At 62.9% G+C, this 57,671-nt stretch carries 51 protein-coding genes (1 of these 51 only partly in view); 28 read left to right on the top strand and 23 right to left on the bottom strand.

Annotated features, from left to right (window positions below; translation table 11 throughout):
- Positions 1-19 precede the first annotated feature (19 nt).
- The gene (gene hpnR, locus ACWJKU_RS07125; RefSeq protein ID WP_454147159.1) at positions 20-1,573 is read left to right on the top strand and encodes a hopanoid C-3 methylase HpnR; all 1,554 of its coding nucleotides are present in this window, start codon (positions 20-22) and stop codon (positions 1,571-1,573) included.
- Here hpnR and ACWJKU_RS07120 read toward each other — a convergent pair.
- Complete coding sequence (locus ACWJKU_RS07120; RefSeq protein WP_454147157.1) at positions 1,521-3,434, bottom strand: FAD-binding oxidoreductase; 1,914 nt, start codon at positions 3,432-3,434, stop codon at positions 1,521-1,523. The two genes, hpnR and ACWJKU_RS07120, sit on opposite strands and share 53 nt — an antisense overlap.
- A gap of 635 nt (positions 3,435-4,069) precedes the next feature.
- Between ACWJKU_RS07120 and ACWJKU_RS07115 the strand changes: the two genes are divergently transcribed.
- The 5 genes from ACWJKU_RS07115 to narI all read left to right on the top strand — a co-directional run bounded on the left by ACWJKU_RS07115 (position 4,070) and on the right by narI (position 11,595).
- Positions 4,070-4,501, top strand: coding sequence for a MarR family winged helix-turn-helix transcriptional regulator (locus ACWJKU_RS07115; RefSeq protein WP_454147155.1), 432 nt, complete (start codon positions 4,070-4,072; stop codon positions 4,499-4,501).
- A 398-nt stretch (positions 4,502-4,899) separates the two neighbouring features.
- Complete coding sequence (locus ACWJKU_RS07110) at positions 4,900-8,667, top strand: nitrate reductase subunit alpha (protein ID WP_454147153.1); 3,768 nt, start codon at positions 4,900-4,902, stop codon at positions 8,665-8,667.
- A complete protein-coding gene (gene narH / locus ACWJKU_RS07105; RefSeq protein WP_454147151.1) occupies positions 8,664-10,196 on the top strand; it encodes a nitrate reductase subunit beta in 1,533 nt (510 codons plus the stop codon). Before ACWJKU_RS07110 ends, narH begins: the two co-directional genes overlap by 4 nt.
- Positions 10,197-10,198: 2 nt before the next feature.
- Complete coding sequence (narJ, locus tag ACWJKU_RS07100) at positions 10,199-10,861, top strand: nitrate reductase molybdenum cofactor assembly chaperone (protein WP_454147149.1); 663 nt, start codon at positions 10,199-10,201, stop codon at positions 10,859-10,861.
- Positions 10,862-10,878: 17 nt separating this feature from the next.
- Positions 10,879-11,595: a respiratory nitrate reductase subunit gamma gene (gene narI, locus ACWJKU_RS07095; RefSeq protein WP_454147148.1), complete on the top strand. Its 717-nt coding sequence runs from the start codon at positions 10,879-10,881 to the stop codon at positions 11,593-11,595.
- Between the two features lie 43 nt (positions 11,596-11,638).
- Here the strand turns inward: narI and ACWJKU_RS07090 are convergent, their stop codons facing one another.
- Together ACWJKU_RS07090 and erpA are read right to left on the bottom strand one after the other, a co-directional pair.
- Positions 11,639-12,148: a hypothetical protein gene (locus ACWJKU_RS07090; RefSeq protein ID WP_454147146.1), complete on the bottom strand. Its 510-nt coding sequence runs from the start codon at positions 12,146-12,148 to the stop codon at positions 11,639-11,641.
- A gap of 425 nt (positions 12,149-12,573) precedes the next feature.
- Entirely contained in the window at positions 12,574-12,909 is a 336-nt protein-coding gene (gene erpA / locus ACWJKU_RS07085; RefSeq protein ID WP_454147144.1) for an iron-sulfur cluster insertion protein ErpA, read from the bottom strand.
- Positions 12,910-13,011: 102 nt separating this feature from the next.
- Between erpA and ACWJKU_RS07080 the strand changes: the two genes are divergently transcribed.
- Complete coding sequence (locus ACWJKU_RS07080) at positions 13,012-13,335, top strand: DUF2845 domain-containing protein (RefSeq protein ID WP_454147142.1); 324 nt, start codon at positions 13,012-13,014, stop codon at positions 13,333-13,335.
- Between the two features lie 58 nt (positions 13,336-13,393).
- Here ACWJKU_RS07080 and ACWJKU_RS07075 read toward each other — a convergent pair whose 3' ends face one another.
- From ACWJKU_RS07075 to ACWJKU_RS07060, 4 genes are all read right to left on the bottom strand, one after another.
- A complete protein-coding gene (locus tag ACWJKU_RS07075) occupies positions 13,394-13,798 on the bottom strand; it encodes a septal ring lytic transglycosylase RlpA family protein (RefSeq protein WP_454147140.1) in 405 nt (134 codons plus the stop codon).
- A 236-nt stretch (positions 13,799-14,034) separates the two neighbouring features.
- Positions 14,035-15,201, bottom strand: coding sequence for a cation:proton antiporter (locus ACWJKU_RS07070; RefSeq protein ID WP_454147138.1), 1,167 nt, complete (start codon positions 15,199-15,201; stop codon positions 14,035-14,037).
- Between the two features lie 622 nt (positions 15,202-15,823).
- Entirely contained in the window at positions 15,824-16,366 is a 543-nt protein-coding gene (locus tag ACWJKU_RS07065; protein WP_454147136.1) for a MarR family winged helix-turn-helix transcriptional regulator, read from the bottom strand.
- A 160-nt stretch (positions 16,367-16,526) separates the two neighbouring features.
- On the bottom strand, positions 16,527-17,465 hold the full coding sequence (locus ACWJKU_RS07060) for a PfkB family carbohydrate kinase (RefSeq protein ID WP_454147134.1): 939 nt from the start codon (positions 17,463-17,465) through the stop codon (positions 16,527-16,529).
- Between the two features lie 180 nt (positions 17,466-17,645).
- Between ACWJKU_RS07060 and ACWJKU_RS07055 the strand changes: the two genes are divergently transcribed.
- The 11 genes from ACWJKU_RS07055 (at position 17,646) to ACWJKU_RS07005 (ending at position 28,640) form a co-directional block, all read left to right on the top strand.
- Positions 17,646-18,812, top strand: a complete 1,167-nt coding sequence (locus tag ACWJKU_RS07055; protein WP_454147132.1) for an N-acetylmuramoyl-L-alanine amidase — start codon at positions 17,646-17,648, stop codon at positions 18,810-18,812.
- A gap of 207 nt (positions 18,813-19,019) precedes the next feature.
- Positions 19,020-19,328: a GYD domain-containing protein gene (locus ACWJKU_RS07050; protein WP_454147130.1), complete on the top strand. Its 309-nt coding sequence runs from the start codon at positions 19,020-19,022 to the stop codon at positions 19,326-19,328.
- Between the two features lie 282 nt (positions 19,329-19,610).
- Positions 19,611-20,066 carry an archease gene (locus ACWJKU_RS07045; protein WP_454147128.1) on the top strand — a complete coding sequence of 152 codons (456 nt, stop codon included), beginning with the start codon at positions 19,611-19,613 and terminating at the stop codon, positions 20,064-20,066.
- Positions 20,067-20,091: 25 nt separating this feature from the next.
- The gene (locus tag ACWJKU_RS07040) at positions 20,092-21,522 is read left to right on the top strand and encodes an RtcB family protein (RefSeq protein WP_454147126.1); all 1,431 of its coding nucleotides are present in this window, start codon (positions 20,092-20,094) and stop codon (positions 21,520-21,522) included.
- Between the two features lie 106 nt (positions 21,523-21,628).
- Positions 21,629-23,404 carry an acetate--CoA ligase gene (acsA, locus tag ACWJKU_RS07035; RefSeq protein WP_454147124.1) on the top strand — a complete coding sequence of 592 codons (1,776 nt, stop codon included), beginning with the start codon at positions 21,629-21,631 and terminating at the stop codon, positions 23,402-23,404.
- Entirely contained in the window at positions 23,401-24,402 is a 1,002-nt protein-coding gene (pdhA, locus tag ACWJKU_RS07030) for a pyruvate dehydrogenase (acetyl-transferring) E1 component subunit alpha (RefSeq protein ID WP_454147122.1), read from the top strand. Before acsA ends, pdhA begins: the two co-directional genes overlap by 4 nt.
- Entirely contained in the window at positions 24,399-25,373 is a 975-nt protein-coding gene (locus ACWJKU_RS07025) for an alpha-ketoacid dehydrogenase subunit beta (protein WP_454147120.1), read from the top strand. Before pdhA ends, ACWJKU_RS07025 begins: the two co-directional genes overlap by 4 nt.
- On the top strand, positions 25,370-26,545 hold the full coding sequence (locus ACWJKU_RS07020) for a dihydrolipoamide acetyltransferase family protein (RefSeq protein ID WP_454147118.1): 1,176 nt from the start codon (positions 25,370-25,372) through the stop codon (positions 26,543-26,545). The genes ACWJKU_RS07025 and ACWJKU_RS07020 overlap by 4 nt, the downstream gene beginning before the upstream one ends.
- A complete protein-coding gene (locus ACWJKU_RS07015) occupies positions 26,542-26,670 on the top strand; it encodes a hypothetical protein (protein WP_454147116.1) in 129 nt (42 codons plus the stop codon). The genes ACWJKU_RS07020 and ACWJKU_RS07015 overlap by 4 nt, the downstream gene beginning before the upstream one ends.
- A 319-nt stretch (positions 26,671-26,989) precedes the next feature.
- The gene (locus ACWJKU_RS07010; protein ID WP_454147114.1) at positions 26,990-27,442 is read left to right on the top strand and encodes a hypothetical protein; all 453 of its coding nucleotides are present in this window, start codon (positions 26,990-26,992) and stop codon (positions 27,440-27,442) included.
- A complete protein-coding gene (locus ACWJKU_RS07005; RefSeq protein ID WP_454147112.1) occupies positions 27,426-28,640 on the top strand; it encodes an efflux transporter outer membrane subunit in 1,215 nt (404 codons plus the stop codon). The genes ACWJKU_RS07010 and ACWJKU_RS07005 overlap by 17 nt, the downstream gene beginning before the upstream one ends.
- 336 nt (positions 28,641-28,976) lie before the next feature.
- Here the strand turns inward: ACWJKU_RS07005 and ACWJKU_RS07000 are convergent, their stop codons facing one another.
- Complete coding sequence (locus tag ACWJKU_RS07000; RefSeq protein WP_454147110.1) at positions 28,977-29,561, bottom strand: hypothetical protein; 585 nt, start codon at positions 29,559-29,561, stop codon at positions 28,977-28,979.
- A gap of 124 nt (positions 29,562-29,685) precedes the next feature.
- On the opposite strand from ACWJKU_RS07000, the gene ACWJKU_RS06995 reads away from it, so the two are divergent.
- Both ACWJKU_RS06995 and ACWJKU_RS06990 read left to right on the top strand, forming a co-directional pair.
- Positions 29,686-30,303, top strand: a complete 618-nt coding sequence (locus tag ACWJKU_RS06995; protein WP_454147108.1) for an efflux RND transporter periplasmic adaptor subunit — start codon at positions 29,686-29,688, stop codon at positions 30,301-30,303.
- Positions 30,300-33,434 carry an efflux RND transporter permease subunit gene (locus ACWJKU_RS06990; protein ID WP_454147106.1) on the top strand — a complete coding sequence of 1,045 codons (3,135 nt, stop codon included), beginning with the start codon at positions 30,300-30,302 and terminating at the stop codon, positions 33,432-33,434. Before ACWJKU_RS06995 ends, ACWJKU_RS06990 begins: the two co-directional genes overlap by 4 nt.
- A 384-nt stretch (positions 33,435-33,818) precedes the next feature.
- Here ACWJKU_RS06990 and ACWJKU_RS06985 read toward each other — a convergent pair whose 3' ends face one another.
- The 5 genes from ACWJKU_RS06985 to ACWJKU_RS06965 all read right to left on the bottom strand — a co-directional run bounded on the left by ACWJKU_RS06985 (position 33,819) and on the right by ACWJKU_RS06965 (position 38,807).
- Complete coding sequence (locus ACWJKU_RS06985; protein ID WP_454147104.1) at positions 33,819-35,372, bottom strand: TonB-dependent receptor; 1,554 nt, start codon at positions 35,370-35,372, stop codon at positions 33,819-33,821.
- Positions 35,273-36,067, bottom strand: coding sequence for a TonB-dependent receptor plug domain-containing protein (locus ACWJKU_RS06980; RefSeq protein ID WP_454147102.1), 795 nt, complete (start codon positions 36,065-36,067; stop codon positions 35,273-35,275). The genes ACWJKU_RS06985 and ACWJKU_RS06980 overlap by 100 nt, the downstream gene beginning before the upstream one ends.
- A 25-nt stretch (positions 36,068-36,092) precedes the next feature.
- Entirely contained in the window at positions 36,093-36,338 is a 246-nt protein-coding gene (locus tag ACWJKU_RS06975) for a hypothetical protein (RefSeq protein WP_454147100.1), read from the bottom strand.
- Positions 36,325-37,590, bottom strand: a complete 1,266-nt coding sequence (locus tag ACWJKU_RS06970; protein WP_454147098.1) for a PepSY-associated TM helix domain-containing protein — start codon at positions 37,588-37,590, stop codon at positions 36,325-36,327. Before ACWJKU_RS06970 ends, ACWJKU_RS06975 begins: the two co-directional genes overlap by 14 nt.
- Positions 37,591-38,297: 707 nt before the next feature.
- A complete protein-coding gene (locus tag ACWJKU_RS06965) occupies positions 38,298-38,807 on the bottom strand; it encodes a hypothetical protein (RefSeq protein ID WP_454147096.1) in 510 nt (169 codons plus the stop codon).
- A 358-nt stretch (positions 38,808-39,165) separates the two neighbouring features.
- Here ACWJKU_RS06965 and ACWJKU_RS06960 point away from each other — a divergent pair, with 358 nt between their 5' ends.
- The 3 genes from ACWJKU_RS06960 to ACWJKU_RS06950 all read left to right on the top strand — a co-directional run bounded on the left by ACWJKU_RS06960 (position 39,166) and on the right by ACWJKU_RS06950 (position 41,475).
- Positions 39,166-40,284 carry an IS4 family transposase gene (locus ACWJKU_RS06960; protein ID WP_454147094.1) on the top strand — a complete coding sequence of 373 codons (1,119 nt, stop codon included), beginning with the start codon at positions 39,166-39,168 and terminating at the stop codon, positions 40,282-40,284.
- Complete coding sequence (locus ACWJKU_RS06955) at positions 40,281-40,478, top strand: hypothetical protein (protein ID WP_454147092.1); 198 nt, start codon at positions 40,281-40,283, stop codon at positions 40,476-40,478. Before ACWJKU_RS06960 ends, ACWJKU_RS06955 begins: the two co-directional genes overlap by 4 nt.
- 373 nt (positions 40,479-40,851) lie before the next feature.
- Positions 40,852-41,475 carry a urate hydroxylase PuuD gene (locus tag ACWJKU_RS06950; RefSeq protein WP_454147090.1) on the top strand — a complete coding sequence of 208 codons (624 nt, stop codon included), beginning with the start codon at positions 40,852-40,854 and terminating at the stop codon, positions 41,473-41,475.
- Positions 41,476-41,563: 88 nt separating this feature from the next.
- Here the strand turns inward: ACWJKU_RS06950 and ACWJKU_RS06945 are convergent, their stop codons facing one another.
- The 5 genes from ACWJKU_RS06945 to ACWJKU_RS06925 all read right to left on the bottom strand — a co-directional run bounded on the left by ACWJKU_RS06945 (position 41,564) and on the right by ACWJKU_RS06925 (position 46,482).
- Positions 41,564-41,863, bottom strand: coding sequence for a hypothetical protein (locus tag ACWJKU_RS06945; RefSeq protein ID WP_454147088.1), 300 nt, complete (start codon positions 41,861-41,863; stop codon positions 41,564-41,566).
- Positions 41,864-41,996: 133 nt separating this feature from the next.
- Positions 41,997-42,758, bottom strand: coding sequence for a slipin family protein (locus ACWJKU_RS06940; RefSeq protein WP_454147086.1), 762 nt, complete (start codon positions 42,756-42,758; stop codon positions 41,997-41,999).
- A complete protein-coding gene (locus tag ACWJKU_RS06935) occupies positions 42,755-44,119 on the bottom strand; it encodes an NfeD family protein (protein ID WP_454147084.1) in 1,365 nt (454 codons plus the stop codon). Before ACWJKU_RS06935 ends, ACWJKU_RS06940 begins: the two co-directional genes overlap by 4 nt.
- Positions 44,120-44,383: 264 nt before the next feature.
- Positions 44,384-45,031: a carbonic anhydrase gene (locus ACWJKU_RS06930; protein ID WP_454147082.1), complete on the bottom strand. Its 648-nt coding sequence runs from the start codon at positions 45,029-45,031 to the stop codon at positions 44,384-44,386.
- A 38-nt stretch (positions 45,032-45,069) separates the two neighbouring features.
- The gene (locus ACWJKU_RS06925) at positions 45,070-46,482 is read right to left on the bottom strand and encodes an OpgC family protein (RefSeq protein WP_454147080.1); all 1,413 of its coding nucleotides are present in this window, start codon (positions 46,480-46,482) and stop codon (positions 45,070-45,072) included.
- 129 nt (positions 46,483-46,611) lie between these two features.
- On the opposite strand from ACWJKU_RS06925, the gene ACWJKU_RS06920 reads away from it, so the two are divergent.
- Complete coding sequence (locus ACWJKU_RS06920) at positions 46,612-47,283, top strand: response regulator (protein ID WP_454147078.1); 672 nt, start codon at positions 46,612-46,614, stop codon at positions 47,281-47,283.
- Complete coding sequence (locus ACWJKU_RS06915; RefSeq protein WP_454147076.1) at positions 47,276-48,646, top strand: sensor histidine kinase N-terminal domain-containing protein; 1,371 nt, start codon at positions 47,276-47,278, stop codon at positions 48,644-48,646. The genes ACWJKU_RS06920 and ACWJKU_RS06915 overlap by 8 nt, the downstream gene beginning before the upstream one ends.
- A 36-nt stretch (positions 48,647-48,682) precedes the next feature.
- Here ACWJKU_RS06915 and ACWJKU_RS06910 read toward each other — a convergent pair whose 3' ends face one another.
- A complete protein-coding gene (locus ACWJKU_RS06910; RefSeq protein WP_454147074.1) occupies positions 48,683-49,681 on the bottom strand; it encodes a sodium:calcium antiporter in 999 nt (332 codons plus the stop codon).
- A gap of 177 nt (positions 49,682-49,858) precedes the next feature.
- Here ACWJKU_RS06910 and ACWJKU_RS06905 point away from each other — a divergent pair, with 177 nt between their 5' ends.
- From ACWJKU_RS06905 to ACWJKU_RS06895, 3 genes are all read left to right on the top strand, one after another.
- Positions 49,859-50,815 (top strand): IS5 family transposase, encoded by a 957-nt coding sequence (locus tag ACWJKU_RS06905; protein WP_454143176.1) that lies wholly within the window; start codon positions 49,859-49,861, stop codon positions 50,813-50,815.
- A gap of 876 nt (positions 50,816-51,691) precedes the next feature.
- Complete coding sequence (locus ACWJKU_RS06900; protein ID WP_454147072.1) at positions 51,692-51,877, top strand: hypothetical protein; 186 nt, start codon at positions 51,692-51,694, stop codon at positions 51,875-51,877.
- A 184-nt stretch (positions 51,878-52,061) separates the two neighbouring features.
- Positions 52,062-52,511, top strand: a complete 450-nt coding sequence (locus tag ACWJKU_RS06895) for a CBS domain-containing protein (RefSeq protein ID WP_454147070.1) — start codon at positions 52,062-52,064, stop codon at positions 52,509-52,511.
- A gap of 92 nt (positions 52,512-52,603) precedes the next feature.
- Here the strand turns inward: ACWJKU_RS06895 and ACWJKU_RS06890 are convergent, their stop codons facing one another.
- The 4 genes from ACWJKU_RS06890 to ACWJKU_RS06875 form a co-directional block, all read right to left on the bottom strand.
- Positions 52,604-53,989: an MBL fold metallo-hydrolase gene (locus tag ACWJKU_RS06890; RefSeq protein ID WP_454147068.1), complete on the bottom strand. Its 1,386-nt coding sequence runs from the start codon at positions 53,987-53,989 to the stop codon at positions 52,604-52,606.
- 55 nt (positions 53,990-54,044) lie between these two features.
- Positions 54,045-54,320, bottom strand: coding sequence for a hypothetical protein (locus ACWJKU_RS06885; protein WP_454147066.1), 276 nt, complete (start codon positions 54,318-54,320; stop codon positions 54,045-54,047).
- Positions 54,321-54,369: 49 nt separating this feature from the next.
- Complete coding sequence (locus tag ACWJKU_RS06880) at positions 54,370-57,039, bottom strand: AMP-binding protein (RefSeq protein ID WP_454147064.1); 2,670 nt, start codon at positions 57,037-57,039, stop codon at positions 54,370-54,372.
- Between the two features lie 525 nt (positions 57,040-57,564).
- Positions 57,565-57,671, bottom strand: partial view of a hypothetical protein gene (locus ACWJKU_RS06875; protein ID WP_454147062.1) — the end only. It continues 1,318 nt past the right edge of the window; the window shows 107 of its 1,425 coding nt (coding positions 1,319-1,425); its start codon lies off the right edge, out of view; the stop codon is at positions 57,565-57,567.

Below are 57,671 nucleotides of genomic sequence, written 5' to 3'. Positions count from 1 at the left end.
ATAAGAAGAGATCGCCATCATGAAAATTCTCACCGTCCATCCCAGCCCTCTGATGTACACCAAAGTCTTCCTCCGACTCGAACCGCTGGGTCTCGAGATGGTGGCGGAATCGGCGCGCCGCCTGGGGCACTCGGTCCGTCTGATCGATCTTCAGGTGGAAACCCATCAGGATTTCTATCGCATGCTGGAAACCTGGCAGCCAGACGTGGTGGCCTTCGCGCTCAATTATCTGGCCAATGTTCCGGAAGTGGTCGATCTCGCCAAGGACGCCAAGGACCGGCTGCCCGACAGCTTCGTCTGCATCGGCGGGCACAGCGCCTCGTTCACGGCCAAGGATCTGCTGGAGCACGGCGAAGGCAAGATCGATTGCGTGCTGCGCGGCGAAGGCGAAGCCGGATTTCCGAAGCTCTTGGAGGCGATCGAGCAGGACCGCGGCTCGGTGCATAAAGTGCCGGGGGCGGTCACCGCCGACGGCGAAGGTCCGCCGCCCGGCTTCGTGGCCAATCTCGACGATGTCAGCCCGGCGCGGGATCTGGTCCGGCATCGCCGAAAATATTTCCTCGGCACCCTCGACCCTTGTGCCTCCATCGAATTCACCCGCGGTTGCCCCTGGGACTGCTCCTTTTGCAGCGCCTGGACCTTCTACGGCCGCAGCTACCGCGCCATGAGCCCCGACAAGATCGTCGAGGACCTGAGCCGGATCCGGGAACCCGGCGTCTTCATCGTCGACGACGTGGCCTTCATCCAGGACAAGCACGGTTTCGAAATCGGCGAAGCCATCGCCCGCCGCGGAATCAAAAAGGAGTATTACCTCGAAACCCGGGGCGACGTGTTGCTGCGCAACAAGGACGTGTTCCGGTTCTGGAAGAGCTTGGGGATGAAATACATGTTTCTCGGGGTCGAAGCCATCGACGACGCCGGTCTCGCCCTCTTCCGGAAAAGGGTGAGTCTTTCGAAGAATTTCGAAGCCCTGGAATTCGCCCGCTCCCTGGGAATCTTCGTCGCCATCAACATCATCGCCGACCCCGACTGGGACCGCGACCGCTTCGAAACCATCCGCCAGTGGTGTATGGAAATTCCCGAGATCGTCAACATCAGCGTCAACACGCCCTACCCCGGCACGGAAACCTGGCACACCGAATCCCGCAAGCTGACCACCCGCGACTACCGCCTATTCGACATCCAGCACGCCGTCCTCCCGACCCGGCTGCCGCTGCCCGAGTTCTACGCGGAACTGGTGAAAACCCAGCAGGTGCTCAATATGAAGCACATGGGCTGGGAAGCCCTCAAGGGCACCGCCGGCATCGTCTTCCGCCATTTGCTGCGGGGCCAGACCAACTTCCTGAAAAGCATGTGGAAGTTCAACAGCGTGTTCAACCCGGAACTGCAACTGGCCGACCACCGGCGTCCGGTCAAATACGAGATGTCCCTGCCCCCCGAACGCGGCGAGCAGAAATTCAAGCCGCAAAGCCTGTACGTACACGAAATTCGCGAACGCAAGCCGCGCGCCCTGGACGAGGCTACCGAGCGCTTCGTGGACGAAGGACGGACGGGCACCTGGGACGGAGCTTAACGCCCGCCATCCAGCGGGAGAGAATCATGGCCGCCTCGCTCACGCCGAACCTGTCGAAGGCGGCGTTGACCAGCCCCGGCGCGCAGGCGGCGAGCCGCGCCCACCAGCGAGCGAGCCGCATGGCGTAGGCCGAGCGCGGACGCAGCCGCTGCTGGTGATGGCGTTGGTGGAACCCGGCCTCGTCGCCGGTCGTGCCGGCGCCGCGCCGCGCATCGAAAAGGCTCTGCGGCTCCGGGAACGGCGGCACGGTCGCGGGCGGACGACGGCCGGCGCCGAACCGCGGGCCGGGATCGCGCGGAAACGCATCCACCGCCTTGCCCGGATTCATGCGGTTGTCCGGGTCCCAAATCGCCTTGAATTCGCGAAATGCCTGAACCAGCGCATCTCCGTACATTTTCGGGAGAAGATCGGCTCGCGCCCGGCCGGCGCCGCGCCCGCCGGACAGCGAACCGTTGTAGCGCACCGCCAGGTCCGCCGCCTCGTCGAGAAAGGCTTCCCATCGGTCGATGTCCTTCCGCGCGAACAGATCGAAATCGATGCGGCAATGGATACAGCCTTGGCCGAAATGGCCGTACAAGGCGCAGCGATAGCCGTATTTGTCGAGCAGCGCCCGGTAATCCCGCAGATACGGCCCGACATCCTGCGGATGCACCGCCGCGTCCTCCCAGCCCGGCCGCGCCGTTTTCGGGCCCGGCGTCTGGACAGTCGCCGCAAACGCGGCGTCCCGGAGCTTCCGCAGCCGGGCTTCCTCGCGCGGGTCGTCGAACAGTTTCATGGAGGGGACGCCCGGCCGTTCGCGCAGCCTGTCCATGAGCCGCCGGGCCTTGCCGTCGGATTCGTCTCGCGTTTCGCCCCCGAATTCCAGAATCAGCCAGCCGCGGCCTTCGGGCAGCGGGTCCCGGTGCGCGGGCCCGGCTGTCATGTGCTCGACCAGCAGACCGTCGATGCCTTCAAGCCCGATGGGACCGGCGTCCATCAGTTCGACGACGTGATCGCCGGCCTGATAAATGTCCGGATAGCCCAGAACCAGCAGCGAGCGATTGGCCGGACTCGGCACCAGGCGCAGTTCGGCCCGCAGGACGACGGCACAGGTGCCTTCGCTGCCGACCAGGGCGCGGGCGACGTTAAAGCCGTTCTCGGGCAGCAGTTCGTCCAGCGCGTAGCCGGAGACGCGGCGGGGAATCTTGGGAAAGCGCGCGCGGATCAGTTCGGCGTACTTGTCGCGCAGCGCCTTGAGGCCGGCATAGATGTCCGCGCGCCGGCCGCCTTCTTGGATGATGACCTCCAGTTCGTCCTCGGAGGTGGGGCCGACGGTCAGGCGAAGCCCGTCGTAGGTGAGGATATCCAGGGTATGGACATTGTCGGCGGTGCGCCCGGCCATGATCGAGTGCGTGCCGCACGCATTGTTGCCGATCATGCCGCCCAGCGTGTCGTGGCCGTGGATCGAGGGATCGGGTCCGAAAGTCAGCCGATGCTCCTCGGCCCTGCGGCGCAGGACGCCGGGCGCGCAGCCCGGTTCCACCAGCGCCCGCCGCCTCTCCGGATCGATGGCGAGAACGCCGCGGAGATATTTCGACGTATCGATGATGACGGCGGAGTCGCCGCATGGCCCGGCCAGACCGGCATCGCCGCCGCGGAACGTGATGGGCGCCCCGTGCCGGCGGCAGACGTCGACGATCCCGATCACGTCGTCGATGCTGCGCGGAATGACTACGCCGAGAGGTGCTTGCCGGTAGCCGGATGCATTCTTCGCGTGGAGCGGCCGGCTGACCGAATCGAATCGGACTTCGCCGCGGATGCGTTCGCGAATCGCGGCGGCCAGAGCCTCCGCCGCCGTAAGGCTTGGATTTAGATGCGCCATCGGACCTCCATGTCAGACAGACGTTCCGCTCGTTTCCCGAAAACGACATCGACCTCGTTCGTCTCTCCTTTCCGATCGTTTTCCGGTTCGGCCTCCCCCGATCCGGAGGGAGGCAAGAGTCGTCATACCATAACAAAAAGGTCAAAAGATGCTAGATCGTATCTTTCCGCGTATCTTGCCCGTTCGGTTTCAAGCCCGGTTCCGCCCGCGACGGCTCCGGGCCGGCGCGCGATCGCCGGTCGAGTCTTTTTGCCGAGACCGGGCCGATCATGGAACTTTCAACTTGACGCCCTGATCGATTCAGGTTTTTTTTAAGTCCGCCGATCAGACTCCGGGCGTCCCAGGATGGGTAGGTCGTTTTACGCGGAAACGGGTGAAAAGGAATTCATTCGGGAAACCAGACCGCTCATGCACCGCAGAAGCATCGGCGACACGATGCTTGTCCTTAAAGGCGCCGGCGAGCGTCGGAACTCCGATCCCGGAACGCCGGTTTTTTCACTTCAGAAAAAAAGAGAAGGCAGAACAACTGGTTAGGGGGGGATGGTGGGAGTTCTGCCTTCAGGTGAAGAACCACCAAGAGATGCGGTAGTTAATATATCATGACATGACATAATTTCAAAAGGTCTATCTCCACGATGATGAAAAAAACGGATTCACCGCTTTCGAAGAAAGATTTCGAAGCACTGGCGCAGTTCCGCTATCAGCTCCGCCGGTACCTGCGCTTCAGCGAGCAGATGACGCGCCGGCATGGCGTCACGCCGCTGCAATACCTTCTGCTGCTCAACATCAAGGGCTTTCCCGGCCGGGAGTGGGCCACCGTGGGGGAACTGGCCGAACGCCTGCAGGCCCAGCACCACGGAACCGTGGCGCTGATCACGCGGTGCGAAAAGCTGGGCCTGGTGGAACGGCGCATGAGTCACCAGGACAAACGCCAGGTCGAGGTGAGACTCCTGGCGAAAGGCGAAAAATGCCTGGAGCAACTGGTCCGGCTGCATCGCGCCGAACTGCTCTCTCTGCAAGGCATATTCGCCGTGCCCGATTTCAAGTCGTTCGGCCGGGATGAGTAAATCGCGGCCGGCTTGCAACATTCCGCTCGATAAAAATGTCATCGACGATGTCCCGCACTCTCGTAAAAATCACGTTCCGTCGACGGAAGGAATCTCGGTTTCGGTAAGCGCCGCCCCGAAAACCTGTATGATCGACTACGCTGTAATCGGGTCGTCTCTTCGGCCGAGCCGATCGGATCCGAGATGTTCGCGGTTCGCAGGGATGGCGCGGCGGAACCCGGCCCCGCACATCGCTCGGGAGAACGCTGCATTGACGACATATCATGTCGTGATACAAAATTTCTCGCCAGGTTCGGCGTCTTCGAGCGCGAGCCCGGCCAAACGGGAGGCCGTGCGGATCGATGGTTCTCTGCTGCATTTCGGTCCGGACCGGCCTGACAGGAATAACAACCTAACGAATGGACCCTCTCATCATGAGCCAGTTTCTGGAGCGACTGCATTACTTCACCCGCGTGCGGGAGCCGTTTTCGGAAGGTCACGGCGAAGCACGAGACGAAAGCCGGCAATGGGAAGACGGCTACCGGCTGCGCTGGCAGCACGACAAAATCGTGCGTTCCACGCATGGCGTGAATTGCACCGGCGCGTGCAGTTGGAAGGTCTACGTCAAGGGCGGAATCGTCACCTGGGAGACCCAGCAGACCGACTACCCGCGCACCCGCCCCGGCATGCCTAACCACGAGCCGCGAGGCTGCTCGCGAGGCGCCTCGTATAGCTGGTATCTATACAGCGCGGCGCGGCTCAAGTACCCGCTGATACGGGGACGGCTGCTCAAGCTCTGGCGCGAGGCACGCAAGACGCTGGCGCCGGTGGAAGCCTGGGCCTCGATCGCCGGCGATTCGGCCGCGGCGCAGGAATATAAGTCGATCCGGGGACTCGGCGGCTTCGTCCGCGCAAGCTGGGACGAAGCCGCCGAGATCGTCGCCGCCGCCAATGTTCACACCGTGGAGACATTCGGTCCCGACCGCGTGGCGGGCTTCTCGCCGATCCCGGCGATGTCGATGGTGTCGTACGCCTCGGGCGCGCGCTATTTGAGTCTGATCGGCGGCAGCCTGCTCTCGTTTTACGACTGGTACTGCGACCTGCCGCCGTCCAGCCCGCAGACCTGGGGCGAACAGACCGACGTGCCGGAATCCGCCGACTGGTACAACTCCGGCTACATCATCGCCTGGGGCTCGAACGTGCCGCAGACGCGCACGCCCGACGCGCACTTCTTCGTGGAGGCGCGCTACAACGGCACCCAGGTGGTCGCGATCACGCCGGATTACTCCGAAGTCGCCAAGCTCTCCGATCTCTGGCTACACCCCAAACAGGGCACCGATGCCGCCTTGGCGATGGCGATCGGCCACGTGATCTTGCGCGAGTTCTATCTCGACCGTTCCGTGGCGTACTTCCAGGATTACGCCCGCCGCCATACCGACCTGCCGCTGCTGGTAAAACTGCGCCGCGACGGCGAGCGCTGGGTGCCGGACCGCTATCTCCGCGCCAGCGACTTCGAAGGCGCCTTGGATACGCCGGAACATGCCGAGTGGAAAACCGTCGGCGTCGACGAGTCGTCGGGCGACCTCGTCGTGCCGCAGGGCGCAATCGGGTTCCGTTGGTCGGAGGAAGGCGGCCGCTGGAACCTGGAGCCGCGCAACGCCGCCGACGGACGCGAGATTCGTCTCGCGCTCTCGCACCTGGATCGCCGCGATGCCGTGCTGCCGATTGCTTTTCCGTATTTCGGCGGCATTCCGCACCAGGCCTTCCCGCACAACGATCAGGGCGGCGACGTGCTGGTCCGCCATGCTCCGGCGCTGCGAATCAGGATCGCCGACGGCGAGACCTACGTCGCCAGCGTGTTCGATCTCCTGTGCGCCCATTACGGTCTTGACCGAGGCCTCGGCGGAGACTGCGCCCGATCCTATGAGGACGACGCGCCCTATACGCCGGCCTGGCAGACTGCCGTCACCGGCGTGCCGGCAGCGCAGGCGATCGCAGTGGCGCGCGGCTTCGCCCGAACCGCCGAGAAGACGCGCGGACGCTCGATGGTGATCATCGGCGCCGGCATGAACCACTGGTATCACCAGGACATGAACTACCGCAGCATCATCAACTTCCTGATGCTGTGCGGCACGGTGGGCGTTTCGGGCGGCGGCTTCGCGCACTACGTGGGTCAGGAAAAGGTTCGCCCTCAGACCGGTTGGGCGGCGCTCGCCTTTGCGCTGGACTGGGTGCGTCCGCCGCGGCAGATGAACGGCACCTCGTTCTTTTACGCCCACTCCGATCAGTGGCGCTACGAAAAGCTCGACGTGCGCGAACTGTTGTCGCCGCTGGCCGATCCCGACCGCTATCGCGGCAGCTTCATCGATTTCAACGTGCGCGCCGAGCGCATGGGCTGGCTGCCCTCGGCGCCGCAGCTCGACCGCAATCCGCTCCGGATCGCGCAAGCGGCCCGGACTGCCGGCATGGAGGTCCGGGACTACGTGGTCCAGGGCCTGAAATCGGGCACCTTGCGTCTGGCCTGCGAGGACCCCGACGATCCGGCCAATTTCCCGCGCAATCTCTTCATCTGGCGCTCCAATCTGTTCGGCTCCTCGGGCAAGGGGCACGAGTACTTTCTGCGGCACTTCCTCGGCACCCGCCACGGATTGCAAGGCAAGGACCTCGGCGAAACGGGACAACGGAAACCCGAGGAGGTGACCTGGCGCGATCCGGCGCCCGAGGGCAAGCTGGATCTCGTGGTGACGCTGGATTTCCGCATGTCCACCTCCTGCCTGTATTCGGACATCGTGTTGCCCACCGCCTCGTGGTACGAGAAGAACGATCTCAACACCTCCGACATGCACCCCTTCATTCATCCGCTGTCGGCGGCGGTGGATCCGGTTTGGGAATCGCGGAGCGATTGGGAAATCTTCAAGGCCGTCGCGCGCCGCTTCTCCGAGCTCGCCTCCGGCCGCCTCGGCGTCGAGCACGACGTGGTGCTGGCGCCGATCCTGCACGATACCCCGGCTGAACTGGCGCAGCCGCTCGCGGTGCAGGACTGGAAGAAGGGCGAATGCGATTTGATTCCCGGCAAGACCGCGCCGCAGATCACCGTGGTCGAACGAGATTACCCCGCCACCTATGCCCGCTATACTTCGCTCGGCCCCCTGATGGACAGCCTCGGCAACGGTGGCAAGGGCATCGCCTGGAACAGTCGCGCCGAAGTGGAAGAACTGGCGAAGCTGAATCGCACGGTAGCCGACGGTCCCGCCGCGGGACGTCCGCGCATCGACAGCGACATCGATGCCGCCGAGGTCATTCTTCGGCTCTCCCCGGAGACCAACGGCGAGGTCGCGGCGAAAGCCTGGGCGGCGCTCTCCCGGACGACCGGACGCGATCACGTCCACCTGGCGGAAAAGCGGGGGGACGAGAAAATCCGTTTCCGCGACATTCAGGCGCAACCGCGCAAGATCATCAGTTCGCCGATCTGGTCCGGCATCGAGAGCGAGCACGTCAGCTACAGCGCGGGCTATACCAACATCCACGAATCGATCCCCTGGCGCACGCTCACCGGGCGCCAGCAGTTCTATCAAGACCATGCCTGGCTGCGCGATTTCGGCGAAAGCTTTGCTTTGTACCGACCTCCGATCGATACCCGGACGGTGGCGCCGTTCGCGGACCGGCGGGGCAACGGCCACCCGGAAATCCTGCTCAACTTCATCACTCCCCATCAGAAATGGGGCATCCACTCCACCTACACCGACAATCTTTTGATGCTGACGCTCTCGCGCGGCGGACCGATCGTGTGGATTTCGGAGGCCGATGCGAGAAAGGCCGGCATCGCCGACAACGACTGGATCGAGCTATTCAACGTCAACGGCGCCCTCACGGCGCGCGCGGTGGTCAGCCAGCGCGTACACCCAGGCATGTGCCTGATGTACCACGCCCAGGAGAAGACCGTGAACGTGCCGAGATCGGAAATTACCGGGCAGCGCGGCGGTATCCATAACTCGATAACGCGCACGGTCTTGAAACCGACGCACATGGTCGGCGGCTACGCGCAGTTGAGCTACGGTTTCAACTACTACGGCACGGTCGGCTCGAACCGCGACGAGTTCGTGATCGTGCGCAAAATGTCCCAGGTGGACTGGGCGGACCGCGAAGCGAAAATTCGAAAACAGGATACGACAGGGAGCACATCATGAAAATCCGCGCCCAGATTGCGATGGTCTTGAACCTGGACAAATGCATCGGCTGCCACACCTGCTCGGTCACCTGCAAGAATGTGTGGACCTCGCGAACAGGCATGGAATACGCCTGGTTCAACAACGTCGAATCGAAACCCGGAATCGGTTATCCCAAGGCATGGGAAGATCAGGAGCACTGGCGCGGCGGCTGGGAACTCAAGGCCAACGGCAAACTAACGCTCAAGCAGGGCGGCAAGCTATCCGTCCTCGCCAAAATCTTCGCCAATCCGCATCTTCCGGAGATCGACGATTATTACGAGCCGTTCACCTTCGATTACGAAAATTTGCAGAATGCGCCGGAAGGGCCGACCGTGCCGGTCGCGCGCCCGGTTTCGCTGATCAGCGGCCAGACCATGAACAAGGTGGAATGGGGGCCGAACTGGGAGGAAATCCTCGGCGGCGAATTCGAAAAGCGCAGCCGGGACGCCAATTTCGAAGCCATAGAGAAGGATATCTACGGCCAGTTCGAGAACACCTTCATGATGTACCTGCCGCGGCTGTGCGAACACTGCCTCAACCCGTCCTGCGTGGCGTCCTGCCCTTCGGGCTCGATCTACAAGCGCGAGGAGGACGGCATCGTCCTGATCGATCAGGACAAATGCCGCGGCTGGCGGATGTGCGTATCCGGCTGCCCCTACAAGAAGATCTATTACAACTGGAGCACCGGCAAGTCGGAAAAATGCATCTTCTGCTATCCCCGCATCGAGGCGGGCGAGCCGACCGTGTGCTCGGAGACCTGCGTCGGCCGCATCCGCTACCTCGGCGTATTGCTGTACGATGCCGACCGCATCGCCGAAGCCGCCTCCGTGGCCGATCCGAAGGACCTCTATCGCTCCCAGCTCGAAATTTTCCTGGATCCCCACGATTCCGAGATACAGCGCCGGGCGCGCGCCGATGGCGTGCCGGAAGCGTGGCTGGAAGCGGCGCAGCGTTCGCCCACGTACAAGATGGCGGTGAAATGGAAGATTGCCTTTCCCTTGCACCCCGAATACCGCACCCTGCCGATGGTGTGGTACGTGCCGCCGCTTTCGCCGATCCAGGCACACGCCAACGCCGGCAACATCGACGTCAACGAGGGACTCCCCGACGTGCGTTCTCTGCGCATCCCCGTGCGCTACCTCGCCAATCTGCTGACCGCCGGGGACGAGGCATCCGTCACCGGCGCGCTGGAGCGCATGCTGGCGATGCGGGTTTACTTCCGCCGGCGCCAGCTCGGAGAGAGCGTGGGAAGCAACGTCCTTGAACGCGCCGGACTGAGCGTCGCGGAAGCCGAAGAGATGCACCGCTATCTGGCCATTGCCGACTACGAGGATCGCTTCGTGATTCCCACGACGCACCGCGAGGAAGCGGAAAGCACCTACGCGCTGCGCGGCGGTTGCGGCTTTTCGTTCGGCAACGGCTGCGGCGGCGCGGAAACGACCGGTTCGCTGTTCGGCCGCCCGATGGGACGGCGCAAATCCATCCCGATCCGGCTGACGGACGACTGATCATGGCCGATATGTTCGCCCTCCGCGCGCTCGGCGCCCTGCTCACCTATCCCGGCACCGAGTTGCGCGACGCCCTCCCTGAAATCGTCGCGGCGCTCGATCGGGCGCCCTGGTTGAGCCCCTCGCACCGCCAAGGCTTGCGCGATCTCGTCGACGAACTCGGCACGCTCGATCCGTTTGAGGCCGAAGCGCGTTACGTGGAGTTGTTCGACCGCGGCCGCGCCGCCTCGTTGCACCTTTTCGAACACGTATACGGCGACAGCCGCGAGCGCGGTCAGGCGATGGTGGAACTGACGACGCTCTATGCCCGCGCCGGCTTACGCCTCAGCGCCAACGAACTTCCCGATTATTTGCCGGTCGTGCTCGAATACCTGAGCTGCCGCACATTCGACGAAGCGCGCAGCCTCTTTGCCGACTGCGCCGATGTACTGCGCGCCATCGGCCGCGCGCTCGAGCGGAAGCGGAGTCCTTACGCTGCGGTACTGGAAGCGCTGCTGGGAATCACAGGTGAAGCGGGCATCGGGACCGGGCCGCCCGATAGCGCTTTCGATGCCGAGCCGGATCTCGATCATGACTGGGAGGAAAGACCCGCTTTCGACGGCTCCGCTTCGGCGCCTGCCGATGCCGCCACCGTCCGGTTTCGACCTCCGCGCCGCCAACCCTGATCTTCGGAGGAATTTCCATGTACGTTCCCCAAGCCGCCAACACCCTCTTGTTCGGGATCTATCCCTATCTCGCGCTGACCGTTCTGCTGTTCGGCAGCTTGGTGCGCTACGACCGCGAGGGCTACACTTGGCAGAGCGATTCGTCGCAACTGCTGCGCGCCCGCCAATTGCGGCTGGGCTCCAATCTTTTCCATTACGGCGTCCTGGTCGTCGTCGCAGGACACTTCGCCGGCTTTCTGGTGCCCGAATCCTGGATCGGATGGGCGATTTCGCCGGCTCGGCACGAACTGATCGCGATGGTATCCGGCGGCGTCGCGGGCTCGATCGCGATCATCGGCCTCACGATCCTGATCCATCGCCGCCTGACCGATCGCCGCATCCGCCATAACAGCCGCTTTTGGGACATCGCGATCGCGCTGATGCTTTGGCTGCAACTGGCCCTGGGGCTTTTGACGGTGCCCATCTCGGCGCAGCACATGGACGGCCGACTGTTTCTGACCCTGACCCATTACGTCCAGGGCATCGTGACTTTTCGGAGCGGCGTAGCCGATCTGCTGCTCGATACGCCCTGGATTTTCCGGTTGCACATCCTGCTGGGATTCACGATCTTCCTGGTCGCGCCCTTCACCCGGATGGTCCACATCTGGAGCGGGATCGGCGCCCTGGCTTATCTCTTTCGCCCCCATCAGATCGTGCGCACGCGCCGTCGGCTGGCGCGACCATCCCGCATCTGACCGCTTCAAGCACATTTCCCGATCCGGCGTAGCGGCCGCCGAATCAGCGCTTAGGCTCGCAAAGCACGCGCAGCGAATCGATGTCTTCGAAAAATCCCAGCCAACTCCGTTTTCGGGCTTCATCGAGATCGGGGATACGTTCTCCCGGCCCCAGCTCCATGCTGCGCTGTTCGAAGTCCTCGTCATCGTAGGCGATCACCCGGGCGCGCGGTCCGGTCACGGCGCTTTCCAGGCCGGTCCAGCGAGCGCCGAACGGCCCATCCATGGAACGCATTTCAACCGGGCCGATGATGTTGAGCCGGGTTCCCGTGAAATGGTCGCCGTTGTAGAATTCCACCCAACAGCCGTCGCCGATCCGTTCGGCGCTGAACGCGCCGGGCACGATCAGCACGGTCGGCAGGGCGCTGGGTTCTTCGGTAAATGGCGGCCGGTTCGCAATATCGGGTAAGGCAGGGGTGAGGGGCAAGGCTTCCCTGGCGACCGCGCTCAAGCCCGCCGCGGCCGACAAGAAGCCGGTCGCCACCCCGAACCAAAAAAATTTGCAAGCGTTCATGCGCATCTCCCATCAGGAACCGACACCGTTCACGTTGTCCGGAAACCGTAAAAGACCGCCCATGCCCACACCTACCCCGTCATCGCGAACCGGGTTTCGTTCCTAACCATTGAGACAACCGGAGCGCTGCTTCGTCACCGAACGGAACTTGCCCGATGGTGTTTCCGCCATGCCGTCACGAGAGGGATCGGAAATTTTCGGAGCGCGGTCGGAATCTTCTGCGAATACGTTCGGCAATCCGGGGAACGGCGCCCGCCGTTTGCCCCGACCAAGGAAAGACCGATAATCCGGAACGAGACGGGCAGCGACGCTGCGGCGTTTTCGGTTCTCCGCCTTGCGGTTGACGCCGGCGATCTATATTCCGTAGCGCCGCGACCGCCCGTCCGGAACCGATCCGTTACGCGGCACTTTGACGGCAAGAATGCTCAAGCCGAAAAGGACGAACCGCAACCGCACGTGGTGGCCGCATTGGGGTTGCGGATCACGAACTGGGACCCGGACAGGTCTTCGGTATAATCGATTTCGGCACCCGTCAGATATTGGATGCTCATGGAATCTATCAGGACGGTAACGCCGTTTTTCACGATCTGGGTATCGTCTTCGTTGACCGCGTCGTCGAAGGTGAAACCGTACTGAAAACCCGAGCAGCCGCCGCCGGTGATATAAACCCGCAGCTTCAGGTCGTCGTTGCCTTCATCGGCGATAAGTTCACTCACCTTGGCAGCGGCGCTGTCGGTGAATTTAATGGGTTCTTCGCTCATGCAAACCGTAACCTCGATACGATTGTCGAATCAAAAGTCATTATGATTTTTCCGAGAATTTTGGTCAAGAATAAGGATTATTTTCCACGCCCGCGATAATTCATGAAAAAAAGCGCGCTTCTTTTCGGTCTATTGCTGTGGTTATCGGCGCCGCCGGCCTGGGCGCTGCGTTGCGGCTCGCAACTGGTAACCCTCGGCGACTACAAGCTCCAGGTGCTCAGCAAATGCGGAGAGCCCATGTTCGTGGGCTCCCGCATCGAGTTCAGGGTCGTGCGATTGTACGGCTCCGGCTTGGAGTTCGAGCGGTATGTGCCGGTCACGATCGAAGAATGGACGTACAACTTCGGCCCGAATCGATTCGTCCGGCTGCTTCGCTTCGAGAATGGCCGGCTCGTGAGCGTGGAATCTCTGGGGTACGGCGAGTGAGCGGAAAGTCCTAAGCGGCCTTTTATATGAAAAGCGGCTCTTACGGCGGTGCCGCGAATCAACCGTCTCCCGGCTGGATGACTTCGAGCTTCACCTGGGCCAGCCCCGCTCTTACGAATCCGAGCTCGCTGGCCGCGCGCCGAGAAAGATCGAGCAGACGCCTGTTCGTGGGAGCGCCGCGGTCGTTGACGCGCACTTCAATGCTGCGGTTATTGCCGAGATTGGTTACTCGGAGCCGGGTGCCGAATGGCAGCGACCGGTGCATTGCGGTGAGGCCGTTCTTGTTGTAACGCTCCCCGCTGGCCGTTTGCCGGCCGTCAAAGCGGTCGCTATAGTACGAGGCAGTGCCCTTTTGAACACTCGCCGTTTTTTTTGGACTTGCCGCTCTGGCATGACCAACAGTACAGGAAGACGCCAGATAGATCGACAGAAGGGAGTTAGCAATCAGTCGAAACTTCCGCATCCTTCACCTCCATATTGGTTTTTTAGGAACGATGCCTTTTCATAATAAACGATTCTTCTAGAAAGACCAAATTTGCATCCAAACGATTATATCGAGTTACGCTCCGTGACACCGGCTTCGCCGCACGATCAGCCGGAGGAATCGTGTCCGCCGATGGCCGGATGGAACTCGCAGGACAGCCGGAATCGCGGGCCGCACGTCATCGCCGCTACGGACGGAACGGCGCCGGCCGGGGGTCATGCGGTTTTCTTTCTCAGCTTTCCGGCAAGAACCGGAAACGCCAGAACCGTAATCATGGCGGCGCTCACCAGCACCGCTGCCCGGTCGGGCAGCATCAGGCCCGAGGAAACGCCCAGTTCGCTGATCGCCACGATCAACGGCAAGCTGGTTGCCGAATACAACGCGAACGGCAATCTGTCCTCCGGCGCCAGTTTGTTGCCGTACAACAGCAAGGGAACGCCGCGCACCAGGAGAAACAGGAACAAAAGCACGACCAACTGGACCGGAACGAGAGGACTCGACCACAGCGTGGCAAGATCGAATTTCATGCCCGCCACCACGAAGAAAATGGGAATCAGAAAACCGTAGCCGATGGCGTCCAGTTTTTGGCGAAGCACCATGCCCTGCGGGTTCCGGCTGACTAGGCCCGCCACCATTCCGGCAGCAAACGCGCCGATGATGATATTGAGCCCGAAATATCCGGCAAGCGCGACCAAGAGAGCCTGCAACAGGATACAGATTCTCACCGGCAATTGGCCGCTGGTTTGCAGCGTTTTCGCCAGCCGGTCGAGCACGCCCAACGAGCGCATGCGTATCGCGAGATAAGCCGCTCCGAGCGCGACGGCGATGAACGCGATCATGAACAGCGAATGCGCGACGGTGGCTTGCGCCGGAATCATCAACAGGGAAATGGCGATCAGCGGTGCGAACTCTCCCACCGATGCGGCGGCCAGAAGATACTTGCCGAAATCGGAGCCGATATCCCCGGCATCTCTCAGGATGGGCACTAGAATACCGACGGCCGTGGTCGAGAGAGCCACCGCCATCACGATGGGCGGCGCGTGGATCAGCCCTGCCGCCGAGAAGAGAAAGCCGCACAGCATGGCCAGCAAAAACGACAAAAACCAGCCGCCCATGGCCAGCGATAGCGGTCGACCGCTTATTTCGCCGATATCGATATCCATGCCCACGAGAAAAAGCAGGAAGCTCAGACCCAGGTCACCGAACGTTCCGATCATGCCGTCGGAACTCGCCAGATCGAGCACATGAGGTCCGACGATTATCCCGAGAACGATTTCAAGAACGACCACCGGCGGGCGAAAGCCGGCAGGCAGTTCGGCGAGCAGCGGCGCGAGTGCGGCGGCAAACGCAATGACGAGCAAATCCACGTGATAGGTTTCCAAGCATACCTCCTTACCGAGATCGGTTGTCCGGATTCTTAATTTTAATTTCAGTACCGCAAAGACCTCGCGATTCGGCGGCTCATGGAACCTGCCGGCGCAAGCGCAAGATTAGAGCATTTTCTGATTCGATGTAGCGTCCGCAAGAGGGCATATCGAAAAACCGTGCACTTCGCCCCGCTCGGTGCGAACGGTTCCGATCGGATCGATCGGTTCCGCTCGTGCCGGGCCTGTCGAAGTCTGAACGGGGCAGGTTTTTCGAGGTGCTCAAGAGCGGGCGCTACATCCAACCGGAAAACGCTCCGGCAGGTCGTCGGTCGGCTGTATTTTTTCGAAAATTCCAGCTCGCGGCCGAACACCGGCTCCGAACCCGCGCCGGTCGCCGAAAGATGCCGCGCTCTTTCGTTCGGATATTTTTCCGGTGCGGATCAGATAGCCGCCCGCAAGGCAGGGACGCCAAGCCCAAACGATCGCGGCAAGCGTCGGTTCGATTCGGCAACGGTTGCTCTCCGCGGGATCGCAGATCGGGGATGGAGCCGTCTTCTCGATAGGACCGCGGTTCTGCGATTCGCCCGGCGATCTTTCTTTCGTCATTCATCGGTCTCGACGGGCTTCCCGACGGCGCTCAGCAACCGATCTCGTCGCTGTCTTCCGCGAAAAGCTCGCGCTCTTCTTTCAGATTGTTCGAATCCGCCAACGATTTGGTCTTGCCGGCCGACACGTCCATCATGCCGGCCACTCGCTGCAGGCTGGACAGGATCAGGGTCTGCTCCCAGTCTTTCAATTGCCGGAAAGCGGCCAGGAAGTTGACGTGCAGCAGCGAGGGAGCGTGCCGGAGGGCGTCGCGGCCGGCGTCGGTGAGAGTGATGGTCAGGCGCCGCTTGTCTTCGGCGTTGCGCGCGCGGCGGATGTGGCCTTTGAATTCGAGCCGGTCCAGGATCGAGGTGATGGTGCCCTGGCTGAGGCTGACCGCCCGGCTGAGCTGGTGGGCGGTCAAGGCCCCGCGTTTTTCCAGGGCGCGCAGCACCAGCAGTTGCGATCCGGTCAGCCCGACCTTCTGCAACTGTTTGGATTGCAGGTCGAGCGCCCGCACGATGCGCCTGAGCTCCACCAGGACCTGCTCGTGGATTTCCGTCGATGCGCCGGTGGACGATTGGGCCTGATTCACGCCATTGCTCCTGCCTGTCGGTGAAATTGCAGGCTGCGAACCAGCCGCAAGTCGATTAGGGTAACCCGGCGCTCCGGGCATCGGCGTACTGCCGGAAGCCGCGGGCGGTCTTGCCGGCCCGGCCGCGCGCCTCAGTTCTTTCCGGGGCGGCACACGTTCATTATATCCGCCATGATTCGCGCAGCCTCCGATAAAAGCCCAGGTCGCGCTTGACCGCGCCTCTGACGCCGCAAATGAAACCGGCCAGTTCCTGAGCCCGCTCCATACTGTCCTGCAAGGGCCAGTGCCAGATCAAGCCGAGCAACAGCGCGGCGCTGAACGCATCCCCCGCTCCGACGGTATCCACCACGTCTATCGATGCGGCTGGGCGCACCGCGGCCGAATTTCCGTCGGAACAGACGGCAAAAGCGCCCGATTCGCCCTGGGTCACCACGACGTACTCCGCGCCGCACAGGGCGCGCAAGGCTTCGGCCCGCTGTTCGGGGAGCTTGCCGGGCAAATCGTAGAGCCCGGTCACCGTGTCCAACTCCTGCGCGTTCAGCTTGATCCAGTTCGCCTGTTCCAGCAGCGTCCGCAAATCCTCGGCCCGCCACCAGGGCGAACGTAGATTGACGTCGAGGAATACCGGAGGGCGATGGCGCTTGATCAGATAATCCAGCGCCTGACGCGAAACCGGATTTCTCACGGCCAGGGTGCCATGGTACAGGATGGCGCCTCCGAGCGGAAATTGAGGAACGTCGTGCGCTTCGATGAAATCGTAAGCCTGGTCGGGCTCGATGCGGAATACCGGCTCCCCCTGCTCGATCCGGACGTATACGGTCCCGGTCGTCCGCTCGCAATCGGTTTGCACGCCCTGCTCGTCCAGATCCCAGTACCGGAGCGCTTCCCGGACGAGCCGTCCCGCGTCGTCCTCGCCGATCCGGCTGACCAGCAGCGGTTGCATGCCCAGTCCACGGAGATGGCAGGCCACGTTCAGCGGAGCGCCTCCCAGCACGACCGAGCCGTCGGGAAAATGATCGAGCAGCAGTTCGCCGAAGAGGATCGGTCGCAGTGATGTCGTAAATTCGGTCATATCTATTTTGATGTCAAAGCAAAACAAAGCTAAGCAGCTTGTTTTCGTCGTGTGAATTTGACGCCGACAGACTCTTGCCGGCAATTTCAAGTCGTAAGATTACGATAAATCGGGTTGACAAGTTCACGCAAACATTTTGAAATCAAAAAGTATGAAAGAAACCCTACCGCCCGCCGAGGCAGAAGAAAAAACATCGCTTACGGCGCCATGCCGCGGCTTACGGATAAGGTAGGCCGCATCCTGTTATTAGCCGTTCTCGCCGCGCCGGCATCGGCCGAACCGATCCGGCTTACGGCGTTGCGGGCCGGCGACAAGGCGGACCGGGCGCGGCTGGTTTTCGAATTCACCGGCAAGCCCGAATACCACGTGATCCGCTGGGCCGAGCCGAAACGCTTGCTGCTGGAGATCGCCGATGCGGAACTCGGGGTCGACGTGAAGCAGCCGCCGCCGTCGCATCCGTTTTTCGGAAAGATCCGCGCGATGCCGGGCAAGAAGCAAGAACTCCGGTTCTCGGTCGATTTGAAGCGCGCGGTTACGCACAGAACATTCGTCGGCCCCGCCGAAAACGGAGTCCGACTGGTGGTCGAACTGACCGACGCCGGGCGCCATCCGTCCAAAGCCGCGAAATCCGCCAACCTTCCGGTTCGCCGGAGTTCCGGGAAACACAAAATTCGCGTGGTCGCGATCGATGCGGGACACGGCGGCAAGGACAGCGGCGCCGTCGGACCGAGCGGCCGTCTGGAAAAGGACGTGGTGCTGTCGATGGCCCGCAGACTGAAAGACATGATTCACGCGGAGCCCGGCATGAAGCCGGTGATGATCCGGAAGGACGACCGCTTTCTCAGCCTGCGCGAACGCCTGGTGAAAGCCCGCGAGGCGCAGGCCGACCTGTTCGTATCCTTGCACGCCGATGCTTACGTGCATGATCTGGCGCGGGGCATGTCGGTGTTCACGCTGTCCGAGCGCGGGGCCAGCAGTGAAGCCGCGCGCTGGCTGGCGCAGCGGGAAAACGCGGCGGACCTGGTCGGCGGCGTCAGCTTGCGGGACAAGGACGGCACCCTGGCGAAGGTGCTGATCGACCTGTCCCAGACCGCCACCGCCGAAGCGAGCGCGCGAGCCGCGTCCGCCGTGCTGTGGGAGCTGAAGAAGAGCTTTCCGATGCACCATCCCGAAGTCCAACGGGCGGGATTCGCCGTGCTGAAATCGCCCGACATCCCGTCCATTCTGGTGGAGACCGGATTCATCACCAATCCGGAAGGCGAGACCAGGCTCGCGGACGCCGCTCATCAGGCCAAGATATGCCGCGCGATCTTTTACGGGATTCGCCAGTTCTTCTTGGCCACCAAGACGCCGACAAAAACCGGCGGGAACTGAAGCCCGGCAAACCGGCGGTTTTGCCGGAACGAGCGGACCGGCGGCCGTTTTTGCGATTCGAACGGCCGCTCCGGCTCCGCGCCCGCAAGAAAGGAGGCTTTTCCGGAGCTTCCTAAGGGCATCTCCTTACTTGACAACGCCTCGGCGCTGGTGGATTTTCCGGTTTATCGTTTCGGATTTCCTGATCTCCAATGAGGGAGGTGCGCGATGGCCACTTATGTGTTACTGACCACATTGACGCCGGAAGGCCGGGAGACTCTGCACAAGAATCCCGACCGCTTGCTGGAAGTGAACAAAGAAATCGAGCAGTTCGGCTGCAAGGTCCTCACCCAATATGCCCTCCTGGGCGCCTACGATTTCTTGACCGTCATAGAGGCGCCCGATAACGAAACGGCGGCTCATCTCGCGGTCGATCTGGGCTCGCGGGGCTCCGTGATTCCTACGACCTTGCCGGCCATGCACATCGACGACTTCATCAAGAAGCTCAAAGGCCCGAAACAGATGGGACACGGCTGAGTGTCCGCCTACAGGTTCGGACCGCTTGCAAGGGCCGCTCGATCGGCGCCGACGCACGCTGCAAAGAAGGATGGCGCCCGGTCCCTCCGGGCAAATCGTTCCGTCGGCGCCGCGATTGAACGAAAATCGCCGGATAATTCCATCTTTCCGGAGAGTCCCACTATCGTCGGGCGCTTTTCGGCCCGCCGCCAAAACCGGCGAGACATGCCCTGAACCGCGCCTCGGGATGCCGCTCCGGCGTCAGGCGGATCGCCCATCCCGAATCCCGTAAAGAGGAGCCTCATGAGCACCGAAATCGGCCATGCAAAACCCGACAGCAATATCCCCCGCTGGGAACACTTTCCGCACGTCGCCGACATGGGCCTGTGCGGCTACGGCGCCACGGTCGACGAGGCTTTCGCCCAAGCCGCACGGGCGCTTACCGCCATCATCTGCGAACTCTCCCGGATCGAGACGACGACGCCGGTCGAAATCCGTTGCGAGGCGCCCGATATCGAATCGTTGCTGGTCGATTGGCTGAATGCGCTGGTTTATGAAATGGCGGTGCGCCAGATGGTGTTCGGCCGTTTCGACGTCCGCATCGACGGCTCCGCCTTGCAGGCGACCGCCTGGGGCGAACGCGTCGAGCGGGAACGCCATCGCCCCGCCGTCGAGGTCAAGGGCGCCACCTATACCGAACTCAAAGTCCATCGGAATGAAAACGGCGTCTGGATGGCGCAATGTGTCGTGGATGTTTGAAACCTGATCTGAAAGAGGGTCGACGATGGATATCAACCGCCTGACGCGGCTATCCGAATTCGCCTGGCGCATTGAGCCCGCCGACGGCATGCGGGTGCCGGTCGTCATTTATGCCGATGAAGCCCTGATTCGCAACATGGATGAAAAAGTCAGGGAACAGGCCGTGAACGTCACCCGGCTGCCGGGCATCGTCGGCGCCTGCTACGCCATGCCGGACGCCCATTGGGGCTATGGCTTTCCCATCGGCGGCGTGGCCGCGTTCGATGCCGAACAGGGCGGCGTGGTGTCCGCCGGAGGCGTGGGCTTCGACATCTCGTGCGGGGTCAGAACCCTGCACACCGGCCTCAAGCGCGAGCAGGTGGACCCGCTCAAACAGACGCTGGCCGAAGCCCTGTATGCCACCGTGCCGGTGGGCGTCGGCAGCCGCGGCCACATCCGCCTCAACGACGCTCAAATGAACGCGATGCTGAGCGGCGGCGCCGAGTGGGCGGTTCAACAGGGCTACGGTATCGCCGGGGATCTGGAAAGGATCGAAGAGCGTGGCCGGATGGCGGACGCAAAGCCGTCGGCCGTATCCGTTCACGCCAAGGAGCGGCAGCGGGCGGAAATGGGGACGCTCGGCTCGGGCAACCATTATCTCGAACTTCAGGAAGTCGGCGAGATCTACGATCCGGCCATCGCCGCGGCGTTCGGCCTCGAAAAAGGCGACGTGGTGGTCGCCATCCATTGCGGTTCCAGAGGTTTGGGCCACCAGATCGGCACCGATTTTCTCAAGCGCATGCAGGCAGCCGCGGCGCAATACGGCATCGCCCTGCCCGACCGGGAACTGGCCTGTGCGCCAATCGAATCGCCGGTCGGACAGGAGTATCTCGGCGCGATGCGCGCCGCGATCAACTGCGCGCTGGCCAACCGCCAGATCATCACACATCTGACCCGCCGGGTGTTCGCGGAAATCTTGCCGGAAGCCCGGCTCGACATGCTTTACGACGTTTCGCACAATACCTGCAAAGTGGAAGAGCATCGGATAGACGGCCGGAAAAAACGGGTCTACGTGCACCGCAAAGGTGCGACGCGGGCCTTCGGGCCGGGCCATCCGGATTTGCCGGAGGCGTTTCGCGATGTGGGACAACCGGTTCTGATCGGCGGCTCGATGGGAACGGCCTCTTACATCCTGGCAGGCGCCGCGGGCAACGAAACCCTGTCGTTCGCCTCCGCCTGCCACGGCGCCGGGCGCGCCATGAGCCGTCATCAGGCCGCGCGGACATGGCGGGGCGGCGAGGTGATCGACGAACTGGCGGCGCGCGGCATCGTCGTGCGCAGCCCCTCCTGGCGCGGGGTCGCCGAGGAAGCGCCGGGCGCCTACAAAGACGTGCACGATGTCGTCATGGCCGCGGACCGGGCCGGGCTCGCGCGCCTGGTGGCCAAGGTCGTACCGATGGCTTGCATCAAGGGTTGAACCGACCTCTTCCCATCGTCGCGAGGACTGAAATGACTGCGGCAATGCTTCGGCTTGTCGTTCCCGGCGACGACCGGCGGCCGGAAAGTTCGTAAGAGGCTCGACAGTGGCGGATGTATTTTCCGACAACATCATTCGGAAGAGCGCGAGCGATCGGCGGGTAGACCCAAACCTTCCCGACATCGAAGCGGCGCGCGCCGTCTTCGCGTGGGAGAACTTGCGCCGCGAGCTCACCGGATTGCCCGGCGGCGGTCTCAATATCGCGTATGAAACGGTCGACCGCCATGCCGCCGGCCCCGGTCGGGACAAGGTCGCGCTGCGCTGGCTGCCGCGCGAGAATTCGCCGCAGGACATCACGTATGCCGAGCTGGGGCGGCGCTCCAACCGCTTCGCCAATGTCCTGACGCAACTGGGCGCCGTCAAGGGCGACAGCCTGTTCGTGCTGGCGGGCCGGATTCCGGAGCTCTATGCCGGCGTGCTGGGCGGGCTCAAGGCGGGCCTCGTGGCGACTCCGCTTTTTTCCGCCTTCGGCCCGGAACCGATCCGGGCACGGATCGACATGGGCCGGGGCAAGGTGCTGCTCACGACGGCGTCGCTCTACAAACGCAAGGTCCAGTCTATCCGTCAGCAGCTCGGCACGCTCGAGCATGTGCTGATCGTCCAGGATACCTTCCCACCTGCCGATATTTCCGGTACGCTCGATCTGGCTCGCCTGGTGGCCGAGGCGAGCGACGACTTCACGATCGTACCGACGACCGAGGACGATCCCGCGCTTTTGCATTTCACCAGCGGCACCACGGGCACCCCGAAGGGGGCGATCCATGTGCACGGCGCCGCCCTGATGCATTATGCGACCGGCCGGTTCGCGCTCGATCTCCACCCGGACGACATCTTCTGGTGTACCGCCGATCCCGGCTGGGTCACCGGCACCTCCTACGGCATCGTGGCGCCCTTGCTGCACGGCGTGACCAGCATCGTCGACGAAGCCGATTTCGATGCCGAACGTTGGTACCAAATCCTCCAGGAGCAGGGCGTCACGGTCTGGTACACCGCGCCCACCGCCATCCGGATGCTGATGAAAGCCGGGCCCGAGATCGCCCGCAAGTACCGCTTTCCGAATCTGCGCTTCGTGGCCAGCGTGGGCGAGCCGCTCAACCCGGAAGCCGTGTGGTGGGGGCTGGAGGCGCTGGGCCTCCCGATTCACGACAACTGGTGGCAGACCGAAACCGGCGGCATCATGATCGCCAATATTCCGTCGATGGACATCAAGCCGGGCTCGATGGGCAAGCCGCTGCCCGGCATCGACGCCTACATCGTCGCACGGGACGCCGAAGGTCATCCGCGCATCGTCGATGCTCCGAACACCCAGGGCGAACTGGCGCTGCGGGTCGGCTGGCCGTCCATGTTTCGCGGCTATCTGAATCAGGACGAGCGCTACCGCAAGTGTTTCGCGGGCGATCTTTACCTGACCGGCGACCTGGCCAAGCGCGATGCCGACGGTTACTTCTGGTTCGTCGGGCGCGCGGACGACGTCATCAAATCCGCCGGCCACCTGATCGGCCCGTTCGAAGTCGAAAGCGTTCTGATGGAGCATCCGGCCGTAGCCGAGGCCGGCGTGATCGGCAAGCCCGATCCGGTCGTGGGCGAAATCGTCAAGGCGTTCGTGTCGCTGAAGGCCGGGCACGAGGCGAGCGAAGCGCTGCGCATGGCCATTCTCGGCCACGCCCGGAAACGCCTCGGCGCCGCCGTCGCACCCAAGGAACTGGACATCGTTCCGGCCTTGCCGCGGACCCGGAGCGGCAAGATCATGCGCCGGCTCTTGAAAGCCCGCGAGCTCGGGCTGCCCGAAGGCGACCTCTCTACCCTGGAGGGCAGTACATGATCGCTCCCCCGCCCACAGGTCCCGTGCCCTACTCCCGCGAATTCGCGCTGCAGCTGCTGGCCGACATGGTGCGAATCCGGCGCATGGAAGAGAAATGCGCCGAGCTCTACGGCGCCGCCAAGATTCGCGGGTTCCTGCACCTCTACGTCGGCGAGGAGGCCGTGGCCACCGGCGCGATCCACGCGCTCGGCCCGGACGACAACGTCGTCGCCACCTATCGCGAGCATGGGCATGCCCTGCTGCGCGGCATTTCGATGGACAGCATCATGGCCGAGATGTACGGCAAGCAGGAAGGCTGCTCGCGCGGTCGCGGCGGCTCCATGCACCTGTTCGATGCCAAAACCCGGTTTTTCGGCGGCAATGCCATCGTCGGCGGCGGTCTGCCCCTGGCCGCGGGCTTGGCGCTCGCCGACCGGATGCGGGGCGACGAGCGCGTCACGGTCTGTTTCTTCGGCGAGGGCGCCATGGCGGAGGGCGTGTTCCACGAATCGATGAATCTCGCGGCGCTGTGGCGTCTGCCGGTACTGTTCTGCTGCGAAAACAATTTCTACGCCATGGGCACGGCCCTGCCCCGTTCCCAGGCGCAAACCGATCTCTGCGCCAAGGCGGCTTGTCACAAGGTGCCGACGTTCCGCGCCGACGGCATGGACGTGGTCGCCGTGCACGAGGCTACGAAACAGGCGTACGCCCATGTGCGCGCCGGGAACGGCCCGTTCTTCGTCGAATACCAAACCTACCGGTTTCGCGCGCATTCCATGTTCGATGCCGAGCTTTACCGCAGCAAGGAGGAGGTCGAGGCATGGAAAACCCGCGACCCGATCCGCACCTTCTCCGACCGCCTTAAACAGCAGGGACTGCTGAGCGAAGAAGGGTTTATCGAGATCGAGCGCGCCGCCGAGGAAGAGGTCAGCCGGGCGGTGGCCTTCGCGGAAGCGGGCACTTTCGAGCCGGTCGAGAACCTCACCCGCGACGTCGTCACGCCGAGGGACGGCCCGTGAGCCGCACGACCTACCGCGAAGCCATGCGCGAGGCGTTGCGGGAAGCGCTTCAGAGCGACCAGCGGGTGTTCCTGATGGGCGAGGACATCGGCAAATACGGCGGGACCTATGCCGTGACCAAGGGACTCCTCGACGAATTCGGTCCCGAGCGCATCCGCGACACGCCGCTTTCCGAACTCGGCTTCGTGGGCATCGCCGTCGGCGCCGCGCTGGGCGGCATGCGCCCGATCGTCGAGGTCATGACCGTGAATTTCAGCCTGCTGGCCTTGGACCAGATCGTCAACAGCGCGGCCTTGATGCGCCACATGTCGGGCGGCCAGTTTTCGGTGCCGCTGGTCATCCGGATGGCGACCGGCGCCGGGCGGCAACTGGCCGCCCAGCATTCCCACAGTCTGGAGGGCTGGTACGCGCACGTACCGGGACTGCGGGTGCTCGCCCCGGCCACCGTCGCCGACGCGCGCGGCATGCTCCGGCCCGCGCTCGAAGATCCGGACCCGGTGGTCATCTTCGAGCACGTTCAGCTCTATAACCTCGAAGCCGAAACGTCGGACTCGCCCGTCGACATCACCCGTGCCGCCGTGCGGCGTCCGGGCACGCAGATCAGCCTGATTACCTATGGCGGCTCGCTGCCCAAGACCCTTGCGGCGGCCGAGCAGTTGGCTCAAGAGGGCATCGACGCCGAGGTCATCGATCTCAGGGCGCTGCGTCCCCTCGATACCGAAACCCTCATCGATTCGGTGCGCCGAACCCATCGCGCCGTCATCGTCGACGAGAACTGGAAAAGCGGCGGCCTTGCCGCCGAAATCATGGCGCGGATCGCCGAAGAGGCGTTCTACGATCTCGACGCCCCGCCGGCGCGCGTGTGCAGCGAGGAAGTGCCGATACCCTATCCCAAACATCTCGAAGAGGCAGCGCTGCCGCAGGTGCCCAAGATCGTGGCGGCCGCCCAGGCCCTGTGCGGAAAAAGATGATCGAATTCAAACTTCCCTCCCTCGGCGCCGACATGGACGAGGGCAAACTGCTGGAATGGAAAATCAAGCGCGGCGACCGCGTCAAACGCGGAGATATCGTGGCCGTGGTGGATACCTCCAAGGCGGCGGTGGAGGTCGAAATCTGGGACGAAGGCATCGTCCACGAACTCGTGATCCAGCCCGGAGAAACGATTCCGGTGGGCACGGTGCTGGCCACGCTGCTGGCGCCGGACGAGACGCCTCCCGAGCGGGCTGCTCCGGCCGAGGCCAAGGCTACACCGATTGCACCGACCGCACCGGCTACGCCAACCGCACCCGTGGCCGCGCCCGCCGCAGCCATGCCCTCAGCGCGCCGGCGTATCTCGCCGGCCGCCCGGAAGCGCGCCGCAGAACTGGGACTCGACGTCGCCGCCATTATGGGCAGCGGCCCGGAGGGAGCCGTCACGCTGGAAGACGTCGAGCGCGCCGCCGCCAAACTCGCTACCGCGGCCCCGCATCCGGCCGACAAAGCCGAGGAAATGCGGCGCGCGATGGCGGCCGCGATGGCCCGCTCAAAACGGGAGATTCCCCATTACTACCTCGGTGAGACCGTTCCGCTGGGCACAGCGTCGACTTGGCTGGAATCCTGGAATGCGTCGCGGCCGATAACCGAGCGCGTGCTACTCGCCGTACTGTTCATCAAGGCCGTGGCTCTCGCCTGCCGGAAACATCCCGCCATGAACGGATTCTGCCGGGACGGCCGGTTCGCTCCCAGCCCCGCCGTGCACGTGGGCGTCGCCATCTCGCTGCGCCAAGGCGGATTGGTCGCCCCTGCAATCCACGATGCCGACCGAAAAGACCTCGGGACCCTGATGGCCGATCTCAACGATCTGGTCGGACGGGCGCGGGCCGGCAGCCTCCGCAGTTCCGAGATGACCGATCCCACGATCACCGTCACCCATCTCGGCGATCTGGGAGTCGAAGCGGTTTATGGCGTCATCTATCCGCCGCAAGTGGCGCTGGTGGGTTTCGGCGCCGTCGCCCGGCGGCCCTGGGTCGAGCAGGACTCCGTGATCGCCATGCCCTGCGCAACGGTCACGCTCTCGGCCGACCACCGCGTCAGCAGCGGCCACCAGGGCGCGCTGTTCCTCACCGAAATTTCCCGTTTGCTGCAACACCCGGACACCTTATGAACCCGGACGAGATCCGCGACATCGTGATTGCAACCTTGACGGGCATCGCCCCGGAAGTCGAGCCGGGCGAACTTTCGCCGAGCCGGCCGCTGCGCGATCAGGTCGACCTCGACTCTATGGATTAGCTCAATTTCCTGATCGGCCTCCATCGCCGCCTCAAGGTCGAGATTCCCGAGGCGGACTACCGCCGGCTCACGACCGTCGATGCCATCGTCGACTATCTGGCCGCGAAGCTTTCCTGAACGATCCACCCCCAGATCCAGCGCCTTTTTCGCTAAAGCGTGGCGAGCGCTACATCGAATCGGAAAAGGCCCATGCCCACCGATTGCCGAATCGAAAAATCATCCCGGGCGTGTACGGGTTTCCGGCCGCTCGAACGTCTTAACAGGTGAGGCGACCGCATCGCCGCGGTTTTTGCCGGTTCCACCTACCCTGGAGCAACCGATGCCGTCATATCCGACCCTTATTCCGTTCATGCCGTTGATCGCGGCGATCAAAGTCCGCGCCGGCACCCTCGCCGACGGGGCATGGACCGCCGTGAATTGCGGGACTCCGGAACGGGGGCGCTATCACTACCGAGTCAGGAGCAACCTGGACGTGGGGAACGGGAACGGCGACACGGCGGTCGATTTCGATCTCTATTCCGGACGCCTGCTGGATGTCTATCGGCCGACCGGCCAGCATTCCGGCCGCACGGTCACGCAATGGCTCTATGCCCTGCACGAAGCCAAGCTGTTCGACCTGCCCTACCGCATGTCGGTTTGCGTTCCGGGGCTCGCGGCGGTCATGCTGTCGGTCCCGGCATCGTCATCTGGCTCAGAAAGCGGCGGGCGCAGCGGCTTCGCCACGCACGTCCCCTCCCCGAATCGACCGAAACCGCGTGCTCGAAAGGATTGACTTGACTTTGCGCAGACTCATCGACTTTCCACGAAATCGCTTCTCTCTCCGCATTTCCGGATGGTTTTCGATCTTGCTCCCGCTGGCGATGAATGGATGCCAGTGGGTGCCGGAACGGGATGCCGCCAGCGTAGGCGCCGGCATCCCCGCCCATTGGACCGGAACCGGCGAGCCCAGCCGACCGGCCTTCGAACACTGGCTGGAAACCTTCGAAGATCCCGATTTGGATCGCCTGGTCCGTTCCGCCCTGGCCGACAACTACGATCTGAAGGCGGCGGCGGCCCGGGTGGAGGCGGCCCGGGAGCAGGCCCGCATCGACGGCGCCGGACGCTGGCCGCAGCTTTATTTCGCGCCCGGCTACGAGCGCGCCCAGGTGCGCAGCGCAGGCTTCGGCTCGACCGAATTCGGCGCCTTCGAAGCCCTGTTCACGCTCGACTGGGAACTGGACGTCTGGGGCCGGATACGCGCCTTCCGGGATGCCTCCGTTCAGGAGGCCACAGCGACCGAAGCCGATTTCCGCGCCGCGCGCCTGTCCCTGGCGGCGCGGACGGCGCAAGCGTATTTCGAGCTGGCCGAGGCCAGGCTTCAGGTGGACGTCGCCGAACAATCGATCCGGGATCGCCGCACCATCGCCGAACTGGTGCGCGGCCGCTTCGCCCGGGGCCTGGCGCGCGGCCTCGATCTGCGCCTGGCGCTCACCGACCTGGCCAACGCCGAGTCCCAGTTGGCGGCGGAGCGCAACCGGGCGCAAAGCCTCGCCCGCCTGTTGGAAGTCTTGCTGGGACGCTACCCGGCGAACCGCCTGACGGCGACGCCGTCCTTGCCCGAACCGCCCGCCCCGGTGCCGGCCGGAGTGCCCTCGGAACTGATCGAACGACGCCCCGATCTGATCGCCGCTTTCGATCGGCTGCGCGCCGCCGATTTCCGGGTGGAGAGCGCGAAAAAGGCCCTCCTGCCGCGGGTGGCGCTCACCGCTACCGGCGGAACCCGCAGCCCCGCCCTGACCGAACTGGTCGACCCCCGCGCGGCGGTCTGGAACGTCGCAATGGGCCTTCTCCAGCCGCTCTTCACCGGCGGGCGGATCATGGGCGAGATTCGGCTGAACCGGGCGCTGGCGGAAGAAGCGCTGAATCGCTACAAGAACACGGCGCTCCATGCCTTCCGCGAGGTGGAGCAATCCCTCGCCGCCGAGGAGTGACTGCGGGAGCAGGAAAAGGCGCTCAAGGAAGCGGTCGAGCAAACCGAGGCGAGCCGCAAGCTGGCCGTCTATTCCTACCGCCACGGCTTCATCGAAATCCTCACCCTGCTCGACAGCTACCGCAGCACCTTGAACGCGCAAAGCGCGCATCTCGCGGTCAAGCGGCAGTTGCTCAACAACCGGATCGGCCTGTATTTGGCTCTGGGCGGAGGCGTATGAGAGCGAGGACGTTGAGCTCGGAGCCGGCGTCGAAGTCCAGCGCACACGGCGCGCCCTACGGCCGGACCCACGCGCAAGATCCCGTTGGTCGGCAAAGGATGGCCGATCTACGGCGGCTCAAGCAGCGCCTCTCTCCGTGGGAGCGGGCTTTGGCCCGCGATCTCGGGCGAGTTCGCACCGACACATCGCCTCTGAAACCATTTGGTCTTTCCATCGATCCTTCATGCTGAACCCGACATGTCCATCAACACGTTCACCCTGAAAATCCTGCTGCCGTTCCTTTTGCTGAGCGCGAGCACCGTAACCGCCTGGGCGCTGATCGACCGCAAGGCCGAAGTCAAACCGAAGGTCGCGGAACGGGAGCCGCCCGCGGTCGAAGTAGTCTTGGCAAAGCCCGAGACGGTGAAGCTGAACGTCCATTCTCAAGGTGTGGTCACGCCGCGCACCGAGATCAATCTGGTTTCCGAGGTGGCCGGCAAGGTCATCCGCATTCATCCCGCCTTCGCCGTCGGCGGCTTTTTCGAGTCCGGCGAAGTGCTGGTAACCATCGATCCGCGCGACTACGACTACGCCGTGACCAAAGCCCGGGCCCTGGTGGCGGAAGCCCGCAAAGAACTGTTGCGGGAACAGGAGGAAGCCGAGCAGGCCGCGGAGGAATGGCAGGCGCTGGGCGGCGGCGAACCCACCGACTTCGTACTGCACAAACCGCATCTCGAAGAACGGCGGGCCAAGCTCGCCGCTGCCGAAGCCGAACTCACCGAAGCCCGGCTCAAGCGCGCGCTGCGAGCTTTACGCGCCCTTCGCCGGACGCGTCCGCAGCAAGCAGGTGGATATCGGTCAATACGTGGCGATCGGGGAAGCGCTGGCCCGACTGTATGCCACCGACGTCGCCGAAGTTCGGCTTCCCATCCCCGCCGATCAGACGGAATTCATCGATCTCCCGCTCGGCTATGCCGACGGGCGCAACGAACGGACCGGTCCCGCCGTCACCCTGAGCGCCCGCTTCGGCGGCAAGCTTCACCATTGGGAGGGCCGCATCGTCCGCACCGAGGGCACTCTGGACGACAAGACCGGCATGCTCTACGCCGTGGCCGAAGTTCGCGAGCCCTACGGCTATCGAAAAGATCGCCCGCCGCTGGCGGCGGGCCTGTTCGTGCGCGCCGAGATCGAAGGCCTGCCGCGGAACGATCTGGTCCGGGTGCCGCAAGCGGCGTTGCGCTCGGGTTATCAGGTCTATGTGATCGATTCCGAAGGACGCCTCAGGCTCCGCACGATCGAAATCCTGCGCAATGACCGCGACGAAGCGATCGTAACCGGCGGCATCGCATCCGGAGAGCGGGTGATGGTCTCGGGCGTCGACCTGCCGGTCGAGGGGATGAAGGTGACCGTAAAGGGACCCGATACGCCGCTTCAGGTCGAATCCTCCTCGAGGAACGGCTCATGAATCCGGGTTCCTTCGGACGGCGCTCCGTGCTCGCCTGGTTCGCCGCCAATCCGGTGGCCGCCAATCTGCTGATGATCGTCATCTTCGTAGGCGGCGCCCTGAGCTTGCAGAGCATGGACAGGCAAGCTTATCCGCGGTTCGCGCCTACCGCGGTCCGGATCAGCGCCGAATATCCCGGCGCCGGCCCTGCGGAAGTCGAGGAAAGCGTCTGCATCCCCATCGAGGAGGCGATTCACGATCTGGTCGGAATCAAGCGCTTGAGCAGCGAGGCGCTGGACGGCGACTGCCGGATCACGGTCCACGTACAGCAGGGCTACGATACCAAGGAACTGGCCCTGAACATCCGGTCTCGCACCCAGACTCTGCGCAACCTGCCCCACGCCGTCGAAAAAATCGACATCGACGACACCAGTTGGGAAACTCCGGCCATCTCGGTGGTGCTGTACGGCGATACCGACATGCTCACCCTGCGGCGGCTGGCGGAACGCGTGCGGGACGATCTGGGCACGCTGCCAGGCGTGCGTCTGGCCAAACTCTGGAGCACCATCGCCTACGAAATCGCCGTGGACGTGTCGGCGGAACGCCTGCGTCAGCATCAACTGACCCTTGCGGACGTGGCCGAGGCGATCCGCCGGAGCTCGCTGGACCTGCCCGGCGGCGTGGTCCGAGCGCCGACCGGGGAATTCCAGTTGCGCGCCAAAAGCACGGCTTACGACCGGAACGCCCTGCTGGATCTGACCCTGCGCACCTACCCCGACGGCACCACGGTCAAGCTGGGCGATATCGCCTCCGTGACCGACGGCTTCGCCGACGAAGGCGCCGAGAATTTCAGCAACGGCCGCACTTCCGAAACCATCGGCGTGATCGCCCAGCACGATCTGGTGGAAACGGCGCAAGTGGTGAAAGACTATGTGGAGGGCTTGGCCCCTCGCCTGCCGGAAGGCATCGAGATCGCGACCCGGCGCGACAACGCGCGCTCCTTCGCCGAATTGCTGGATACCCTGGTGTTCGAGGCCGTCACCGGCTTTCTGCTGGTCCTGCTCGTGCTGATGCTGTTCCTGAGCACGCGGGTGGCGCTGTGGGCGGCGGTGGGCATCCTGATCTCGGTGTTCGGGGCGCTGTGGTGGATGCCCGCCGCCGGCGTGACCCTCAACATGCTGTCCCTGTTCGGCTTCCTGCTGGCCCTGGGCGTAATGGTGGACGACGCCATCATCGTCAGCGAACGGGTCCACGAACTCCAGACCCGCGGAATCACCGGACTCAAGGGGGCCATCCGGGGCGTACGGGATGTCGCGGTGCCGGTCGTGCTCGGCGTGAGCATCGGTCTGATCGCTTTCCTGCCGGGGCTGTTCGTGCCGCCCAGTTGGGCCACGCGCTTCATGAAGCCGGTGGCGGTGGTGATGATACTGTCGCTGGCCTTCTCACTGGTGGAGGCCTTGCTGATCCTGCCCTCCCACCTTGCCGCCGAGCCTTCGAAACTGGCCAGGACGCCGAATTTTCTGACGCGGCTGCGCGCCACTCTCAACGGCGGCCTGGACGTCATGTTGGTGCGCGGCTACCAGCCCTTCCTGCGGCAGGTGCTGGCCTGGCGCTATGCCACGGTGGCCCTGTTCGCCGGCGCGGTGATCGTCGGCTGGGCGCTGATCCATGCCGACTATGTCAAGGTTTCCCTCGAAGAAGACGTGGGCTACGACAATTTCCACATACACCTGCGCCCGCCCCTGGGCACGCCCTACCCGGAAACCCAGGCGCGGGTGCGCCAGTTCGTCGGCGCGCTGCACAAGGCCGAGGCCGAACTGAACGCCCGGCAACCGCCCGGTTCGCCTTCGGTGGTGGAAGGTCTGGACATATTCGTCAACGAAACCGACCCCACCCTCTGGGTCGAGTTTTCCAGCGAGGCGCGCCAGCAGTTTCACATTCGCGATCTGATCCAGCTCTGGTATCGCCATGTCGGCGACGTGGGGAATTTTCGGCCCGATTTCCACACGCCGACCGAGCAGGACGTGATCGATCTGGAAGTGGAACTGGGCTCGCCCGACCCGGCGGTCCTGGATGCCGCGGCGGAAGCGCTCAAGGCGAAAATCGCCGGCTTTCCGGGCATCGAGGAAATCGAGGACTCCCGCCGGCCGGGCAAGCCCGAAGTCCGCCTCCGCCTCACGCCCGAAGCCGAACGCCTGGGCCTCAGGCTGCGCGATCTCGCCGAGCAGGTGCGGCACGCCTACTACGGAGAGGAAGCCCAGCGTTTCATCCGTGGCCGCGAGGAGGTCAAGATCATGGTGCGCTACCCGCGCGACGAACGGGAATCTCTGCAAAATCTCAGGGCCTTGCCGGTACGTCTGCCGGAAGGCGGCCAGGCACCGCTGGGCGTTCTGGCCGATGTCGGCTTCGCGCCGGGATTCGGCGCCCTCACCCGCGAAGACCGGCAAAGCATCGTTTCCCTCCACGTGCGTCTGAACGATGCGGCCTCGTTCAAGGGGGACGCTCTCTTCAAGAACCTGGAGCAGGGTTTCTTCAAGGAGCTTCGAAACCGCCATCCCTCGCTCACGATCTCCGGCGGAGCGGCCAAGGAGGAAGCCGACCTGGTCGCCGAGGGACTCGAACGCAACACGCTGATCGCCCTCGCCGGCATCTATGCCCTCATCGCCGTCAGCTTCCGCTCCTATCTGCAACCGCTGCTGTTCATGCTCGCCGCGCCCGTGGCCTGGCTGGGCGCGGTGCTGATCCACTGGGCCTTGGGCCTGACCCTGTCGTTCCAGTCGCTGGTGGGCATGGTGGCGGCCAGCGGCGTGGTGGTGAACGACAGCATCGTGCTGCTGGACTATATTCGCAAGCGCGGCAGCGAAGCCGGACGCCAGGGCGACATCATCGCCGAAGCCTGCGCATCCCGATTCCGCCCGATCGTGCTGGTCTCCCTGACCAACCTGGCCGGATTCTTCCCGATGCTGTTCGAAACCAGCGAGCAGGCCAGATTCCTGGTGCCCGTGACGCTTTCGCTCACCTTCGGCCTCGTGTTCGGCATGACCGCGACCCTGATCCTGATTCCCGCCTGCTATGCCGTGCTCAACGATGTCCGGACCTTGATAAAAGCAAATCTCCATCGGCCCGGCGCGCGAACCGAATGGCGCCGATGAAGGACAGCCGCGCCCGGCGCAAGGCAAAGTTTTCCGCCCGAATCGACGAGAAATGCCTCGAACCGCACGATGCCGCCGGCCCATCCGGGCAACGACAAGCCGGGGAGGAACGCCGGCCGGCCCCTTTTCCAGGGCGACGCGTTTGCGATTGGAAAGAGTTGAGTGAGAGGCTGCCAGATCAATCGGTGGTCCGGGCCGCTCCGCCGGATTGGAGATTCAATTAGAGCTTCCTTGGTGCGTTTTTCGCCCCGGTTTAGAGCCTACCCAGTAGGCCGTTCGCCCTGAGCTTGTCGAAGGGTTTCTCGATCCTGCTGGGATAGGCTCTTATCCGGATTCGAATGGAACGTCGATATCTTCACGGCGCATCCTTGCGCCCCGATCCGGTTAATATTGAAACGATATCCGTCCCATGATCGTCCGCGGATCGCCGGGGAATACCGTGAGGCCGGAATCGTTCGCGATGAAGTAGCGCTTATCCAGCACGTTGTTGGCGAACAGTTCCAGTTTCACGTTCTCGTAGGTATAGGAGGCGCCCAAATCCCAAGTCGTATAGTTCGGAAGGTTGACGGTGTTGGCGTTGTCCAGCGGCCGGTCGCCGACGAAATTCACGCCGGTGGAAAGGGTCAGATTTTCGAGTAGTCCTTGGTCGAACCGGTAATGGGTCCAGATATTGGCCTGGTGCTCCGGAATGTTTTGGAAGCGATTGCCGACATCGCTCGCGTTGCTCTTGGTGATCTCCGCGTCGGTAAAGGCATAGCCGCCCTGGACGAACCATTGGTCGGTGATCTGATAGGCCAACTCGACCTCGGCGCCTTTGGACCGTACCTCGCCGGTCTGCACCTGGAAGCCCGGATTGTTTCGATCCGGCGTGCTCACGTTGGTCCGCGTGATATCGAAATACGATGCCGTTCCGGTCAGGCCCCAGGGGAAGTTGACCTTGATGCCGGCTTCCACCTGCTCCGACTGCCCGAGATCGAAAGGCTTGCCGTCGGCGGTGCCGAAGCCGACCGCATCTGAGACGTTGAAGCCTTCCCCGTAGCCGGCGAACAGATGGACGGAATCGGTGACGTGAAACGTGCCGCCCCCCTGAAAGATAGTGTTGTCGGTATCCGTCTCCACCACTCTGCCAGTCACGATTTTCCTCTTTCCGCTTACCCTGGAATGCCGAACGCCGCCCATCAGATCGAATTTGGAGGTAATCGATATGACATCCTGAAAAGCGACCGCCCCCACCTCAAAATTGCCTCCGAAGTTCAGTTCGGTAGTGCTTGGCGCAGGACTCGTATCGAGATAGACAGGATCAAGCGCATTGATGCTGGAGACGTTGATCCGGGGAAAAAATCCCCCCTTGAAATGGTGGTTAGTGTAATCGCCGCCGAGAAAGATCTGGTGTTTCAGCGGTCCGGTCTCCAAGGTGCCGGTGATGTCGATTTGCCCGATGAAATTACGGTCGCGTTCCAGGAAGTCGGAGCGGCCCGTACGCGACACGTTGATGCGCCCATTCACCGGATCGAGCGTGGTCGCGCCCAAAAACATCTGATCCTGGCGAGTGTTGATTTCGAAGTACTGAAACCGCGGCGACACCTTCCAGTTCTCGGCCACGTCGATATCGAGCCAGGCTTGAACCAAAGGAGAGTCGACATCGAGATTGTCGAACCTCGGCTCGCCGAGATAGGTGTCGCGCGACACCCGGCCCAAACCTCTACTGCTCTGAACCGTCCCGATCGCGGGAAGTCCCGGATTCGCCAGACTCTGTCGGTGCTGATACTCGGCATTGAGGAAGCCGCGCACCGGCCCGCCGTTGTCCCAGGCCAGGGCCAAGCCAAAATTCTCCCGGTTTAGCTCCTGGTAATTGATGAACGTGTCGGAACCTCGATTTCGCCGGTGAAGCGCGCCTTCAAGGCGCCGTCCGGCGTCAAGGGCGCATTCAAATCCCACTGGCCGCTGGTGATGTCGCCGTCGAATCCGTCCCAGCCGCCGCGGGTAAAGCTGACTTCGGCGCCGAACCAGTCGTAGGGTCGTTTGGTGACGACGTTGATGATCCCGCCGCCGTCGCCGCCTTGCCCGAAGGCCGTGCTGCCCGGCCCTTTCAGGATCTCTATGCTTTGAATATGGCTGAGGGCGGAAAAATCGTTGGAATCGGGCAGGAACTCTTGCCGAATTCCGTTGCGAACCCGGTCGGCCCGAAATCCCCGAATATTCACTGCCGGGAAGCGACTATAGCGCGACCCGAACACGCTGGCGGACGGTACTTGCTTGACGATGTCGCCGATGCTGACGGCGCCCCGGTCCTCGATGGCGGTTTCGGTGATCACCTGGATGCCTTGCGGGATGCGGGTGATTTCCACCGGCATCTTGGTCCCGGCGGTGGAGATTTCGGCCTGATAAGGCGGATCGGCGCCGTCCGCCGTATCGGTCACGACCATGCGCGACAGCTCCGCGCTCGGCGCGGACTCCGCGTCGATCGGTCCCTTGGCGTTTGAAGGGACCGCGGGAACCCGATCCTCGCGATCCGGCTCGCCGGACTGCGCCGTGCCCTCCCCCCAGGTGCACAGCGGAAACAGCATGCCCGCGATGACCAGCTTGTGCCGCAGGCGGCAAGCGGGCGACGGCGGCAAAAAATCGTTCTTCATTGTTATTGTTTCTCCGTTTTAGACGTTAGATTGTTGTTTTCGGATACCGGGTACGCAGAATTTCGTGGCAGCCCACGATCCGTTCCGGACTGCCCCGCGCCGCCGCCATATCCAAGCCGCCACGAATGCGCAGCAGAAAACCCAGGTTGTACGGCGCGCTGTCGGGCTCCAGAGTCCACAAAAACCAGAGCCGGCTTTGGCTATCATCGGACAGAGGGGCATCTGTCACGGAAAGCCGGGCGCGGGCGGCGAGCGGATTATCGGTATTCATCGCGAACCTCCTTGGCTGTCAAAACGGAAATCGGCCGGACCTTCGTTTCCTGCTCTCGATCGGCGGCTCTCGCGAACCGGCGGGCCTGCCGCTTTCTCAGCCAGTGGATCAGACCGGTGACGTAGAGCGCCAAGGGGACGAGTCCGGTGGCGCAGACCAGAATGCGCCCCGGCAGCCCCAGGGCCTCGCCGTTGTGCAGGGGCCATAGGAGGTTGAGGAAGGTTTCGCCGGCGGTGAAGGCGTTCGGGTCCTCGATCTTCAGAATCTCTCCGCTGTACTGGTCGATCCATACCTTGCTGCGGGGCCGGCGGACGTTCGCCTCGCCGTCCTGGCGCTTTTCGACGGCGTAGTAACCGTCGGGGCCGTCGGGGGTGGCGATCCAACGCAGTTCCGCGCCGGGGAACACCCGGTCGGCGATCGCCACCGCCTGATCGATGGAAATGGGCTCGGCGCCGGGCAAGGGGGTCGACTTCAATTCCAGGGGATTCTTGAACGGCTCCGCGTTCACTGGCGACAACCAGGCCACAACCGGTCTGATCCAATCCCGGTAGGCGAAGGAGAATCCGGTGAAGGCCAGAACCAGCAGCACGACGGCAGCGTAAACGCCGCAGGTTTTGTGCAGGTCGTAGTTCAGCCGCACGGCGCTAGCGCCGCGCTTGAGGGTGAGGGCTTGCCGAAACTTGCCGCCGCGCGGCCACCAGAGATAGAGCCCCGTCGCTACGGAGACGAAGAGGAAGACGCCGAGAAAACCGACGATCTTGAAACCGATCCGGCCGACTTCCGCCGTGCCGAATTTGCCCAGCAGCAAGCTCGCGTGCAGCCCGTAGACCAGGGTCATCAGCGTGTCGCCCCAGAACCGGCTGCTCAAGATTTCGCCAGTATAGGGATCGACATCCACCATGAGCGGTGCGTGCAGTTTGTCGGCCGATTCTTCGGGCTTGGGATAAACCGCCCGCAGGGTCGGCTGTCCGGGCCGCGGCATGAACACCAGCCAGGACCCGGAGCGGTTCGGATGGGCCGCCCGTACCGACGCCATGATCTCGTCCAGCGGGCGGTATGGCCCCTGAGTCTGCTCGACGTGCAGCTCGGGATTCAGCAGGCCGTCCAGTTCGAGGTAGAAGACGTTGAGACTGCCGCTCAGTCCCAGCAGCACGAACAGGAAGCCGACCGTCAGCGCCAGATAGAGATGGACGTCGAGCCAAAATTTGCGCAGGCGCCGGCGCGGGGTGGCTGTTTTGGGTTTGGCCGGCATGATCATCGTTCCTCCTCGATTTGGGTATCTTGCGGCAAGGACCGGGCCTCGCGTGCCGAGCCGATGCGAAGGCTCCGCCGCGGCTTGCGGAGCGAATCTTGGCGTCCGCGGATCGATTTCCGGTCTTTTGACTGAACTACTGTTCCTCGTGGTTGGCGGCGATTCGGTAAACCGCGGCGGCGTCCTCTTCGTCCCAAGCCATGCTTGAATCCTCCGGATTCGCGTTCATACAATCGAAATATGAATCCATCCCTGGAACCGATCCCTCGGATCGCTGTCGCGTTCCCCACGCTCGTGATTCCTAGAGCGTTTTCGTCTTGCGTTGACGGCATTCCGCGCGGGATGCGCGTGTCATATGTCGTGGGAGGCGACTGAAGTCGCCCCCCACGTCGCTTGCTTTGACGGATAGGCCCGTATTCGTCTGGAAATTTCGAGCCCCGATATCGGTATTGACGAAAATGGGGGACCTGTCCCGTACTCGGGAAACGAAATTTTTCCGATGCATGCATTTGAGAAGAAATCCGTCCATCCGGCCGGAGGCTTTGGGTCAATCGAGCCGAAAACCCGATCAAAGGCGGAAATACGCAGTCAAATCATGGGCTTGGGAATGAAATGCACGCGACCGGGGAACGATCCCGGCGAAGCCGGGAGAGCATGGCCGCGAGGCTCGCCGGTTCCGTTCCGGCCGAAGGCGGCACAAGGGAATGCTACGGGTTCGCCTTGCCCGGCAGTCCGAAAAACAGGGCGGTGAGTTCCCGTTCCCCGATCGCCCGGACCAGTTCCCTGAGCGCGCAGTACACGAACAACAAGACCAGCAGCCACATCTGGACCAGCCAGAAATGCGGCCAGACGATCTCTTCCACGAGGTGCCGATGGGCCTCCGCGAAATTTCCGAACTTCGACAGGAAAGGCATCAGGTGCTCCGCATACCGGACCAACAGCGTGGCGGCAAAATAGATGCCGGCTTTCCACGCCGCGTTATAGATCAACGGCTTGTCCGGAAAGCGGTTGACGAATCGGAAGTGGTCCGCAATCAGGACGACCTTGCCGACGATCAGCGCTCCGATCACGGCACCGGCAAAACCGGCAGTAGGAATATGGTATTGCCGCAATACCAACTGGTTGGTCATGATGAGCAGACAGAAGCTCACGAAAAAGAACAGCGTGGGCGGAAGAATCGCAAGAAATTCGTGTTTGATCGTTTCCAGGATTTTCACGGCGGGTCTCCTTTTTCTCGGGAACTCGTCCATCTTCATCGGGAACCGGCGGACAGGCCATTTCGCTTCCTACGTCGCCATTTCGACCCTGCCGGTAAACCGCACCTCCTGCCTTCGCCGAGGGGTCCTCGACCACCGGCGCGGCGATAAGAGCCTAAGGCACCGGCCGCCGCAGGCCCTCACCCCAACCCCTCTCCCAAAGGACGAGGGGCCAGACGCCCTGGTCCCGACCTTCAAAACGCCCTCTCCCTTTGGGCTTACCTTTGCCCGCCTCTTTTCAGGGTGAGGGCCCCGGGAGGAAGCGAAACGGCACGGTGATGATCGAAGCTTGAGTGGTGACGGTCAAGAGGGTTCGATCATGAGCACGGAAAAACAGAAGCACGTGGCGGCGTGGGCACGCGAGGAGTTTGGCCAAGCGGACTTAGGGGACAGCCGTCGGACCGAGCGGCTGGTGCACATTGCGACGGCGCGCGGCGAACGGCCGGCGGCCTCCCTCCCCGAGGGGGTCGAAGACCCTTCGGCCCTGAAGGGGCTGTATCGGTTCATGGCGAATGAGCGGGTGGAGCGTGAGGCGGTGTTGACCAGTGATTATCGTGCCACGGCGGAGCGGTGTGCCCGGGAAGCGGTGGTGTTGGCGGTGCAGGACACGACCGAGGTGGACTATAGCCACCATCCGGCGACGGAAGGGCTGGGGCTGCTGGGGGATGAGCGGCATCGGGGTTTTCTGCTGCACAGCACCCTGGCGATCACGCCGAATCGCGTGCCGTTGGGGTTGTTGGACCAGCAGGTGATTTATCGGCGTGCGGAAGAATATGGCAAGCGCCACCGGCGCAAGCAACGCCCGATCGCGGAGAAAGAGATCCGCAAGTGGCTGGACAGTTTGGATCGCACGCGGGCGGTGAGCGCGGCCTACCTGGAACTCCTGTTGGTCAGCGTCGGCGCTCGGGAAGCCGATGTGTACGACCTGTTCTGGCGAGCCGAGCCGTGGCCGCATCCGATGCTGATCCGGGCCTGTTGGAACCGTGGGGTGATCCATGAGGAGCGGTATCTGTGGGACTTTATCGAGCACCCGTCGGTGGCGGGCGACTACCGGGTGACGGTGCCGCGGCAGGGAGCGCGGCGGGAGCGGGAGGCGACGGTGACGGTGCGTTACGGGCGGGTGTCTTTGAAGCCGCCGGTGCATCGGGCTCGCGAACACTTACCGGCGCTGCCGGTGGACGTGATCCTGGCGCGGGAAGAGGATCCGCCGGCGGGGGTGGAGCCGTTGACTTGGCTGCTCATCACCACGGTGGCGGTTACCGACCTGGAGTCGGCGCTGGAACGGATTCAGTGGTATACCTGTCGCTGGGGCATTGAGGTGTATCACAAGGTACTCAAGAGCGGCTGCCGGATCGAAGATCGGCAATTTGACAATGCTCGGACCTTGGAACGGTATCTGGCCGTTGACGCGGTGGTGGCCTGGCGGTGCTGGGGTTGACGATGCAGAGCCGGGAAACGCCGGAGCTCCCCTGTGACGTGTTTCTCGCGCTGGAGCAGTGGCAGGCGCTGGCCGGTTACACGCTTCGCAGCCGGACCCCGCCCAAGCGGCCGCCCACCTTGGCGCAAGCGACGCTGCGGATTGCCGAGTTGGGCGGTTATCAAGGCCGCCGCAGCGGCGGTCCCCCGGGGTGACGGTGGTCTGGCGCGGCCTACGGCGGCTGGACGACCTGGCCGACATGTGGCGGGCCCTGAACCCGAACAGCCACAGAAAAAGATGTGGGCAAAGGTAAGCCCTTTGGGAAAGGCCGGGGAGAGGGTTTAGGGCTTTTCAGGTCGTTTCCGACGGCCGGATTCAGGTTGTTCATCGTTCTGCCGGAAAATCCTCGCTCATTTCGGATCGTTCGCGGCGCTCCCGCATCAATAGCGCCGCCTTGCCGCATCGATTCTTTCGCTCCGGGATTTCGCCGCATTCGATTTGATCGCCGCCTGCGAGAAGAATACCCTGTTGCGTCCGCGCACGCTTTGCACGGTCTGGTCGACACTAATAACAAACGGGAGAACGACGATGCAAAAAGTCATACTTCAACTCTTCGATGCGCTTGCGAAATTCGGTCTGGACAAGCTGGAACGGGCGCTGCTTTTCGGGGCTGCGCTGGTTACGGTTCTGGCGCTCGCCACCGGCAGCATCCAGCTCTCGCACGCCTGGTTCGCGTTTCTGTTTCGCTGGCTGCACGTCCTTTCGGGTGTCATGTGGATCGGTCTGCTCTGGTACTTCAATTTCGTTCAAATCCCATCCATGCCCAAAATCCCCGACGAGCAAAAGCCGGCGATCGGCAAAGTCATCGCGCCGGCGGCCCTGTTCTGGTTCCGCTGGGCCGCTTTGTCGACGGTCGCGACCGGATTGATCCTCGCCGCCATGAACGGCTACATCCTCGAAGCCATGCTGCTGGGTTATTTCAAAGGCGGACAGGCCACGTACATCGGCCTAGGAATGTGGCTCGGCCTGATCATGGCTTACAACGTCTGGAACGTCATCTGGCCGAACCAGAAAAAGGTGCTGGGTCTGATCGAAGCTTCGGATGACGAGAAAAAGACATCGGCGCGGACGGCCATGCTGGCAAGCCGCTTCAATACCATGTTCTCGATTCCGATGCTCTACTTCATGGTGGCCGCCCAAAACCTGGCGTAACGGCGCGCATGAATCCGGAGGGATTCCGATCGCAAGCCTGGAATCCCTCCGACCGTCGAATCCGCAAAGCCGCGTTCCGTCCGACCGCTTACGATTCCCGGACGCGAGACTTCGACAGAACAAACCTGTGAACCGCAAAGGCGCATAGCGCCCCTACCAAAATCCAGGAATGCCCGATCAGGAACGCCGGCATTCCGGTTTTCGTCGCTCCTCTGAGCGAGGACAGATACGGCCTGGAAACCAGAATCATCCATGCCCAGGCCGGCACCTGATAAGCGATGGCTCCCGCGACACCCCAGTGCAGCGACTTCAATCCCAACCGCTCCGCGGTTCGGTAATACCAATAAACGATGCCTATGGTGAGCAAAATCGAAATAAATAGCGGCATATCAATCACACCTCGCTTGAATGGTCGGAATCGATCGCGACGGAGTCGCGGCCCGAGCCGTAAAACCGGCCCGAACCCGGATTATCCGCCTACCGATTCCGCCGTAAAAGAGCGGTGACGGCCGCCGGACCGGTCAGGGCGTCGTGTCTCGACCGTTTCTGAAAGTGCCGATAATTTCCATCGGCAGCGGAAAAACGATGGTCGAGGATTTGTCGCCCGCGACTTCGGTCAAGGTCTGGAGATAGCGCAGTTCGATGGCGCGCGGAGACTGCGCCAGCGTCCGGGCCGCCTCGACCAGCCGCTGCGAAGCCTGAAACTCGCCTTCGGCGTGGATCACCTTGGCGCGGCGTTCCCGTTCGGCCTCCGCCTGCCGGGCGATGGCGCGGACCATGCTCTCGTCCAGGTCGACGTGCTTGATCTCGACGTTCGAAACCTTGATACCCCAGGCATCCGTTTGCTGATCGAGAATACTCTGCAAGTGGAGATTCAACTTCTCGCGCTCCGCCAGCATTTCGTCCAATTCGTGCTGGCCGAGCACCGACCGCAGGGTCGTCTGAGCGAGCTGGCTGGTCGCCTCGTAATAGTTCTCCACCTGAATGATCGCATTGGCCGGATCGATCACGCGGAAAAATACGATGGCATTCACCTTGACCGAAACATTGTCCCGCGAAATCACATCCTGGGTCGGAACGTCCATCACGATGGTGCGGAGGTCCACCTTGACCATCTGCTGAAGCACCGGTATGACGATGAATAGTCCAGGCCCCTTGACCTTATAGAACCGGCCCAGCAGAAAGACGACGCCCCGCTCGTATTCACGCAGCACTTTGATCGCCGCGAGCAGAAACATCAGCACGATGACGGCGAGAAAAACGACGACATAAGTGGCGATCATGGCTCGAACTCCTCTCGTTCTTCCAGCGGCGCGACGTTGAGAACCAATCCGTCCAATCCTTTGACGACAACGCGTTGTCCCTCGCGCACGGGAACTTCGGTGCGCGCCGTCCAGATTTCGCTTCGGACGTGAATTCGACCGGTTCCGGCGAAGTCCTCCAGGGCCGTCCCGACCGCGCCGATCAGTTCTTCGCGTCCGGTGACGACGGCCTTGTGCCGCGACTTGAGAATAAGGCCGATCGCAAACACGAAGAACAGCAGGCTGGTCAGGGCGAAGGCCGCGATCACGCTCCAACTGAGCCCGGCCCCGGGCATTCTGCCGGTGTCGATCAGGATGACGCTGCCGATGACGAAGGCCGCGATACCGCCCAGCCCGAGCGCCCCGAAGCTCGGCACGAACGCCTCGGCGACCATCAGGCCGATGCCGACGATGATCAGGGCAAGTCCGGCATAATTCACGGGCAGCACCTGAAAGGCGTACATCGCCAGCAACAGCGCGATGACGCCCACCGTACCCGGCACGATCGATCCGGGATGGTAAAACTCGAGAATGAGCCCGTACACCCCGATCATCATCAGGATATAGGCGACATTGGGATCGGTGATGACGGCGAGAAGCCGGCTGCGCCAATCGGGCTCGATCGGCTCCACGGCGGCTCCGGTCAAATCGAGCGTTACGGCGCGCCCGAGCGCGTCCACCCGCCGTCCCTGCAATTCGGCCAGCAAAGCGGAAACGTCCGGGGCGACGATGTCGATCACGTGCATCTTCAGCGCTTCCTCGGCGGTAAGACTCGCCCCTTCGCGCACCGACTTTTCGGCCCATTCGGCATTCCGGCCGCGAAGATGAGCGAGACCCCGCAAGTAGGCGACCGCATCGTTGATCATCTTCTTGGACATGGCGCTGTCGGAACCGCGCGGCGCTTCGCGATTTCCCTCATCCTCCGGCGCGCCGAGGGCGACCGGGGTGGCGGCGCCGAGATTGGTGGCGGGCGCCATGGCGGCGATGTGGCTGGCGTAAAGAATGTAGGTGCCGGCGCTGGCCGCTCGGGCGCCGCTCGGGGCGACATAGGTCGCGATCGGAAAGGGCGAGGCCAGGATCATTCGGATGATGTCGCGCATCGCCGTGTCGAGTCCGCCCGGCGTATCCATCCGAACGATCGCCAGCATTGCGTTTCGGGCTTCGGCGTCGGTCAGCGCGCGCTCGACATAATCGCTGGTCGCGGGACCGATAGGGCCGGCTATCGTCAGTAGCGCCACCACCTTCGAGGGGCCGGCCGGGCGCTCGGAAGGCTGTCCGGTTCCGCCGGAAACCCTCATGAAGAGCCACAATCCGATGACGATGAAAATGACGTTCCGCAGCATCCTTTCCCCGCGACTCCCGTGAAGTTCGTCCGGCATTCTTAGGCAGAGACCGCCGCCGAGCATCCGTTTCCCGATAAGCGTTCCAAGGCCGCGATCGCCGGAACCCGAGCGGCCCGCGAGCCTCGTCCATGTCAGGCTTTATTCTCTTTCTCGGACCCGCTTGCGCCCCCATCGGTTCTCGGCCGGCAACCCCGGAGGCCAAGCGCTTCGATATTCGGCGGACTCCATCCGGCCGCGTCGGCCGGGATGGAGTCCGCCCGGGCATCAGTGCTCGGACTGATCGACGTATTGGTAGAGCGGGTGGATGAGCGTTTCGGGCGGAAGCCTTATGAGCTCTTTCATGATTCCGTCATCCAGGCCGTATACGCATCCGTGCAGGACCGGGCGCTGATGGCGCTTCCAGGCATGCTGGATCACCGAGGTGTGCGCGAGGGTTTGAATCTGTTCGACCACGTTGATTTCCACCAATCGCCTCACCCGCTCATCGTCGGTTTCCAGCGCGTTGATCTCGGCCTGATGCAGCCGGTATACGTCCTTGATGTGCATCAGCCACTTATTGACGATCAAAAGTTCCGAGTTCTGCTGGCCGAGCGCCGCGCGGATGCCGGCGCAGTTGTAGTGCCCGCATACGATCACGTGGCTGACCTTGAGCACGTCGACCGCATATTGAATCACGCTGAGACAGTTGAAATCGGTAGCGATGATCTGATTGGCGATGTTCCGGTGAACGAAAATTTCGCCGGGTTGGGCATTGACGATGATTTCCGCCGGAACCCGGCTGTCGGAGCATCCTATCCACAGAAAATCCGGCGTTTGGGCGCCCGCCAACCGCGAAAAGTACTCGGGCTCCTGGATCGTTTTTTCGCTGGCCCACGCCTTGTTTTCCAACAGCAGTTTTTCAAAGGGTCGCATAAAGTCCTCTAGGTTGGTGAAAAATCATGTTTCGCCGATCAATACGTCGCTTCCCGATCGCCGGCCTCGTCCGGATGCTCAAGGCGCATGCTTGAATTTTCCTGCATGATGATCGCTTCCCGTAGGCGATCTTCCGGTACTCTCCCGCCGGTCCCGCGCATAGCCACGACGGAATAATGAGGATCGCCGATCTTTTGCGAAAAAGCGACAGGAATCGCTGCCACAAAACCCGCGAGGACGATCGCCCAGGCCTGTTCCGGCCGGTTCGGGCGCGCCGCGGCCTCCGGGAAAAGCGGATCGCCCCACCCGCCGCCGGCCGTCGGTGAGGCACGATTTTCTTCTCGCCGCTTCCACGGGCCGGACTTCAACCACGCCATTGCGCGGGCGGTGAGCAACAAAAACGCGCAGCCTCCGAGATTGACGGCCATCAGCACCGGAACGCCGTGACCGAACTGATCCAGCATCATTCCGCCGATATAGGACAGCGCCATCGTCACGACGAATATCGGCAGCGATTGTTGCCCCATTCCGACGATCGGCCGGACCGCCCTGAAATTCAGCCAATGCTCTCGATTCCGCAGAAACAGCGTGGCCAAATAGGCCAAAGCCAGGAAATGCAGCCAGCGCAACGGCCCGAGACGAGTCTTTTCCAGCCATGGCTGCAAACCGTCATGCAGCCGGATCAGGAATTCGGTCGGCCGCAGCGCCTGTTCCGCCCCCAGCGGCAGCGTCAAAACCACGAAGATTAGACAGGCCGCCGCCAATCCTATTTTGCGCTCCGGCGGTTTAATCCAGCCGGATCCGAAGGCGAAACCGGTGAAAAAAATGAGCTGCCATCCGAACGGGTTGAAGAACCAGGGCCGATCGCTGTACGGATCCGCCGAAAACTCCAACCCGTACAGCCACATCGCGAGGTAAACGCCGATCGGGAAAGCCAGGGCGAGCGCGAGATGAATGCGTGACATCGCCCACACCGCCGGTATCCACAGCATGACCACCAGATACATCGGCAGAATATCGAAGTAATTAGGGACGTAACGCAGAGAAATGAGCCCGAGCAGAGCCTCCTGCGTATCGTCGAAAAAATACCGGAGATTGAGCTGATGGATGTAATCCGGCTCTCCGAAAACGGCATTGCCCAGCACGCAAACGATCGCCAAAAGCATGAAGAGAACGAGATGGACGCCGTAGATTTGGGCGCAGCGGTAAAACACGCGAACGCTGCCCAGCCACAACCCGGACGAGCGGAAACTGCGGCCGTAGGCGAGAGCCGCCGCGTAGCCGGAAAGAAACACGAAGATTTCGGCGGCATCGCTCAGGCCGAAATGGGACGGGGTATAAAGCAGCAGTTCGTTCGAGGGGATATGATTGATGAAGATGATCAGCAGAGCGAAGCCGCGAAAAAAATCGAGCTTCAGGTTTCGATGTTTATGTAAGCTTTGTTCGGTCATCGGGATTTTGTTTTGTCGACGGAAATATGCGCCGGCCCCACGCTGACTCAGACTCTCGGCGCAGGCGCCCCGGCTCGCCATTCTAAAGCGCGGAGCTTTCACAAACCTTTCACATCGATTGCTGGAGATATGAGAATTCTGCTCGTGGAAGACGATACCGCTCTGGCCGATGGCTTGACGCACGTGCTCAGCCGCTCGGGTTACCGGGTAACCGGCGCGGCGTCGGGTACTTATGCCGAGTCCGCGCTGCTCGCCCAGGATTTCGATTTGGTCATCCTCGACCTGGGCCTGCCCGGCATGGGAGGCTTCGAACTCTTGCGAAGATTGCGGGCGCGGAAAGATCCCGTGCCCGTCCTGATCCTGACCGCGCGCGATGCCCTGGACGACAGAGTCAAAGGTCTCGAATGCGGCGCGGACGATTATATGGTCAAACCTTTCGATCTGCGCGAGCTGGAGGCGCGTATCCACGCCCTGCTCCGCCGTCGTTACGGAGGCTTCGGCAACCTCAAGGTCGGCCGGCTGACGCTGGACACCCTGAATCGCCAGGTGCTGGTGGACGATGCGCCGATCATTCTGTCCGCGCGTGAATACGGCGTGCTCGAAGCGCTGCTGATCCAGGCCGGGCGAGTGGTCAGCAAAGACCGTATCGCCCAGCGCCTGTCGGCGGGACACGAAGAACTGGGAGACAACGCCATCGAAGTCTACATTCATCGGCTCCGCAAACGGATGGAAACGTTCGGCGTGAAGATCCGAACCGTGCGCGGTCTCGGCTATTTACTGGAGAAGGACGCCGATGGCTAAAGCCCAAAGCCTTCGAACCCAGCTTCTGCTGCGGCTTGCGCTTCCCCTCTCCCTTTTTGTGGTACTCGACGCCGTAGCCTCCTATTACATCGCGCTGCACTATGCCAACGCCGCCTATGACCGCTGGCTGCTCGACTCGGCGCACTCTCTGGCGCAGGAAGTCAAGGCGCAGAAAGGCAAGGTGATCTTCGAACTCCCGCCCGCCGCCTTGGAAATCTTCCAGTGGGACGAAGTGGACCGGACCTTCTTCAAAATCGAATCGTCCCGGCTCGGGTTCATGGCGGGAGACGCGCGAGTGCCCTTGCCGCCGGACCTGGCCCCGGTTCGCGAACGGCCCGTGTACTTCGACAGCATGATTCAGGGGCAAAAGGTCCGGGTAGTTTCCATGCTCGCCACGCCCAAGGACAGCTCCGAAGAAGTGTTGATCCAGGTGGCCGAGACGATAAAGAAAAGGCGCGGGATGATGACCGACATTCTCCTGGCCGAACTGGTGCCCCAGCTTTTGCTGGTATTCATCGCGGGCCTGTACATCTGGATAGGGATCGACCGCGGCCTGCGTCCGCTGAATGCCTTGAACCGTGAAATCGCCCAGCGCTCGCCGCGCGATCTCGCTCCGATCTCGGACACCCGCGTCCCGCTCGAAGTGCTCACGCTGACGCATACCATCAACGATCTGCTGGCAAGACTCGCCACAGCCATTGCCACTCAGCAGCGTTTCATCGCCAACGCCGCGCACCAGTTGCGGACCCCGCTGGCCGGCCTGAAGGTCCAGGCGGAACGGGCGCTGCGGGAAACCGACCTGACCACGATGCGCCCGGCCCTGGCGCAAATCCGGGACTGCGCCGACCGGGCGTCTCGGCTGAGCACCCAGCTCCTGACGCTGGCGCGCTCGGAAACGGCCTTGGGCGGCGCTCGCCTCGGTTCGAGGATCGATCTCCGCGCCATCGCAAGAGATACCTGTATCGATTGGGTGCCGAAGGCGCTGCAACGGGATATGGATCTGAGCTTCGACGGGCCGCCGGGTCCGGTATACGTGCAGGGCGAGGAAACTTTGCTGCGCGAGTTGCTGAACAATCTCCTGGACAATGCCATTCGCTACGGCCGCGAACACGGACAGATCGCGGTGCGGCTCACGGCGGGCGCGCGCCCTTGCCTCATCGTGGAAGACAACGGGCCCGGCATTCCGGATTCGGAAGCGGACCGGATTTTCGAAAGATTTTATCGTCCCCCCGGCAGCCCCGGCGACGGCTGCGGGCTGGGACTTGCCATCGTAAAGGAAATCGCCGACCAGCATGGCGCGCGCGCCCGGCTGTCGCGCTCCGGGAGCGGCGGCGCGCGGATCGAGGTCATGTTTGGAGGCTGAGGCGCGGCCGGCCGTCGCCGCCGCATGGCCGCGCGATCACTCCTGGTTGAGGTAGAGCACGGTGGAATTCAGCACATAGACAGTGAAGAGTCCCAAGCTGATCCACCCGATCGTTCTGAGAATACGCGTCTCCGGACGATACAGAAGGCCCACGATCGCAAGGCCCGTCATGATCTCCGCCGACATTGCCGATACCGCGTGAATGGCGGACACCCGGGACAACAAAGATCCCGGACGGTAAAAAACGTCGTCGACCGCAACGATCAAGATATCGAACAGATTGCTCCCCAAAAGATTGGCGATCGCCATGTCGAGAGCGCCGAGCCGCAAGGCGCCGATGGTGACCGTCAGCTCGGGCATCGAGGTGGCCGCGGCGACCAGCAAGGTGCCGACGAAGGAATTGTGCCATCCCATCGCCGTCGCGAGCCGGGTCGCGACGAACGGCATCCATACGCCGGCCGCCGCCACGACGGCGGCGGCTCCCACGTAACCCGCGATCGCGCGGCGCAGCGACGTACCGGCATAGCGGCCGGTGACGTCTTCCGCGAACTCGACCACCTGCTGCTTCTCGTAAAGAAAAATCGCGCGCACCGCAACCAGGTACATCAGGACGATCACCGGCGTATAAGCGCCGACATGCCCGACGGTCCAGCCGTTTCTGTGCCCCAGAAGGATATTGAACCCCACCAGGCCGATCAGGATGACGCCGAACCCCGCCGACAGAATGTGTCCCTGGCTGGCGCGGCGATAGATCGATTCCTTGCGGTGGAGGAAATCGACCACGACCAGGATCATTAGATTGAAAACGCAACTGCCGAGCACGTCGCCCACGGCGATGTTCGGCGCCGACGCCAGCGTGACCGAGCTGACGCCGGTAACGAGTTCGGGCAGCGATGTCGCCGCGGCGAGCATGACCAGCCCCACCCAGCTCCCCGAAAGTCCGGTTTTATCCGCAATCACATCGCCGTACAGCGACAGCTTCGTTCCGGCATAGCCGATCAGGACAAGGCAAACGGCAAATTCCGTCCAAATCATGGAAATCATCGATCGTTTATCGGGTTTTCACGACAAATTCCGCGCATCCGCCGCCAGAAGCATCGCTGGGATAAGGTTTTCGAGCGTCCCTAATAATACCTTTAAGGAAACTCTGAACAAGTCCCTGGCCCCGATAAAATAATGCCCAACGTCCAATTTTCGACAGGTCGACCCCCGATGAAGCAACTCGGACTCAGTGCCACCGTGTTTGTGAAGAAACCAAAGCTGACCAAGCGTCAGAAATTTCTCCAGGAGATGGAGCAGGTGATTCCTTGGGGGTTGTGGACGAGCCGGATTGCGCCGTACTACCCGACGGCCGGCCGGGGCAGGCGTCCCTTTCCTTTGGAGACGATGTTGCGCATCCACCTGATGCAGCACTGGTTCGGCTACTCCGATCCGGCGATGGAAGAGGCGCTGCATGACATTCCGATGCTACGCGAGTTTGCCGGGCTGGATGCGGGCGAGGACGCCATGCCGGATGAAACCACGATCCTCAAGTTCCGGCGCCTGTTGGAAACCCATCAGATGGCGCAAACCCTATTCGATGAAACGGCGGCCCTATTGGCGGAAAAGGGCTTATTGTTGCGTCAAGGGACCATCGTGGATGCCACCCTGATCGCCGCCCCGCCGTCCACGAAGAACCGCGAGCGGAAGCGGGATGGCGAGATGAGTTCGACCAAGAAGGGTAACAATTACCACTTTGGCATGAAGGCGCACATCGGCGTGGATGCTGATTCAGGCTTGGTGCATACGATGGAAGTCACCACCGCCAAGGTGGCGGACGGGGTCATGACCGAGGCCCTGTTGCACGGCGAGGAGCAGGTCGTCCTGGGCGATCGGGCCTATACCCGCAAGGACCGCAATCTGGAGGTCGAACGCCAGGAGGGCGAGCCGGTCTGGGCGTTTCCCTTCAAGCGTAAGAAGGGCGAGGACTTGCCTGCGGAACAAGCGCTTCACAACCGCATGCTGGCCGCGCTGCGGGCGGTGGTCGAACACCCCTTCCGGATCGTCAAACGCCAATTCGGCTATACCAAGGTCCGGTACCGGGGACTCTTCAAAAACGGGCAGCAACTCTACCTGCTGTTTGCCCTCAGCAATCTCTACCAGGTGCGGGAGGAGTTGAGGGCGGCCTAGGGATCAATCCGTGCATCGCCCCGGAAAACCGGGGGCGAGGGGCGGAAAGAGCGCCGATAGCGGGCGCCAATGGGGAGGGAAAAACGACCTTTTTCGGCTGGTAGCCCCGGCCGGTTTATCGGAGCCACCAATAAAACGCACTTATTCAGAGCTTCCTTAAGGAAGCTCTGAATAAGTGGATTCCGTTCATGGCTCGACAAGCTCACCACGAATGGAATCAATATCTTACCGTTCGTCCTGAGCCTGTCGAAGGACTTAATCAGAGCTTCATTAATATCTTTCCCACCGCCAAAGTCTTGGGGCGACTGAAGTCGCCCCTACTCCCCTACAGCGCTCCTGCGCCCGTATCGAAAACGCTCTAAAGACAACAAGTCGGGAACAAATTTGAAGGCGTGGAAGCGCGAGTCGGCGGGCGCTCGGAGATGCTCGAACGGGACGAGAAACGTGTAGCGTCCGCGAGAGCGGATGCTGCGCCGGATCGGAAAATGCCGACCTGAAAATCGGGGCGCTTTTTCTTTCCGGACCGGCTAGGCCGATATTCCGAAACTCGCGGCGGCCCGGTCGTTTTGGCGATCGAAAAGCGGGATGTCGGCCTATCCCGTCCGTGGGGGGCGACGCGACATCCCTTTATTCGTGCTCGAATGCCGCTTCCTTACCGCCCTTTCGAGTAACGGTATCATTTGAACGCCGGGTCCTGTCCGGAAAAATACGTGCGAGCTCGTATGTAAATCTCCGCACCCGGCGCGGCCCGGGAGAGCCGCCAAACCGAGATTTCGTGATAGAGGTCAAGTTCGCTGAAATTCGAGAGTGATACTGTTGCAATCCGTAGATCAGGTGACGTTTTTTCCAACTGCGGTTTTGAAACGAAAGAAGACGATGACTCCCAGAAAATTTCAACTGTGCCAGCATGTCGAGTTGATCCAACGCCTATTGGACGCTGCCGATAAAGCCTATCTCTCTCCCCAGGCGGACCGCGCCAGACTGAACCGCTTATTGGACCTCGTCGAGAGGTTGCAGCGTCGAAATCCTCAGACCAGGCTCCCGCGTCACTATCAGCATTGATCCCCCTGCGCCGCGCGGCATCGCTCACCCCGTCGACGGGCCGGCGGCGCGCCTCGGAAACCTTTCCCACCGCGAGCGGACGGCGCGCGCCGATCCGCTCCGAACCTTCGCCGGCTCGATCTGTCCCATTCTTACGGGCCGCATGTTCGCGGCTTCGCGAAAATCTGCGAAACGGAGAGAAACCATGGAAGTTCGAGAGATCATGACCCCCAATCCGGTCTGCTGTACGCCGAACACTCACCTGGAGGCCGTCGCACGCTTGATGGTGCGGCACGACTGCGGCGAAATACCGGTGGTCGACAGCGAAGACTCGATGCGGCTGGTCGGCGTCGTCACCGACCGCGATATCGTCTGCCGCACCCTGGCCCAGGGCAAGAATCCCCTGTCCATGACCGCCGGCGATTGCATGTCGGCTCCGTGCGTGACGGTGACCCCCGAAACCTCGATAGAAGATTGCTGCCAAGTGATGGAACGGCATCGAATCCGGCGCGTGCCGGTGGCGGATCGAAACCAGAGTTGCTGCGGAATGGTTTCGCAGGCCGATATCGCCCGGCGCGCCCCGACCGAGCAGACCGCGGAGGTGCTCAGAGAGGTCTCGCAACCGAGGACCGGCGCACAACCGGCCGTGGCCTGACGGATGCCTGCCGGCCCATTCGCCGGGCGCCGCCTCCGGCGGCTGCGATCAGCGGCCGGAGGCATTCCCGAGCGCATCCCGGAACGAACGATTCAGGCGAGCGGATACCCCGCCGCCTTCCACGCCTTCATGCCGCCCGCGACGTTATAGACCTCCTTGAATCCCCCGCGCTTGAGCGTGCTGGCCGCGATGCTCGCCCGGTAGCCGCTGCCGCAATAGGCGACGATCGCCTTGGTGCGGTCGAAGGAATGGAGATGGTCCGGCAAAAACGGCGCGTAGAGATGCAGGGCTCCCGGAAGATGGCCTTGCCGCCATTCGCCGGGGCTGCGCACGTCCAGCACCTGAAGATCGGTCCCGCCGCTGTCGATCCAGCCCTTCAACTGATGCACGCTCATTTCCGGGATACGCTCGAAAGGCAATCCCGCTTCGAACCAGCCCTGCATGCCCCGGCCCAGGTAGCCGTCGATTTTTTCGAACCCGATGCGCAGCAGATGGCGCCGAACCGTTTCGAGCCCGTTCTCTTCGGAGAGAACCAGCAGAATTCGTTGCTCGGGTTTCAGCATCCAGCCGGCCCACACCGGAAACTCTTCCCACAAGGCGATATTGAGCGCGCCTCGAATGTGTCCGCCGCCGAACGCCTCGATTTCGCGCGTATCCAGAACCACCGTGTCGGGCTTATCCATCTCCGTCCGGAACACGTGCGGATCGAGCATCGGCACCGGCGGAACGCAGGCCAGCACCCGCGGCCCGCGGATATTCACGTCCTCCAGGTGCGCGTAGTAGAACGGCGCGGGTTGCAGCGACCCGAGTTCGTTCGCGACGAATTCGTCCTCGTTTCCGATTTGCAGCTTGGGATTATGGCGCCGCTCGTAGCCGAGCGTGCTGGTCAAGCGGTCGCCGATATGTCCTCCGCTCGGTGATCCCTTGCCGTGGGCCGGATAGATGTCCAACTCGTCGCCCAGCGGCAGAACCTTGTCGAAAAGAGAATGATAGAGCTGACGGGTCAGTCGGTCGGCCTCTTCTTTGCCGAGCAGGTCGGTGCGCCCGACGTCGCCGCAGAACAGCGCGTCGCCGGTGAAGATTCCCCACGGCGCTTCGGCGCCCCTGCCGCCGCTCACCCGGTAACACACATGCTCGGGCGTGTGTCCCGGCGTGTGGAAGACTTGCAGCGAGAGGCTTCCGACCCGGATCGTATCGCCGTCCTTTACGGCTTCGTGCTCGAACGTGCGCCGGTTCGATTCGCCGGCATAAATCGTCGCGCCCGTTTGCGCCGAGAGTTCCCGGCTGCCCGATACGAAATCCTCGTGAGCATGGGTTTCGAGGACGTGAGTGATGCGCACGTCGCGAGACTTGGCGATATCCGTGTAGATTTCGATATCCCGGCGCGGATCGATGACGGCGCACACGCCGGCGCTCTCGTCGCCCAAAAGATAAGACAAATGCGAAAGCCCTTCCGATCTGATGGTTTCCAGAAACATGCTTGCCTCCTAGCCTGGTGTGAGTCTGCTTTTCCGGCACCGGGAAAACCTGCGGCTATTCCTCGTCCAAATAAGTGTCGCGGACGGTCCCGAGCCGGGTATTGCCGTGCGTCGTATTGCCGTCGGAATCGATAACCTCCACCTGAAAGCCCGGATAGGTCTGGCGGAAGCGCGCCGCCTTCCATTTTTCCACGCTCAAATCGTTCTTCGCCGGGGCTTGAAAAGGATACGGCGGCAAGCCCATGCGGTCGCCGCGCACGTCGCGCCCGTCCAAGTGGAGAATGCGCACCGCGAATCCCTCCACGTCCCAAATCTGTTTTTCTACGTTCATGACCTTGGCCATTCCCGAATCCCGAAACGCGGCGGCTCCAGACCGGACCTCAAGCGGAACCCAGCCGCGCGACGCGGTCGTGCAGCGCCGAGGCGATGCGCTGCTCCGGACGCTCGCCCCGGCCTTCCCGCTCCAGTTCGTCCGCCGTAGCGGGCGGTCCGAAGCGGACCCCGATCGGCCGGAAGCGGGGCAGCCAGCTTCCCACCGGCAGAGCCATGTAGGTTCCGCTGATCCGGACCGGAACCGCGGGCACCCGCTCCGCCCGGAGCAGCAGGCCGATTCCGGATTCGAAGGGTTGCAGTTCGCCGCTCGTCGAACGGCCGCTCTCGGGAAACCACACCAGGTTGTCGCTCCGCCTCAGCGCCATGACGCCCAGGGACAGGCTGGCCAAAGGGCCGCGCCGGGGATCGACCGGCAGCGTGCCGGTCGAGCGGCTGATCTGGCGCAGAAAAGCGTTCCTGAACATGACCCCGGTAAACCCCGCCCAATGGGTCCTCAGAAGCTGCTCCCGCGGCAGGATCGCGGCGATGGCCATCGGGTCCAGATAGCTGACATGGTTCGGAGTCAGTATGAACGGTCCGTGCCGAGGCAGGTGTTCCAGCCCTTCGGCCTCGACGCCGAACGCCCGCTCCATCAGCCAGCGGTCGAAACCGATCAAAAGGATTCCCAAGGCGCCGGACCAGGCGCCCGGCGGCTCGATCCAGCGCCGCTGCTCGGCATCCAGCAGGGTTTCCGGGCGAGACAGCCGCGCCAGCGGGTCCTGGAATTCACCCGCCATTCCGCCGCCCGCCTCGGAGCCCTCCCGCAAAAGATCGCGGACGGTCTGCATGCGGGCGATGGTTTCCTCATCGAGATCGAGCCCGACGGCCGCGCTCATCTCCAGAGTCAGCGTTAGCCATTCGAGCGAATCCACGCCCAGATCCAGCCGGAGATTCGTGTCCGGCGTCAGGCGCGCCCCCGGAAACCGTTCGACCAGCCATTGCCAGATTCGATGGACGTCCGGTTCTTCCAGTAATTGCCGGTCTTCGGGCGCCATCCGTTCGAGCGGCAGCGGGCCGGTCTCCGCGGCCATCCCTTTTCCCTTGCGTTTGGCTTGCTCGTAAATCGGGCCGAGTTCGTGCCGCCGGAGCTTGCCGAGATGGGTCCGGGGCAACGGATCAGGCGTGATGGCATAATCGCCGGGACGATGGTGCGAAGGCAGCCGTTTCGATTGCTCGTCGATGTCCTGCCGGATCAGCGCCTCGGGGTCGCCGCCCTCGCGGGGCGCGGCCGGAGCCGGAACGATCAGCGCCACCAGCCGGCCGTTCTTCTCCAGCAGGCCGACTTCCTCGATATGCGGGCCTTGGCTCAGAATCTCCTCGACCTGCTCGGGACGGACGTTTTCGCCGCCGGACAGCACGATCATCTCCGCAGCGCGTCCGACCAGACGCAAGTATCCGCCGTCCCAACAGCCGAGGTCGCCGGTGCGGAAAAAGCCGTCCGGGGTGAACGCCTCCCGGGTCTGGTCCGGCAGGTTTCGATATCCCGAGAATACGCTGGGTCCCCTGGCCAGGACCTCGCCGTGCTCGGCCGGCGGCTCGGGATCGGCGATGCGGATTTCGACGCCCGCCAGCGGGCTTCCGGCGGTCTCCAGGCGACCTCGGCCGGGCGGGTTGAAGGTCAGCACCGGGGATGTTTCGGTCAGGCCGTAACCGGTCGACACCTCGAAGCCCAGGCCGACGAGCCTGAACGCCAGATCGGGATCGAGCGCCGCGCCGCCGCAGAGCATCACCCGCAACTCCGCGCCCAGCTCACGGTGCAGGGATGCGAACAGCCCGCGACCGACGGCGATGTCGGAATGGCGGCGCAGCACCGTCGCCAGATCCAGTCCGAGACGGAACAGCCGCTCCGCCAACCGCCCGCGCGCCCGAACCCGGGCTTCGATCATTCCGAACAAGGCTTCGTACATCCGCGGAACGCCCACCAGAAACGCGGCCTTTCCTTCCTTGAGCGCCCGCAAAAGCTCGGGGCCTGTGAGCGACAGCGGAAAGATCATCGGGACTCCCGCGCCGAGCGGGGTCAGCATCCCCACGGTGAACGGATAGACGTGATGAAGCGGCAGCGGCGACAGGAAACGGTCCTGCTCCCCGATCAGGCGCAGATCGAGTATGGCTTGAAGATTGCTTGCGAGATTCCGGTGGCTCAGCGGCACGCCTTTCGGCGCACCGGTCGTTCCGGAGGTGTAGAACAGCACGGCGAGATCCTCCGGTGCAACCGGGGCGAACGTCCTTTCCGCATCGGAGCAATAGCGCCGCCAATCCCGAGGTTCGCCCTGTTCCGCATCCAGCAGGATCGGCTCGAGATCGCGTTTCAGATCCAGGCGCTCCAGGCGCCGGAGCTGGCGGCGCGTCGTGAACAGCCGGCGGATCCCGCTGTCGGCCAGCACGTGCCGGAGGTCTTCATCGCCTATCTGGGCATCGATCGGAACCGGGATCATCCCGGCCTCGATCAGGGCGAAACAGGCCGCCACCCATTCGGGACTATTGGCGGCGAAAAGTCCGACGCAATCGCCCGGCCGCAACCCCGCCTCCATGAGTCCCACGCCCAACCGCTGCGCCGCGTGCGCCAATTTCCCGAAGGACCAAGTATCGGCGCGGCCCTTCCGGAACGCCACGATCGCCGGTTTGCCGGCATGACGGGGGAACTGGCGGATCAGCCGCTGTAAGGTTTCTATCGCCACATGCGTCGGTAAAGGGTGATTTTTCCAACCATTCTTAGAAGAACCCGGCCGCGGATGCGTTTCCGGCGGACGGATGACGCCGGTCTCGATCGTACCGCCCGAAGACGGGCGGGTCGCACGCTATCGGGCGCGGCGGTCGGCCGAGAATTTCGGGAATGCCGGGACGGGATTGCCGGCGGCAAGAGCGGAGCCGACGAATGCATCGGCACGGTTCGGAAGAAGGGAACTGGACCGGACATCCTTGTCCGCTGCGATCGGCTTCCGGTGATCGCATTGCCCTGCCTTGGTGATCCAGCTTACGATCTTTTCCATAGACCCTGGGGATGTCTTTCCCGGCGAGTTCCGCTTTCCCTTCGCAACATCCCTCGGTCCTGACCGAAACCATCTCGTTTCGGGCTTGCATGCCTGGTTCGCATGAAAGTGACATTCATTTAACCCGCCCCGGCCTTTTCCGGAAATACGCCCGACTTCGTAAGTAACTATTCATAAAGGGGCGTCTCCCTGCATGCCTGCCGCCGCCGCCGGCTATAAAGGCCCTACCGCGATCGGCCGGGTTCCGCCCATCCGCTCCAGCAAGGCATTGAATGTGGCCTCCGCGGTCTGGCTGTAGCCGGAAACCGGAACCGGCAGCC

Source organism: Methylocaldum sp. MU1018, assembly GCF_053646775.1.
Note: the sequence above shows the minus strand (reverse complement) of the source record. Positions and strands in the feature narration are given on the sequence as shown.

Coding starts and splice junctions, on each gene's coding strand:
- ACWJKU_RS07045 (WP_454147128.1), top strand. CDS start 19,611: ATGAGCACCGAAATCGGCCATGCAAAACCCGACAGCAATATCCCCCGC.
- ACWJKU_RS07075 (WP_454147140.1), bottom strand. CDS start 13,798: ATGCGGAAGTTTCGACTGATTGCTAACTCCCTTCTGTCGATCTATCTG.
- ACWJKU_RS06915 (WP_454147076.1), top strand. CDS start 47,276: ATGGCTAAAGCCCAAAGCCTTCGAACCCAGCTTCTGCTGCGGCTTGCG.
- ACWJKU_RS06900 (WP_454147072.1), top strand. CDS start 51,692: ATGACTCCCAGAAAATTTCAACTGTGCCAGCATGTCGAGTTGATCCAA.
- hpnR (WP_454147159.1), top strand. CDS start 20: ATGAAAATTCTCACCGTCCATCCCAGCCCTCTGATGTACACCAAAGTC.
- erpA (WP_454147144.1), bottom strand. CDS start 12,909: ATGAGCGAAGAACCCATTAAATTCACCGACAGCGCCGCTGCCAAGGTG.
- pdhA (WP_454147122.1), top strand. CDS start 23,401: ATGATCGCTCCCCCGCCCACAGGTCCCGTGCCCTACTCCCGCGAATTC.
- narH (WP_454147151.1), top strand. CDS start 8,664: ATGAAAATCCGCGCCCAGATTGCGATGGTCTTGAACCTGGACAAATGC.
- ACWJKU_RS06975 (WP_454147100.1), bottom strand. CDS start 36,338: ATGAATACCGATAATCCGCTCGCCGCCCGCGCCCGGCTTTCCGTGACA.
- ACWJKU_RS06945 (WP_454147088.1), bottom strand. CDS start 41,863: ATGCCGCTATTTATTTCGATTTTGCTCACCATAGGCATCGTTTATTGG.
- ACWJKU_RS07040 (WP_454147126.1), top strand. CDS start 20,092: ATGGATATCAACCGCCTGACGCGGCTATCCGAATTCGCCTGGCGCATT.
- ACWJKU_RS07050 (WP_454147130.1), top strand. CDS start 19,020: ATGGCCACTTATGTGTTACTGACCACATTGACGCCGGAAGGCCGGGAG.
- ACWJKU_RS07055 (WP_454147132.1), top strand. CDS start 17,646: ATGCCGCGGCTTACGGATAAGGTAGGCCGCATCCTGTTATTAGCCGTT.
- ACWJKU_RS07020 (WP_454147118.1), top strand. CDS start 25,370: ATGATCGAATTCAAACTTCCCTCCCTCGGCGCCGACATGGACGAGGGC.
- ACWJKU_RS07090 (WP_454147146.1), bottom strand. CDS start 12,148: ATGAACGCTTGCAAATTTTTTTGGTTCGGGGTGGCGACCGGCTTCTTG.
- ACWJKU_RS06905 (WP_454143176.1), top strand. CDS start 49,859: ATGAAGCAACTCGGACTCAGTGCCACCGTGTTTGTGAAGAAACCAAAG.
- narI (WP_454147148.1), top strand. CDS start 10,879: ATGTACGTTCCCCAAGCCGCCAACACCCTCTTGTTCGGGATCTATCCC.
- ACWJKU_RS06940 (WP_454147086.1), bottom strand. CDS start 42,758: ATGATCGCCACTTATGTCGTCGTTTTTCTCGCCGTCATCGTGCTGATG.
- ACWJKU_RS06935 (WP_454147084.1), bottom strand. CDS start 44,119: ATGCTGCGGAACGTCATTTTCATCGTCATCGGATTGTGGCTCTTCATG.
- ACWJKU_RS06920 (WP_454147078.1), top strand. CDS start 46,612: ATGAGAATTCTGCTCGTGGAAGACGATACCGCTCTGGCCGATGGCTTG.
- ACWJKU_RS06960 (WP_454147094.1), top strand. CDS start 39,166: ATGAGCACGGAAAAACAGAAGCACGTGGCGGCGTGGGCACGCGAGGAG.
- ACWJKU_RS06890 (WP_454147068.1), bottom strand. CDS start 53,989: ATGTTTCTGGAAACCATCAGATCGGAAGGGCTTTCGCATTTGTCTTAT.
- ACWJKU_RS07110 (WP_454147153.1), top strand. CDS start 4,900: ATGGACCCTCTCATCATGAGCCAGTTTCTGGAGCGACTGCATTACTTC.
- ACWJKU_RS06950 (WP_454147090.1), top strand. CDS start 40,852: ATGCAAAAAGTCATACTTCAACTCTTCGATGCGCTTGCGAAATTCGGT.
- ACWJKU_RS07010 (WP_454147114.1), top strand. CDS start 26,990: ATGCCGTCATATCCGACCCTTATTCCGTTCATGCCGTTGATCGCGGCG.
- ACWJKU_RS07120 (WP_454147157.1), bottom strand. CDS start 3,434: ATGGCGCATCTAAATCCAAGCCTTACGGCGGCGGAGGCTCTGGCCGCC.
- ACWJKU_RS06980 (WP_454147102.1), bottom strand. CDS start 36,067: ATGAAGAACGATTTTTTGCCGCCGTCGCCCGCTTGCCGCCTGCGGCAC.
- ACWJKU_RS06925 (WP_454147080.1), bottom strand. CDS start 46,482: ATGACCGAACAAAGCTTACATAAACATCGAAACCTGAAGCTCGATTTT.
- ACWJKU_RS06970 (WP_454147098.1), bottom strand. CDS start 37,590: ATGCCGGCCAAACCCAAAACAGCCACCCCGCGCCGGCGCCTGCGCAAA.
- ACWJKU_RS07015 (WP_454147116.1), top strand. CDS start 26,542: ATGAACCCGGACGAGATCCGCGACATCGTGATTGCAACCTTGACGGGC.
- narJ (WP_454147149.1), top strand. CDS start 10,199: ATGGCCGATATGTTCGCCCTCCGCGCGCTCGGCGCCCTGCTCACCTAT.
- ACWJKU_RS07080 (WP_454147142.1), top strand. CDS start 13,012: ATGAAAAAAAGCGCGCTTCTTTTCGGTCTATTGCTGTGGTTATCGGCG.
- ACWJKU_RS07115 (WP_454147155.1), top strand. CDS start 4,070: ATGATGAAAAAAACGGATTCACCGCTTTCGAAGAAAGATTTCGAAGCA.
- ACWJKU_RS06930 (WP_454147082.1), bottom strand. CDS start 45,031: ATGCGACCCTTTGAAAAACTGCTGTTGGAAAACAAGGCGTGGGCCAGC.
- ACWJKU_RS06910 (WP_454147074.1), bottom strand. CDS start 49,681: ATGATTTGGACGGAATTTGCCGTTTGCCTTGTCCTGATCGGCTATGCC.
- ACWJKU_RS06990 (WP_454147106.1), top strand. CDS start 30,300: ATGAATCCGGGTTCCTTCGGACGGCGCTCCGTGCTCGCCTGGTTCGCC.
- ACWJKU_RS06885 (WP_454147066.1), bottom strand. CDS start 54,320: ATGAACGTAGAAAAACAGATTTGGGACGTGGAGGGATTCGCGGTGCGC.
- ACWJKU_RS06895 (WP_454147070.1), top strand. CDS start 52,062: ATGGAAGTTCGAGAGATCATGACCCCCAATCCGGTCTGCTGTACGCCG.